Annotated in this window: 51 protein-coding genes and 1 tRNA gene (1 of these 52 running past the window's edge); 30 read left to right on the plus strand and 22 right to left on the minus strand. The window is 40.4% G+C overall.

Translation table 11 applies throughout. From position 1 onward, the window contains the following. Positions 1 to 319: 319 nt before the first annotated feature. Both ACWIUJ_RS05015 and prpB read left to right on the plus strand, forming a co-directional pair. On the plus strand, positions 320 to 2,242 hold the full coding sequence (locus ACWIUJ_RS05015) for a propionyl-CoA synthetase (protein WP_454169366.1): 1,923 nt from the start codon (positions 320 to 322) through the stop codon (positions 2,240 to 2,242). 115 nt (positions 2,243 to 2,357) lie between these two features. After that, positions 2,358 to 3,230, plus strand: a complete 873-nt coding sequence (prpB, locus tag ACWIUJ_RS05020; protein ID WP_454169368.1) for a methylisocitrate lyase — start codon at positions 2,358 to 2,360, stop codon at positions 3,228 to 3,230. Positions 3,231 to 3,283: 53 nt separating this feature from the next. Here the strand turns inward: prpB and ACWIUJ_RS05025 are convergent, their stop codons facing one another. Continuing rightward, positions 3,284 to 3,412, minus strand: a complete 129-nt coding sequence (locus tag ACWIUJ_RS05025; RefSeq protein ID WP_454151196.1) for a hypothetical protein — start codon at positions 3,410 to 3,412, stop codon at positions 3,284 to 3,286. A 56-nt stretch (positions 3,413 to 3,468) separates the two neighbouring features. Here ACWIUJ_RS05025 and ACWIUJ_RS05030 point away from each other — a divergent pair, with 56 nt between their 5' ends. Continuing rightward, positions 3,469 to 4,596, plus strand: coding sequence for a citrate/2-methylcitrate synthase (locus ACWIUJ_RS05030; RefSeq protein ID WP_454169370.1), 1,128 nt, complete (start codon positions 3,469 to 3,471; stop codon positions 4,594 to 4,596). 103 nt (positions 4,597 to 4,699) lie between these two features. After that, on the plus strand, positions 4,700 to 6,154 hold the full coding sequence (prpD, locus tag ACWIUJ_RS05035) for a 2-methylcitrate dehydratase (protein WP_454169372.1): 1,455 nt from the start codon (positions 4,700 to 4,702) through the stop codon (positions 6,152 to 6,154). A 34-nt stretch (positions 6,155 to 6,188) separates the two neighbouring features. Here the strand turns inward: prpD and ACWIUJ_RS05040 are convergent, their stop codons facing one another. The 4 genes from ACWIUJ_RS05040 to ACWIUJ_RS05055 form a co-directional block, all read right to left on the minus strand. Further along, entirely contained in the window at positions 6,189 to 7,157 is a 969-nt protein-coding gene (locus tag ACWIUJ_RS05040; RefSeq protein WP_454169374.1) for an aspartate carbamoyltransferase catalytic subunit, read from the minus strand. A 64-nt stretch (positions 7,158 to 7,221) separates the two neighbouring features. Continuing rightward, positions 7,222 to 8,100, minus strand: coding sequence for a carbon-nitrogen hydrolase (locus tag ACWIUJ_RS05045; protein ID WP_454151188.1), 879 nt, complete (start codon positions 8,098 to 8,100; stop codon positions 7,222 to 7,224). A 6-nt stretch (positions 8,101 to 8,106) separates the two neighbouring features. Next, positions 8,107 to 8,256, minus strand: coding sequence for a hypothetical protein (locus tag ACWIUJ_RS05050; RefSeq protein WP_454151186.1), 150 nt, complete (start codon positions 8,254 to 8,256; stop codon positions 8,107 to 8,109). Between the two features lie 66 nt (positions 8,257 to 8,322). Continuing rightward, positions 8,323 to 8,871 (minus strand): YhcH/YjgK/YiaL family protein, encoded by a 549-nt coding sequence (locus ACWIUJ_RS05055; RefSeq protein ID WP_454151184.1) that lies wholly within the window; start codon positions 8,869 to 8,871, stop codon positions 8,323 to 8,325. Positions 8,872 to 8,979: 108 nt separating this feature from the next. On the opposite strand from ACWIUJ_RS05055, the gene ribA reads away from it, so the two are divergent. The 8 genes from ribA to hsrA all read left to right on the plus strand — a co-directional run bounded on the left by ribA (position 8,980) and on the right by hsrA (position 16,455). Then, a complete protein-coding gene (gene ribA, locus ACWIUJ_RS05060; protein ID WP_454151182.1) occupies positions 8,980 to 9,561 on the plus strand; it encodes a GTP cyclohydrolase II in 582 nt (193 codons plus the stop codon). A gap of 81 nt (positions 9,562 to 9,642) precedes the next feature. Continuing rightward, positions 9,643 to 10,908, plus strand: a complete 1,266-nt coding sequence (locus ACWIUJ_RS05065; RefSeq protein WP_454169376.1) for a molybdopterin molybdotransferase MoeA — start codon at positions 9,643 to 9,645, stop codon at positions 10,906 to 10,908. Between the two features lie 10 nt (positions 10,909 to 10,918). After that, positions 10,919 to 11,143 (plus strand): MoaD/ThiS family protein, encoded by a 225-nt coding sequence (locus ACWIUJ_RS05070; protein ID WP_454151178.1) that lies wholly within the window; start codon positions 10,919 to 10,921, stop codon positions 11,141 to 11,143. Beyond that, positions 11,143 to 11,631, plus strand: coding sequence for a molybdopterin synthase catalytic subunit (locus ACWIUJ_RS05075; RefSeq protein WP_454169378.1), 489 nt, complete (start codon positions 11,143 to 11,145; stop codon positions 11,629 to 11,631). Before ACWIUJ_RS05070 ends, ACWIUJ_RS05075 begins: the two co-directional genes overlap by 1 nt. Next, entirely contained in the window at positions 11,631 to 12,236 is a 606-nt protein-coding gene (locus ACWIUJ_RS05080; RefSeq protein WP_454169380.1) for a molybdopterin-guanine dinucleotide biosynthesis protein B, read from the plus strand. Before ACWIUJ_RS05075 ends, ACWIUJ_RS05080 begins: the two co-directional genes overlap by 1 nt. A 63-nt stretch (positions 12,237 to 12,299) precedes the next feature. After that, on the plus strand, positions 12,300 to 14,846 hold the full coding sequence (gene flgL / locus ACWIUJ_RS05085; protein ID WP_454151172.1) for a flagellar hook-associated protein FlgL: 2,547 nt from the start codon (positions 12,300 to 12,302) through the stop codon (positions 14,844 to 14,846). Next, complete coding sequence (locus ACWIUJ_RS05090; RefSeq protein WP_454169382.1) at positions 14,843 to 15,619, plus strand: polysaccharide deacetylase family protein; 777 nt, start codon at positions 14,843 to 14,845, stop codon at positions 15,617 to 15,619. Before flgL ends, ACWIUJ_RS05090 begins: the two co-directional genes overlap by 4 nt. A gap of 152 nt (positions 15,620 to 15,771) precedes the next feature. Then, a complete protein-coding gene (gene hsrA, locus ACWIUJ_RS05095) occupies positions 15,772 to 16,455 on the plus strand; it encodes a homeostatic response regulator transcription factor HsrA (RefSeq protein ID WP_454151168.1) in 684 nt (227 codons plus the stop codon). A gap of 34 nt (positions 16,456 to 16,489) precedes the next feature. Here the strand turns inward: hsrA and ACWIUJ_RS05100 are convergent, their stop codons facing one another. After that, a complete protein-coding gene (locus tag ACWIUJ_RS05100; protein ID WP_454169384.1) occupies positions 16,490 to 17,434 on the minus strand; it encodes an aldo/keto reductase in 945 nt (314 codons plus the stop codon). A 109-nt stretch (positions 17,435 to 17,543) separates the two neighbouring features. Then, positions 17,544 to 18,053 carry a methylated-DNA--[protein]-cysteine S-methyltransferase gene (locus ACWIUJ_RS05105; protein ID WP_454169386.1) on the minus strand — a complete coding sequence of 170 codons (510 nt, stop codon included), beginning with the start codon at positions 18,051 to 18,053 and terminating at the stop codon, positions 17,544 to 17,546. An 83-nt stretch (positions 18,054 to 18,136) separates the two neighbouring features. Here ACWIUJ_RS05105 and ACWIUJ_RS05110 point away from each other — a divergent pair, with 83 nt between their 5' ends. From ACWIUJ_RS05110 to ACWIUJ_RS05125, 4 genes are all read left to right on the plus strand, one after another. Then, positions 18,137 to 19,348 carry a sugar transporter gene (locus tag ACWIUJ_RS05110; protein WP_454169388.1) on the plus strand — a complete coding sequence of 404 codons (1,212 nt, stop codon included), beginning with the start codon at positions 18,137 to 18,139 and terminating at the stop codon, positions 19,346 to 19,348. 151 nt (positions 19,349 to 19,499) lie between these two features. Beyond that, complete coding sequence (locus tag ACWIUJ_RS05115; protein ID WP_454169390.1) at positions 19,500 to 20,681, plus strand: bifunctional 2-C-methyl-D-erythritol 4-phosphate cytidylyltransferase/2-C-methyl-D-erythritol 2,4-cyclodiphosphate synthase; 1,182 nt, start codon at positions 19,500 to 19,502, stop codon at positions 20,679 to 20,681. Between the two features lie 17 nt (positions 20,682 to 20,698). Beyond that, positions 20,699 to 21,610: a response regulator gene (locus ACWIUJ_RS05120; protein WP_454169392.1), complete on the plus strand. Its 912-nt coding sequence runs from the start codon at positions 20,699 to 20,701 to the stop codon at positions 21,608 to 21,610. A 37-nt stretch (positions 21,611 to 21,647) separates the two neighbouring features. Beyond that, a complete protein-coding gene (locus ACWIUJ_RS05125) occupies positions 21,648 to 22,154 on the plus strand; it encodes a phosphatidylglycerophosphatase A family protein (RefSeq protein WP_454169394.1) in 507 nt (168 codons plus the stop codon). A gap of 69 nt (positions 22,155 to 22,223) precedes the next feature. Here ACWIUJ_RS05125 and flgE read toward each other — a convergent pair whose 3' ends face one another. Beyond that, positions 22,224 to 24,377 (minus strand): flagellar hook protein FlgE, encoded by a 2,154-nt coding sequence (gene flgE, locus ACWIUJ_RS05130; RefSeq protein WP_454151154.1) that lies wholly within the window; start codon positions 24,375 to 24,377, stop codon positions 22,224 to 22,226. A gap of 241 nt (positions 24,378 to 24,618) precedes the next feature. Here flgE and trxA point away from each other — a divergent pair, with 241 nt between their 5' ends. Beyond that, the gene (gene trxA / locus ACWIUJ_RS05135) at positions 24,619 to 24,942 is read left to right on the plus strand and encodes a thioredoxin (protein WP_454169396.1); all 324 of its coding nucleotides are present in this window, start codon (positions 24,619 to 24,621) and stop codon (positions 24,940 to 24,942) included. Between the two features lie 228 nt (positions 24,943 to 25,170). Then, entirely contained in the window at positions 25,171 to 26,676 is a 1,506-nt protein-coding gene (gene nhaA / locus ACWIUJ_RS05140; RefSeq protein WP_454169397.1) for a Na+/H+ antiporter NhaA, read from the plus strand. Position 26,677: 1 nt separating this feature from the next. Here nhaA and ACWIUJ_RS05145 read toward each other — a convergent pair whose 3' ends face one another. The 5 genes from ACWIUJ_RS05145 to ACWIUJ_RS05165 are packed head-to-tail and all read right to left on the minus strand — an operon-like array spanning position 26,678 to position 31,441. Further along, on the minus strand, positions 26,678 to 28,009 hold the full coding sequence (locus tag ACWIUJ_RS05145; protein ID WP_454151150.1) for an RNA polymerase factor sigma-54: 1,332 nt from the start codon (positions 28,007 to 28,009) through the stop codon (positions 26,678 to 26,680). Further along, positions 28,006 to 28,728, minus strand: coding sequence for an LPS export ABC transporter ATP-binding protein (gene lptB, locus ACWIUJ_RS05150; protein WP_454151149.1), 723 nt, complete (start codon positions 28,726 to 28,728; stop codon positions 28,006 to 28,008). The genes ACWIUJ_RS05145 and lptB overlap by 4 nt, the downstream gene beginning before the upstream one ends. Continuing rightward, positions 28,721 to 29,152 carry a tRNA (adenosine(37)-N6)-threonylcarbamoyltransferase complex ATPase subunit type 1 TsaE gene (gene tsaE / locus ACWIUJ_RS05155; protein WP_454151147.1) on the minus strand — a complete coding sequence of 144 codons (432 nt, stop codon included), beginning with the start codon at positions 29,150 to 29,152 and terminating at the stop codon, positions 28,721 to 28,723. The genes lptB and tsaE overlap by 8 nt, the downstream gene beginning before the upstream one ends. A 22-nt stretch (positions 29,153 to 29,174) precedes the next feature. Further along, positions 29,175 to 30,761, minus strand: a complete 1,587-nt coding sequence (locus tag ACWIUJ_RS05160; RefSeq protein WP_454169399.1) for a DNA polymerase III subunit gamma/tau — start codon at positions 30,759 to 30,761, stop codon at positions 29,175 to 29,177. Then, a complete protein-coding gene (locus ACWIUJ_RS05165) occupies positions 30,761 to 31,441 on the minus strand; it encodes a trimeric intracellular cation channel family protein (RefSeq protein WP_454151143.1) in 681 nt (226 codons plus the stop codon). Before ACWIUJ_RS05165 ends, ACWIUJ_RS05160 begins: the two co-directional genes overlap by 1 nt. Positions 31,442 to 31,641: 200 nt before the next feature. Here ACWIUJ_RS05165 and flgG point away from each other — a divergent pair, with 200 nt between their 5' ends. Then, the gene (gene flgG / locus ACWIUJ_RS05170) at positions 31,642 to 32,430 is read left to right on the plus strand and encodes a flagellar basal-body rod protein FlgG (protein WP_454151142.1); all 789 of its coding nucleotides are present in this window, start codon (positions 31,642 to 31,644) and stop codon (positions 32,428 to 32,430) included. An 11-nt stretch (positions 32,431 to 32,441) separates the two neighbouring features. Here flgG and ACWIUJ_RS05175 read toward each other — a convergent pair whose 3' ends face one another. Genes ACWIUJ_RS05175 through ACWIUJ_RS05185 form a run of 3 tightly spaced genes read right to left on the minus strand, consistent with a single transcriptional unit; the run spans position 32,442 to position 35,327 of the window. Continuing rightward, on the minus strand, positions 32,442 to 33,809 hold the full coding sequence (locus ACWIUJ_RS05175; RefSeq protein ID WP_454169401.1) for an MATE family efflux transporter: 1,368 nt from the start codon (positions 33,807 to 33,809) through the stop codon (positions 32,442 to 32,444). 21 nt (positions 33,810 to 33,830) lie between these two features. Continuing rightward, entirely contained in the window at positions 33,831 to 34,667 is an 837-nt protein-coding gene (kdsA, locus tag ACWIUJ_RS05180) for a 3-deoxy-8-phosphooctulonate synthase (RefSeq protein WP_454151138.1), read from the minus strand. A gap of 12 nt (positions 34,668 to 34,679) precedes the next feature. Continuing rightward, positions 34,680 to 35,327 carry a carbonic anhydrase gene (locus ACWIUJ_RS05185; protein WP_454151136.1) on the minus strand — a complete coding sequence of 216 codons (648 nt, stop codon included), beginning with the start codon at positions 35,325 to 35,327 and terminating at the stop codon, positions 34,680 to 34,682. Positions 35,328 to 35,437: 110 nt separating this feature from the next. On the opposite strand from ACWIUJ_RS05185, the gene ACWIUJ_RS05190 reads away from it, so the two are divergent. Continuing rightward, positions 35,438 to 36,112: a DedA family protein gene (locus tag ACWIUJ_RS05190; protein WP_454169403.1), complete on the plus strand. Its 675-nt coding sequence runs from the start codon at positions 35,438 to 35,440 to the stop codon at positions 36,110 to 36,112. A gap of 72 nt (positions 36,113 to 36,184) precedes the next feature. Further along, positions 36,185 to 36,272 (plus strand) — tRNA-Ser (locus ACWIUJ_RS05195). A 150-nt stretch (positions 36,273 to 36,422) separates the two neighbouring features. Here ACWIUJ_RS05195 and tpx read toward each other — a convergent pair. After that, positions 36,423 to 36,926, minus strand: coding sequence for a thiol peroxidase (tpx, locus tag ACWIUJ_RS05200; RefSeq protein ID WP_454151132.1), 504 nt, complete (start codon positions 36,924 to 36,926; stop codon positions 36,423 to 36,425). A gap of 127 nt (positions 36,927 to 37,053) precedes the next feature. Next, positions 37,054 to 39,759 (minus strand): valine--tRNA ligase, encoded by a 2,706-nt coding sequence (locus ACWIUJ_RS05205; protein ID WP_454169405.1) that lies wholly within the window; start codon positions 39,757 to 39,759, stop codon positions 37,054 to 37,056. A gap of 93 nt (positions 39,760 to 39,852) precedes the next feature. Here ACWIUJ_RS05205 and ACWIUJ_RS05210 point away from each other — a divergent pair, with 93 nt between their 5' ends. Further along, the gene (locus tag ACWIUJ_RS05210; protein WP_454169407.1) at positions 39,853 to 41,865 is read left to right on the plus strand and encodes an ATP-dependent helicase; all 2,013 of its coding nucleotides are present in this window, start codon (positions 39,853 to 39,855) and stop codon (positions 41,863 to 41,865) included. 97 nt (positions 41,866 to 41,962) lie between these two features. On the opposite strand, the gene ACWIUJ_RS05215 is transcribed toward ACWIUJ_RS05210, so the two are convergent. Further along, positions 41,963 to 43,798, minus strand: a complete 1,836-nt coding sequence (locus ACWIUJ_RS05215; RefSeq protein WP_454169409.1) for a sulfatase-like hydrolase/transferase — start codon at positions 43,796 to 43,798, stop codon at positions 41,963 to 41,965. Positions 43,799 to 43,993: 195 nt separating this feature from the next. On the opposite strand from ACWIUJ_RS05215, the gene ACWIUJ_RS05220 reads away from it, so the two are divergent. The 3 genes from ACWIUJ_RS05220 to oadA are packed head-to-tail and all read left to right on the plus strand — an operon-like array spanning position 43,994 to position 47,931. Next, positions 43,994 to 45,319, plus strand: coding sequence for an NAD(P)/FAD-dependent oxidoreductase (locus ACWIUJ_RS05220; RefSeq protein ID WP_454169410.1), 1,326 nt, complete (start codon positions 43,994 to 43,996; stop codon positions 45,317 to 45,319). A gap of 3 nt (positions 45,320 to 45,322) precedes the next feature. Then, the gene (gene yaaA, locus ACWIUJ_RS05225) at positions 45,323 to 46,075 is read left to right on the plus strand and encodes a peroxide stress protein YaaA (RefSeq protein ID WP_454151123.1); all 753 of its coding nucleotides are present in this window, start codon (positions 45,323 to 45,325) and stop codon (positions 46,073 to 46,075) included. 38 nt (positions 46,076 to 46,113) lie between these two features. Beyond that, positions 46,114 to 47,931 (plus strand): sodium-extruding oxaloacetate decarboxylase subunit alpha, encoded by a 1,818-nt coding sequence (gene oadA, locus ACWIUJ_RS05230; protein WP_454169411.1) that lies wholly within the window; start codon positions 46,114 to 46,116, stop codon positions 47,929 to 47,931. 25 nt (positions 47,932 to 47,956) lie between these two features. Here the strand turns inward: oadA and galE are convergent, their stop codons facing one another. Both galE and fliI read right to left on the minus strand, forming a co-directional pair. Beyond that, complete coding sequence (gene galE, locus ACWIUJ_RS05235) at positions 47,957 to 48,994, minus strand: UDP-glucose 4-epimerase GalE (protein ID WP_454169413.1); 1,038 nt, start codon at positions 48,992 to 48,994, stop codon at positions 47,957 to 47,959. Positions 48,995 to 49,019: 25 nt separating this feature from the next. After that, positions 49,020 to 50,375 carry a flagellar protein export ATPase FliI gene (gene fliI / locus ACWIUJ_RS05240; RefSeq protein WP_454169414.1) on the minus strand — a complete coding sequence of 452 codons (1,356 nt, stop codon included), beginning with the start codon at positions 50,373 to 50,375 and terminating at the stop codon, positions 49,020 to 49,022. A 123-nt stretch (positions 50,376 to 50,498) separates the two neighbouring features. Here fliI and tig point away from each other — a divergent pair, with 123 nt between their 5' ends. From tig to ACWIUJ_RS05265, 5 genes are read left to right on the plus strand one after another with little or no spacing between them, the layout of a single operon-like run. After that, on the plus strand, positions 50,499 to 51,860 hold the full coding sequence (gene tig / locus ACWIUJ_RS05245; protein ID WP_454169415.1) for a trigger factor: 1,362 nt from the start codon (positions 50,499 to 50,501) through the stop codon (positions 51,858 to 51,860). A 24-nt stretch (positions 51,861 to 51,884) separates the two neighbouring features. After that, positions 51,885 to 52,475 (plus strand): ATP-dependent Clp endopeptidase proteolytic subunit ClpP, encoded by a 591-nt coding sequence (clpP, locus tag ACWIUJ_RS05250; RefSeq protein ID WP_454151116.1) that lies wholly within the window; start codon positions 51,885 to 51,887, stop codon positions 52,473 to 52,475. 12 nt (positions 52,476 to 52,487) lie between these two features. After that, positions 52,488 to 53,603, plus strand: a complete 1,116-nt coding sequence (locus tag ACWIUJ_RS05255) for a GGDEF domain-containing protein (protein ID WP_454169417.1) — start codon at positions 52,488 to 52,490, stop codon at positions 53,601 to 53,603. Continuing rightward, a complete protein-coding gene (gene def, locus ACWIUJ_RS05260; RefSeq protein WP_454151113.1) occupies positions 53,575 to 54,168 on the plus strand; it encodes a peptide deformylase in 594 nt (197 codons plus the stop codon). The genes ACWIUJ_RS05255 and def overlap by 29 nt, the downstream gene beginning before the upstream one ends. Beyond that, positions 54,161 to 55,762, plus strand: a complete 1,602-nt coding sequence (locus ACWIUJ_RS05265) for a YifB family Mg chelatase-like AAA ATPase (RefSeq protein ID WP_454169419.1) — start codon at positions 54,161 to 54,163, stop codon at positions 55,760 to 55,762. Before def ends, ACWIUJ_RS05265 begins: the two co-directional genes overlap by 8 nt. A 79-nt stretch (positions 55,763 to 55,841) precedes the next feature. Here the strand turns inward: ACWIUJ_RS05265 and ACWIUJ_RS05270 are convergent, their stop codons facing one another. Further along, positions 55,842 to 57,671 carry the 3' portion of a TonB-dependent receptor domain-containing protein gene (locus ACWIUJ_RS05270; protein WP_454169421.1) on the minus strand. The gene runs 390 nt beyond the window's last position, so 1,830 of the gene's 2,220 nt are visible here — the last part of the coding sequence; its start codon lies beyond the right edge, outside the window; it ends in the stop codon at positions 55,842 to 55,844.

Raw genomic sequence — 57,671 nt, forward strand, 5'->3', positions numbered from 1 at the left:
TAAACACTGCAAGTTTAAGCAAAATATATTCCCAAGTGAGAATCTGCCCTCACACATAGATTCCACAAAACTCCGAGAATCTTCATATTATCCAAGCATAAGATATGCCACTTAATTTCGTGTGGCAAGATATTGTAGCGTTTTAAAATTTTTAGTATGTTTCTTTTTGTTGCAATTTTTTGCATTTTTTGCATTTTCACTTTTAAATTGTGAATTTTTTAGTATGCTAAATCAAAAGTCGCAATTTTATTGCGCTTTTTACAATACTACAACAAAGGACTAACAATGAAAATTTCACAACAAAAAAAGGAGGTGCGCCGTGGGCACAGCTTACGATGAAACATACAAACGCTCGATAGAAAATCCGCAAGATTTTTGGGCAGAGGCAGCCCAAAAAGTGCATTGGTATAATGAATGGGATACCGTGCTTGATGATAGTGGCGAGCATTACAGGTGGTTTGTAGGAGGCTGTATGAATACCTGCTACAACGCGCTTGATTTGCATATCCATCACGGCAGAGGCGATAATCTCGCTTTAATCTATGACTCCCCTATAACAGATACCAAGAAAAAATACACCTACAAGCAGCTCCGCGATAGAGTAGCAAAGACAGCGGGAATCCTCGCCAACAAAGGCGTGGTAAAGGGCGATAGAGTCATCATTTATATGCCGATGATTCCCGAAGCAGTCATAGCGATGCTCGCGTGTGCGAGGCTAGGGGCGATTCATAGCGTGGTGTTTGGGGGATTTGCCTCCCACGAGTTAGCGATGAGGATAGAGGACGCCAAACCACGCGTGATAATGACGGCAAGCTGTGGGATTGAGATAAGCAATATCATTGAGTATAAGCCCATTTTAGATGAAGCGATTAAAAAATCTCAACACAAGCCCACCACTTGTATCGTGTGGCAACGCCCGCAGTATAAGGCAAGTATGCTCCCGTGGAGAGATGTGGATTGGGAAGTGGAGGAGGAAAAAACCCACCCCGTAGAGCCTGTGCCTGTGCTCGCCACAGACCCGCTTTATATCCTCTATACTTCAGGCACCACAGGCACGCCAAAGGGTGTCATTCGCTCTAATGGTGGGCATTCTGTGGCGATGAAATGGAGTATGGATAATATTTATAACGCCAAAGAAGGCGATGTGTTTTTCACCGCTTCTGATGTGGGCTGGGTAGTGGGGCACTCCTATATCGTGTATGCCCCGCTTATGAATGGTTGCACTACGATTGTCTATGAGGGTAAGCCCGTGCGCACGCCAAATCCTGCGAGCTTTTGGAGAATCATTGATGAATACAAAGTCAATATTTTATTTTCCGCTCCTACGGCATTTCGCGCTATCAAGCGAGAGGACGCCAAAGGCGAGCTAGCAAAAAAATACAATTTAGAGAGTTTGCGCACGATTTTTGTCGCGGGCGAGCGGTGCGATAGCGACACGCTAAAATGGATTCAAAAGGTTACGGGAAAGCCTGTGGTGGATAATTGGTGGCAGACAGAGACAGGCTGGGCGATTGCGGCAAATCCTATGGGGCTAGACCCTATGCCTATAAAGCCCGGAAGCCCTACAAAGCCAACCCCCGGATTTAATCTAAAAGTGCTAGGCGAAGATGGCAAGGAGCTAAAAGCTGGCAAAAAAGGGGCACTCTGCCTAAAATTGCCTCTGCCACCTGCCTGCCTAATGGGAATCTGGGAAAATGAAGAGCGGTATCGCAAGGGCTATTTGGAGCATTTCAAAGGTTACTATCTCACAGGCGATACGGGCTATATCGATAAAGACGGCTATGTCTATGTGCTAGGGCGAATGGACGGGATTATCAATGTCGCTGGACATCGTCTCTCCACAGGCGAAATAGAGGAAGTCATCTCAAAACACCCCGATGTCGCAGAATGCGCCGTTATCGGTGTCAATGATGAGCTAAAGGGCGAGATTCCCTTTGGCTTTGTGGTGCTAAAAGCAGGCATAGAGCGCGACCATAAGGGAATCATCGATGGCGTGGTATCACTTGTGCGCCACGAAATCGGCGCGGTGGCGAGCTTTAAAATCGCTACCGTAGTAAATGCCCTCCCAAAAACGCGCAGTGGCAAGATTTTGCGCAAAACCTTGCGCGAAATCGCTGATGGCGTGGAGTATGCGATTCCCGCTACGATTGAAGATTCTAGTGTGCTCGATTCTTGCAAAGAAGCAATCGCAAAACTAGGCTATCCCAAAACACCAACAAAGGAGGCGCAATCTAAGGCATAAGATTTTTTGTCATTGCGAGCAAAAGCATAAGTATGGATTGCTACACGGATTTGTATAAAATCCGCTCGCAATGACGGCAACTTGTAAGAATTTAAATTGTAAAAAAGGAGAAAAAATGGTAACTTCAGCAGGAAAAAGATTTAGGCAGGCATTAAAGGAAAATTCCCCATTGCTCATCGTAGGCACGCCAAACGCTTATGCGGCGTTGCAAGCGAGTAAAATCGGGCATAAAGCAATCTATATTTCAGGTTCTGGCGTGGCAAGTGTGAGCTATGGCTTGCCTGATTTGGGAATCGTGGGGTTAGAGGATTTTTGTATCGATGTGCGGAGAATCACCTCGCGTGTGGATACGCCTCTTTTGGTAGATTGTGATACGGGCTTTGGCGGGGCGTTTAATATCGCTCGCACGATAAAAGAGCTAATCCGTGCAGGTGCAGCCGCCACGCACATAGAAGACCAAGTCGCGCAAAAGCGGTGCGGACATCGCCCAAACAAAGAGCTAGTCAGCACGCAAGAAATGTGCGACAGAATCAAAGCCGCAATGGACGCGAAAATCGATAGCGAATTTGTGGTGATGGCTCGCACAGACGCCCACGCAATCGAAGGACAACAAAAGGCGATTGAGCGCGCAGTGGCTTATGTGGAAGCGGGTGCGGAGATGATATTTGCCGAAGCGGTGCATACTTTGGAGGAATATAGCGCGTTTGTAAAAGATCTCAAAGTCCCTGTGCTAGCAAATATCACAGAATTTGGAAAAACGCCTTATTTCACCGCAGATGAGCTAAAGGGGGCTGGAATCTCAATGGTGCTTTATCCCCTCTCGGCAAATCGCGCGATGAGCAAGGCGGCAAACCAAGTGTATAAATCCATTTTGGCAAATGGGCATCAAAAAGATGTCTTAGATATAATGGAAACACGCGAGGAGCTCTACGCAATGCTAGATTATTATGCGTATGAAAATAAGCTCGATGAGTTGTTTAAGAAGTGAGATTATCCATTGTCATACTTAAGGGAGTGAAACGACCGAAGTATCTCTAGATTCTAGAATGTTTGAGATATTTCGCTCACGCTCAATATGACAAGGTTTTCGTCATTGCGAGCCGTGCTTGCACGGCGTGGCAATCTAAAATCTAAATTTTCTAATGGATTGCCACGATTTTGCGAAGGCAAAATCTCGCAATGACACAAAACATAGAATGTAAATTTTAAAACAAAGGAGAAACTAAATGAGTCAAAGTGAAGCAAGTAAAAAAAGTGGTGGGCTAGCAGGGATTATCGCTGGGCAAAGCGCGATATGCACCTGCGGGCTAGGCAATGGGTTAAATTATTATGGCTATGCCATCGAGGATTTAGCCCATCATTGTGAGTTTGAGGAAGTGGCGTATTTGCTCCAATTTGGCGAGCTACCAAACGCAAAGCAACTAAGCGAGTATAAGGGCAAAATCGCCGCACAGCGAGGACTGCCAAAAGAGCTAAAAGAAGTGCTAAAGCAAATCCCAAAGAGCGCGCATCCTATGAATCTAATGCAAAGCGCGGTGGCGACTTTAGGCACGCTTGAAGCAGAGAAAGAGGATTTTAGCGACCAAGATAGCAAGATTATCCGCTTGCTTGGCATTTTGCCTAGCGTGCTGTGCTTTTGGCATAACTACGCGTATAATGGCAAAGAGATAGATTTTGAAAGCAAGCAAGATTCTATCGCGGGGTATTTTTTAGAAAAGCTAAAGGGGCAAACTCCCCCAAGCGAATTTATCAAAGCGATGCACTGCTCGCTAATCCTGTATGCCGAGCACGAGTTTAACGCCTCGACATTTACAGCGAGAATCTGCGCTTCGACACGAAGCGATATTTTTAGCGCGGTAAGTGCGGCAATCGGTGCATTACGCGGACCGCTTCACGGCGGGGCAAACGAAGCAGCAATGCACTTAATTGAGAGCTTCTCAAGCGTAGAGGAAGCGATAAAGGGTGTCAATCACAAGCTAGAAACAAAGCAACTGCTAATGGGCTTTGGACATAGAATCTATGGCGCGGGAGGCGACCCGCGAAATGCACTTATCAAAGAGTGGAGCAAAAAGCTAGGGGGCGATACGCTTTTATACAAAGTAAGCGAGGCAATCGAATCGCTAATGAAAGAAAAAAAGCCAAACTTACCGCCAAATGCGGACTTTTACAGCGCGTCCGCGTATCATTTTATGGGGATTAAGACGGATTATTTTACGCCTATTTTTATAATGAGTCGTGTCTCGGGCTGGACTGCGCATATCAAGGAGCAAAGGGCAAATAATAAGATTATCCGCCCTAGCAGTGAGTATATCGGTGTCGCCCCACGCGACTTTGTGGCGATAGATAACCGATAGTAAGTCGCTAAACGCCTTTAAATTCTAGAATTTAAAGGCAAAACCACGCGCAAAATCTATGTTAAGCGCGTAAAATCTTACACCAAAATCAAAGGAGAACAAAATGAGTAACGATATGGGAATACTAGAGGCAAAACGACCAGAGTTTGATGAACTGCTAAGCAAAATCGCAAAATACGCAGATGAGTATGTGGCAAAAAGTGAAGTGGCGATAGAAACGGCAAAATACTGCTTAATGGATACGATAGGCTGTGGGATTTTGGCGTTAAAATATCCTGCTTGCACGAAGTTGCTTGGACCAAGTGTGGATGGCGCGGAGTTTCGCCCGCTAGGGAGCAAAATCCCGGGCACTAGCTATCAACTAGAGCCTATTCGCGCTGCGTTTAATGTAGGCGCAATGGTGCGCTGGCTAGATTTTAATGATACTTGGCTCGCAGCTGAATGGGGACACCCTAGCGATAATTTGGGCGCGATTTGGGCGGTGGCAGACTATGTAAGCCGCAAAAATATCGCAGAGGGCAAGCCTGCTTTGACCGTCTCTTGCGTGCTTCAAGCGATGATAAAGGCACACGAGATTCAAGGCGTGCTCGCGCTAGAAAACTGCTTTAACAAAGTGGGGCTTGATCACGTGCTACTTGTGCGAATCGCAAGCACGGCGGTAGCTGCCAAACTGCTAGGCTGTGATTTTAGCGAAATCCGCAACGCCGTATCGCACGCCTTTATCGATGGCGGGGCATTGCGCACTTATCGCCACGCGCCAAACACAGGCTCGCGCAAAAGCTGGGCAGCAGGTGATGCAAGCTCGCGCGGAGTGGATTTAGCCCTCAAAGCAAAAACGGGCGAAATGGGCTACCCAAGCGCATTATCCGCGAGCTTTTGGGGATATAATGATGTCAAAATGAAAGGGCAAACACTCACAATCCCACAAGAATTTGGAAGCTATGTAATGGAAAATGTGCTGTTTAAAATCAGCTTCCCTGCGGAGTTTCACGCGCAAACGGCAGTGGAGGCGGCAATCAAACTCCATAGCGAAGTCAAAGATAGGCTAGGTGAAATTGATACAATCATCATCACCACGCAAGAATCTGGACACCGCATAATCAACAAAGTAGGCGAGCTAGCAAACCCCGCAGATAGAGACCACTGCATACAATATATGGTTGCCGTGCCGCTTATCTTTGGGCGATTAGTCGCTGATGACTATGAGGACAATGTCGCTAGCGATACGCGAATCGATGAGTTACGCGCTAAAATGGTGGTAGAAGTCGATGAGAGATATACGCGTGAGTATTTGGAAGCGGATAAGCGGAGCATTGCAAACGCGGTGCAAGTGGTTTTTAAAGATGGTTCTAAGACAGAGAAAGTCGAGGTGGAATACCCAATCGGGCATAAGCGCAGACGCAAAGAGGGAATCCCCGTGCTAGAGGCGAAATTTAGGGCAAATCTAGCGACTAGATTTTCGCCAAAGCAATGTGCGCGGATTTTAGGTGCGTTTGAAAACGACAAAAATTTGCTCAATATGAACTTTAATGAGTTTAGTGATTTGTTTGTGCTATAAAAACAACACAAGTGGAAATCTTTAGGGATTTCCACTAACCATTGATAAGAAAATCAAGTGTCGCCATTCGCACACACACACCATTTGTAACTTGCTCTAGCACCTTACTTCGAGAATCTTTTAACACCTCATCATCAATATCCACATTGCGATGCACAGGTCCCGGGTGGAGGACAATACACGCATTATCGCCTAAAAGTTCTTTTGTAATGCAAAATCTACTTGCATAATCTCTTAGTGAGCCATAAATCACTTGATTGTGTCGCTCTGTCTGTGTGCGCAGACTCATCACCACATCAACTTCACGGATAATCTCCGCCAAATCACTACTCGTGCGCAAAGTTGTCTTTGGTAAAAAATGTGGTGGTGCAACCAAAATCACTTCCAATCCAAAACGCATGAGAAGTTCAATATTGCTATTTGCTACGCGTGAGTTGATTATATCGCCCACAATGGCGACTTTTTTGCCCTGCAGTAATGTTGCAATATTGTCGTTTGTGAGTTGTAGCGATTTTTTGGAATCGTATGAATGCTTTGACTCCAAAAAATACTCAATAATCGTGAGTAAATCAAGGAGGGCTTGCGTGGGGTGAGAGTGCGCACCATCGCCTCCATTGATAATAGGACAATTCACTTGACGCCCAAGGTAATACCCCGCACCAGCATTTTTATGTCGTATGATAATCGCATCAGGATTCATAGCATTGAGATTTGCAGCAGTATCAGAAATAGTCTCGCCCTTAGCAGTAGAGCTTTTAGAAACATCAAGTCGCATTACCTGCCCGCCTAGATTCTTTACCGCTACTTCAAAGCTAGAAAGCGTGCGTGTGGAGTTCTCAAAAAAAATGGTAATAACATTTTTATATTGCAACGGAAAGCTTTGCGGAGCTTTGCAATCTTTCCCAAACATTTGGGTTTTAAAATACAAAGAACGATTAAAAATACAAACAATCTCATCAATGCTAAAATCACTCGTGCGGATAAGGTGGCGGGGCTTTGACATTTTTACTCCTTTTGTCTTGCCCTTTTTAGGGTAATGTAAAATAACGCCCTAATTTTAGCAAAATTTAATCACAAAGTCGTGCCAAAATCTCTGCATAATTTTCAATTCGTCTATCGCGCAAAAAGGGCCAGATTCTGCGCACCTGCTCACTTCGCTCTAAATCAACCTCAACAAGCAGGTTTTGAGGCTCTTCATTGGCTTTGTCTAAAAGTTCGCCTTGTGCGCCAAAGGCAAAGCTTGAACCCCAAAAGCGAATTCCTCGCGTATCTTTAGAATCTACGCTTAAATCTTTTTCAAAGCCCACACGATTTATCGCCAAAGTTGGCAACCCATTTGCCACGCTGTGTCCGCGCATAACTGCTATCCAAGATTCTCTTTGTCGTTGCTTCTCTTCATCGCTATCTTCATCAAACCACCCAATCGCAGTGGGATAAATAAGCATATCTGCGCGTTTGAGTGCCATAATGCGCGCTGCCTCAGGAAACCACTGGTCCCAACAAACAAGCACACCAAGCCTGCCAACGCTCGTAGCAATGGGATTAAATCCCAAATCGCCCGGCGTGAAATAAAACTTTTCATAAAACTGCGGGTCATCTGGTATGTGCATTTTACGATATTTGCCTGCAATCTCACCATTTTTTTCAAACACCACTGCGGTATTATGATACATTCCAGCAGTGCGCTTCTCAAAAAATGAGCCCACAAGCACTACTCCTGCTTGCTTAGCAATATTAGCAAAATACGCCACATCTGCTTCATACTCATTAGCATAATCAAAAAATCGCGTATTTTCGCTTTGGCAAAAATATTCCGTGCAATGCAACTCCTGCAAACACACAAGTTTTGCACCATTTTTAGCAAGATGGAAAATCTGCTCTGCGCTAAATTGCATTGTGTGTTTCTTAGAATCTAAAAATGATTGTTGGACAAGCCCTACAAGCATTATGCTCTACTCCTCTTCATATTCGTAGTCAGGGTTTTGGTAGTCATCATCGTCATACCCGCCATAGTTGCCCGTTGTGTCTTCATCATCAAAGTCATCAAAGCCCTCATCAAAGTCGTCATTTATGCCATCAAACTCATCATCATACTCGCCCATAATGTCTCCTTATAAAATATCTTAGAATCCTCGCTAGCAATTTTTACACCAATATTGTAACTTTTCTTAAGCAAAATATTTAATAGGCACTTTTAGCACGGTTTTTTTAAGTGGTGTATGTATCTGCTCCTGCCATTGTGAATACGCAGTGTTTTTAGAATCTAGTCCCCCAGAATGCACATCTTGGGGAAAAAAGATTCCCAAAGTGCCAGCAGTAAAAAAAAGCGTATGCGGTGGAAGTATTGGATTATGATATACGACCAAATCTTTTTTCTCATCATAAGGGCGTAAAATCGAAAAATCTTCACTAAACCCAATGAGAAACTCCTCCGCTCCAGCCACACAAAGCTGAAAATCCACATATTTCTTATGCGTCTCAAAAAACGCTTCTTGCGGACTTTTAAGCATATAGCTCTGCTCGATAGCGCGCACACCACCGCCTAAATCAAACTCACACTCCACACGCTCACCATTTGTAAGGTGCAAATCCATAATGCGCGTATGTTCTACACTCCCTTCACGCAGGGTATTATGCAAATATTCCTGCACAAAACAAAGATTTTGGTGCTTTGCAAAAAAAATATCAAAGCTAGAAATATGCCCGATTAACGCCATTTGTAACTCCAAATAGAAAACTTAAGGAATGTAATTATAGCGACAATTAGCCTTTAGTTTGTTATTTGTGCTAAAATACGCGCTTTTTAACATAATAAAAGGATTGTAATGCAGTGTGAAATATCGCAAAAAGCACATTTGCCAACTATTTATGGCAACTTTTGGATACAATGTTTTAAAGAGTTTTTGCAAAATGAAATAAAAGAGCATTTAGTCATTTTTAGTGAAACTCTAGGAGCAGTGCCATTAGTGCGACTACATTCAGAATGCTTGACAGGCGATGTGCTAGGCTCACTAAAGTGTGATTGCGGAAATGAGCTACAATATGCCCTTAAGCAGATTGCGCAACATAAAAATGGCGGTATGGTTATTTACTTGCGCCAAGAAGGCAGAGGTATTGGATTGTTTAACAAAGTCAATGCGTATGCCTTACAAGATAAAGGACTTGACACAGTAGAGGCAAATGTAGAGCTTGGATTGCCTGTTGATGGGCGTGATTATGCTATTGTGGGCGAAATATTTAAGCATTTTGGGATTGAAGAGATTGCCCTACTTACCAATAATCCGCTTAAAGTAGATTCCATAGCTCAGTATGCTAAAGTGCAAAGAAATAGCATTATTGTAGGTTGCAATAAGCACAATGAGGGATATTTGCAGGTCAAAAAAGATAAAATGGGGCACTTGCTATAAAAATTCCAAATCAAATAACAGCACATTACACTGCGAGATTCTTTAATAATACTATGTCGTTAAGAGGAATGGAGGTGGAAGTTGAAAAACTACAAAACAATGATAAGCTACACTGAAGCAATGAGAATCTTGGAGGGCGTAGAAGTAACGCCCCTACCAAACCAAAAAATTACATTTAACCAATCTGTTGGGCGCATTTTAGCACAGCATATTCGTGCTGATAAAAATGTCCCACCATTCCCCACATCAGCAATGGACGGCTTTGCGATACGCTTTGATGATTTACAAATGCTCCGCAACGAAGGGCTAGAACTCCAAGCTGTCAATAAGGCTGGTTTAGAGGAAATCCTCACACTCTCTCCACAATGCACCATTGCTACCTACACAGGCTCTAAAATGCCATTACAATCCGATACAATCGTGCTTATAGAGGATATTATCAAATTTAAAAAAGACAATAAAGAATTTATCAAATTGCTTGATTCTAAAAAAGAGATTACGCGCTCACAATGGGTGCGCCAAGTGGGTGAAAATTACAAATCTGGAGATATTTTACTCCATCAAGGAATACGCATAAGTCCCTTTGAAGTGGGAATTTTGGCAGATTTAAACAAAGTCTTTGTGCAAGTGAGTGCGCGCCCTAAAGTTGGAATCTTAAGCATTGGCGATGAAATCATTGAGGTGGGCGAACAAAGCCAACGCACAAATGCTCTACGAAATGTGAATAACCACCTTTTAGGCGCGCTATGTGAATCGCTTGGCTGTGAAAGCGTGCTGTTTGACAATGTAGGCGATGATAAAAAGGCTATTATCAAACTCTACAAACAAGCATTGCAGCAATGCGATGTGCTTGTAACCACAGGTGGAATGAGTGTTGGTGATTTTGATTTTACCAAAGATATTATGCAAGAGTTTTGTGAAATGCAGTTTAAGGGCGTGCGAATGAAGCCGGGCAAACCTGTGGCGTATGGAATCTACAAACAAGGCAATAAAACTACTCATATTTTTGGCTTACCCGGGTATCCAAACTCGTGTGCGGTAACATTTTATCTTTTTGCTCGTGCAATTATCGCGCGACTTAATGGCACAAAAGCAAAGAATTTTATCATTAAAGGTCGATTATTAGAGAATCTCCAACGAAGTGATTCTCGAATGGAGTTTCGTGCCTGTGAAATAGAGCTTAAAAATGGAGAATTTTTTGTAAGCTTTAAATCCAAAAAAAGCCTACAAGGCTCGATGATTAACAATCTTGGCGTGCAAACAGGATTTGCCATATTGCCAGAAGATGGTGGCTCGCTCAAAAAGGGACAGAATGTAGAAGTCTTACTCTTTAGAGATATTTTATAAGGAGGGATAAATGGTAAGTGTGGAATTTTTAGGACCATTAAGTAATTTTGGCATTATGCAATGTGAGGCAAAAAATTTCGGTGAGTTAAAACAAGCACTCGCACAGAAAAAAGAATTAGTAAAATGGCTACAAATATGTGCTGTGGCTGTAAATGATGAAATCATCAGTGATAATAACTTTGTGCTAAAAAATGGCGATAAGATTGCCATTTTGCCTCCCGTTTGTGGTGGATAATGGAATTTTTAACGCTGTATCAAGGTGCATTGTGCGTGGGTGAAATCTACACACAATGGGAAAATTACGCAATGGCGCAAAATTGTGGTGCGCTATGTGTGTTTGAGGGACTTGTGCGGGAGGAAAAAAGCCAAGAAGATTTGCAAAATACCCACAAAAACTTGGAAAATGACTTGGTTGAGGGGTTAAGTTTTGATGTATATGAGCCACTTTTACAGAAGTGGTTTAATAAATGGCAAGAGATAGCCAAGCAACAAGAAGCAACTCTACTAATGGCACACTCAACGGGTGATGTGCCAAAGGGCAGAAGTTCGTTTATGTGTGCGGTTATCTCCTCTAAGCGTAAAGCTGCGTTGGGCTTGTATGAGAACTTTATCGAGGATTTTAAGGCAAACGCGCCTATTTGGAAATACGACATTATTAAAGGCGAGCGTGTTTTTGCCCTCTCAAAGAGTCAAAAAATAGCCGGAAGCGGAATCTTATCATAATGCCAAAAATTGTCTGTTTTAGCGGGAAAAGCAATAGCGGGAAAACCACGCTTATTTGCAAAGTTGCACTGGCATTGCGCGAAATGGATTTGCGCGTAAATATCATTAAACACGACCCTAAAAACAAAGCAGAATTTGACACACAAGGAAAAGAGCACAACAAAGATAGCTTTAAATTCTCTCAAGTTGCTCCACGCGTGGCTATCATCTCTCCGCAAAAAAGCACCATTTTATCAAGCAATCAAAGCAACCACAATCCACAGAATCTCGCCACAGATTCTGTGGATTGTGCAAATTTAAAAGAATCTAAGAATACCGCATTTAAAGATATAAGCGAATATGAATGCACAGAGTTTCAAAAAATCATTGGCTTTTTTGATGATTGTGATGTGGTGCTTATTGAGGGATTAAAGCACTTGCCATATCCAAGAATTGTCCTCTTTAGGGAAGAAATTGATGAGACATATATCCCTTATGCAAACGCCTTTGCGCTTAGTAGGGAGATTACTAGTGATAAGCACAAAATGGCAAAACTTCCAAATTTGCCTATTTTTGATATTGATGCTCCTAAGCAAATAGCCCAATTTATCACAAAACTCACTTGAGGACTTGGGCACTATTTTTGCTTTAGATTCCGCAAAGAGATTTTAGAAACAAAGGCAGAGTGTATGCGTATTACTTTTGGCACAAAATACAACCAAATGAATTACTACCAAAATGCTATGCAAAAAAAGCTCAATCAAACCAATACTCAAATCGCTTCTGGGCTTAAGATTCAATACGGCTACCAAGATAGCTCGGTTTTTAATCAGAATCTAAAGCTTGATTATGAGGAGCTTGGCTTAGCTCAAGGCATTGATAATGCGACAACTGCCTACACCCGCACGCTCAATACGGATAAAGCCCTATCAGAGCTCTCTGAGACAATGGTGAAATTCAACACCAAACTTATCCAAGCGGCAAACGACATTCATTCGCCTACTTCACGCGAAGCCATCGCCAAAGATTTAGAAAAGCTAAGAGACCATATGATAAATGTCGCTAATACTTCCATTGGGGGGGAATTTATATTCTCTGGGAGCAATGTAAAAATGCGTCCTTTTACTCCACAGGGCGAATATAAAGGCAACGATGAGATTCTTCAAACTCTCATTAGCTCGCAAAATCTAATGCAATATAATATCACGGGGAATGAGTTATTTTTCTCACGAGATTCTGATTGGCATAAGAGCATTTCAACCAACATTCGCAAACTCAACCAAAGCAAACTCAACCCAGACATTATGGATAGAATCCGCCGTGGTGATGTGCCAGAGGAAGTTTATATCAAAGCGACAGATAGATTGCGTGATTTGATTGGTGATGATGATAGAAATCCAAGCAATGATGGCAAAGAATATTTTTATATGCGTGGTGTGCGCCCAGATGGTGAGAGTTTTAAAGCTAAGTTTGCACTTGATGTGGGCTTTATTGATGAAAAAAACGCTAGCACCGTGCAAGATTTGCTCGATAAGATTGGGAAAGAATTTGGGAATACCTCACAAACAAAAGTCGTAGATGTAACGCTTAATGCGTGGGGGCAGATTGAGATTAAAAATCTTATAGCAGGAAACTCTAAATTAGAATTTCACCTTATCTCTAGTGATAAAGATGTAGAAAATGTCGATGAGCTAGCACGCATAGGCGCACGGGTTACGAGCTTTCAAAAAAGTCCGTTTTTAGGCACTTTTAGCCAAGATTCTATTGTGAGTGTGCGTGATAACTATGATTACAGGGTGCATAGGATTCCAACTACTTTCCTTACCAAAAATAACGAAGTAGCGGTGCGTGCCACAAAAATGCGTGATGTCGTAGCTGATGGTGTAAAAGAGCTCGTATTCTCTGGCACGCGCCCAAACACTGATGATGGGAAAATCAATGAAGAACCCATTGAGGAATTGCGCATTGTTATTGATGATAGCTTAGAAGTGCGTGATGTCATCAAACGAGTAAGCGAGCATTTTGGTGGGAATCTTGATGGAGAAATTACCAATGGTGAAATTGTCTTTAGAGACCACAATGTGAGAAACAAAGACAATGATATGAAAAATCCACCATTTAATGGACAAAGTGGCTTTAGTCTAGTCCTAAGCACTTATAATGAGCTTGGAGAGCCTATGATTGGATTAAGGAGTGATTACACAGCTGAGTATGATAGATTAGCCTTTGAACATCGTGGCACGAAACTTATCTCAAATGTCTCTCAAGTGCTTAATAATGGAACGGGCTTCGCCACTGATGAGACAAAACTCTCTGAAGTGGCAGGCGGTAGCATTGATGGGCAAACTTACAATATAAAGCTCGCAGACCACAATGGCGTAAAAGTCAATGCGAGAATCGAGCTAAGCAACGAAAAAGGCTCATTTTTAATCCTCCAAAATGATGATGAAGAGGTGGCTATCCCGCTGTATAATCCACACGATGAGCCTCCTGTGGTAAGCATTACAAAAGCTGATGACCTCACATATCGCCAGCTAATGGACGCTATTGCTGTGGCACTTAATTACTCAAATACCGACCCAAAACTTTACAAGCAAGCTGGAGCGATAAAAAAGGGCAACCCCACACAAGAAGCAAAATGGGCGTATGAAAACCTCTTGCAAGCCACAAAATCAAAGGTAGAGGTAAATCTCAACAGGCAAGGCAAGCTAGAAATTGATGATAAAATGCGTTCTGTTACGCGAATGGATTTTATGATTTACAACCAAAATAGCAATGATTTTTCGGAATCTGCGTTGCGCCACGATACTACATTTCTTGCCTTTAATGCTAATAACGCCATTACCATTGATGAGCCAGATTTAAATTTTTTTGAAGGAGTTGATGCTATGATTGATGCGGTGAGAAAGGGAATCTATCGCCCAAATCCATTTGATAGGGAATACTCTGAAGATATGCGTAATCTCGGTATACAAAATAGTATCGAGCGGTTTAATCATTATAGCGACCATATTGAAAAAATGATAGCCCTTAATGGCTCTCACGGCAGAGCATTTGAAAATGCAATCCATAGAAACGAGGTTTTAAAAATGCAAATTTCTGGAATCAAAGGTGATAATATCGGCACAGATATTGCGGCGACTTACAATCACTTTGCCAATCTTACAAATAATTATAACGCCGTGCTTAATAGCACAAGTCGTATCAATCAAATGTCTTTGGTGAATTTCCTATGAAAAATATTCCAATTATCCGTTATGAACATATTAGAGATATTAACGATTCTTACAGCATTAGTGTCAGTGCCTTTGAACAGCAAATGATGTATTTGCGAAAAAAGGGGTATAATTTTTTAAGCCTTGATGAATATCTCACACTCAAAAAGTCCAATGAGCCAAATCCTCCTCGCAGTGTGCTTCTTATATTTGAAGGTGGATGGAGAGATTTTTATGAAAATGCGTATCCTATTTTACAGCATTATTGGCTAAAGGCTGGACTTTTTATCGCCACAGAATGGATTGATGAATCCTCGAAAAAATCTTTAGAAGGACAATCAAACATAAATGCCATAGAGATTCCACACGATGAGGCAATGCTAGAAATTACCAAAAACCCTCGCGCAATGTTTTGCACTTGGGAAGAGCTAAAAAAAATGAATGATGTGGTGAGCTTTGGGACAATGACACACACTTATCGGCTTGATAATTTTGTCAATAAACCTTTCCATGAGGATTTGCAACTCTCTATTGATTTAATCATACGACATTTAGGCGTGATAACCTCTCATCTTTTGTGGCCTCGTGGTGAATACGACCAAAACTTACTACGCACAGCTAAAAAAATGGGATTACAATCATTTTATACACAAGAAATCGGGCAAAATTTTTGCGATGGCAACCTTGATAGCAATAAACTTTTATACGCAAATAATAGCTTTTTTGGGTTTAAAAAACAACTTGCTATTTGTGCAAATAGCCTAAGTTACAAACTTTTTAGTTTTCTTTTATAATCTCTTACTTCATTCACATCGCAACCATAACATAAGCTATAAAAGTTCGTCCCACACGAATATATATCCAAAATTAAAGGAAACTTTAAGTTTTGGAATACATTTAGCTTTGCTTGTGCTACAATTCCACAAAATTTTACAAAGGAAAGGTAATGCGGATTTTAATCATAGAGGACGATACAAACTTAACAAAGGAACTGAGTAAGGCACTTAACGCCAATGGCTATCAAACAGATGTCGCAGAGAATCTCAAAGACGGAGGCTACTACATTGGCATTCGCAATTATGACTTAGTTTTAAGTGGTTGGCTCTTTACTGATGGTATGGGCTTAGAAGTTTTAGAACAAGTAAAAGAAAAAAATGCGCGCACACCTGTCGTAGTGATTGCCAATAAACCCGATGGAGAAAGTGAAATACGCGCATTTCAAAGTGGTGCTGATGACTTCCTCTCCAAACCACTTGATATACAACCCCTCATCGCACGACTAAAAACACGACTAAAAGTATGGGATACGAGTGTGATTGAAATTGAAGAACTCAGTATCAACCCTGATGAGGAAAAAGTCATATACAAAGGCAGGGAAGTCGATGTCAAAGGCAAGCCTTTTGAGGTGCTTATCTACCTTGCTCGCCACCGAGACCAAGTCGTATCTAAAGAGCAACTTCTTGATGCCATTTGGGAAGAGCCAGAGCTTGTAACACCAAATGTCATTGAAGTGGCTATCAATCAAATCCGCCAAAAAATGGACAAACCACTAGGCATTAGCACTATTGAAACGGTGCGCAGACGCGGTTATCGATTTTGCTATCCAAAAGGACCAAGCGAGCTAGCTTAAAGCCATAAGGTTTAAGCTAGATTCTTGAAAATAATTAAAACCACTTAAACAACGGCTCGTTTGTGTCAAGCCCGATTAAAGTTTGTCTATCCTCATCATCAAGGGCGAAATCAAATATATTGATATTTTCTTTCATACGCTCAACCTTTGAACTTTTAGGAATCACGACAATATCTTGCTCAATTAAGAATCGAAGCGCGACTTGCGCGACACTTTTTTTATGCTTTTTGGCAATTTTGGTGAGCGTTTCATTTTTGAAAAAGTCATTTTTGCCATTTGCAAAAGGACTCCACGCCTCTAACTTTGTGCCACTTGCCTGCATTGCCTTGCGTAAAGCAGTTTGCTGGAAGAATATATGTGTTTCCATTTGATTGACTGCTGGGATTATTTTGCAATTTTTAATAAACTTATTGTAATCATTTGGGGCGAAGTTTGAGATTCCTAGTGATTTAATCACACCCTCTTGTTGAAGTTTTTCCATTGCTTTATACATATCTTTGGAGCGTTTGTAGTTTTTGTGAATAAGCAATAAATCAACATAATCAATTTGGAGGTTTTTGAGTGATTGCTCTGTGGATTTTAGTGTCTCATCATAACTCATATCACTTGAGAGTTTCGTTGTGATAAACATTTCTTCGCGTTTGATTTTTTTGCCATTAAGGGCTGTCTTTATGGCATTTCCTACATCATTTTCGTTATTATACATTTGTGCTGTATCAATAAGGCGATACCCCACTCCAAAAGCACTTTCCACAGCCTTTTGACATTCTGCGCCATTCATACGCGAAGTGCCAAAACCCACAAGTGGAATCTGCCTACCATCATTAAGCGTGCTAAATTGCATTTTTGCGCCTGATTTTGGGCTTGCGCCAAATGCTAACATCGGCGAGCCAAGAGCAACGCCAGCCAAAGTAAAAGTCGCTGAAGTTTTGAAAAATTCTCTACGAGAGAGTGTGTGTGTCATTTGTGTTTCTTTCATTAGAAATCTCCTTAAATAAATTCACCGCAAAAATTTTATTGTAAGTTGCAGATGTGCTAGTGATTATATAAAAATTTTAGTAAATTTAACAAGAATAAAATGCAAGCCTTTAGAATCTAAACTTTGTCGTATCAATACCTTCAATTTGAAGTAAGGTAATTTTTTTCTCAATCCCACCAGCATAGCCTACAAGATTCTTATTTGCCCCAATAATGCGATGACAGGGAATGATAATAGCGATTGGATTACTTCCCACAGCTCTGCCAATGGCTTGAGCAGACATTTTTGTAATATTGTGCTTTTGTGCGATTTGTTTTGCAAGTGCGCCATAAGTGCTAAGTTGCCCATAGGGGACTTGGAGGAGCAACTCCCATACTTCGCGTGCAAAGGCAGAACCACTTTGAATCTTTATTGGTGGCATAAATGTGGGAATCTCCGCACTAAAATATATATCTAACCACTTTATCGTCTTTTTTAGTGCGTTGCAAGGCTCTTCTTTATCCTTATGAGATTTATTCAAACAATCGCTAAATGTCAAGCCAATAAGGCTTTCTCCATCGCTTTGCAAATGCAGATAGCCAAGAGGAGAATTATAGAATCTCTGTATGTTTTGTCGCATTTTATTTCCTAAAATAAACTTGCATTATAGCAGTTTTGCTACAATACGCGCTACTTATTTCTTCATATATATTTAGAGGCAAAATGGTAAAAGATTCTCAAAACACATTTTTTGCGTGGTTGCCCGTCATTGTGATTTCGTGTGCGGCATTTATCTTTAACACCAGCGAATTTATCCCAATCGCTCTATTAAGTGCAATCGCTAATGACTTTGGCATAAGTGAAGCAAACGCTGGAATCCTCATCACAATGTATGCGTGGGTCGTAGCGTGCGCTTCACTTCCGCTGATGATAGTATTTTCAAAAATGGAGTTAAAGCGTTTAATGCTTGGTGTGATTGCCTTTTTTGTGCTCTCTCATATTCTCTCGGCTCTCTCGCAGGATTTTTTCACACTAATGGCTTCGCGCATTGGCGTGGCACTCTCTCACGCGCTTTTTTGGTCTATCGCCACGATAATGGCGGTAAAAGCTGCACCCAAAGGCAAGCAATCTCTTGCGCTTAGCTGTATTATTGTTGGCACTTCCTTAGCCCTTAGTGCTGGGTTGCCATTGGGGCGTATTGTCGGGCTTTATATGGATTGGAGGGCGAGCTTTGGTTGTATTGGAGTGGCAGGATTTTTCGTGATGATTGTATTTTGGCGTGTCTTCCCCACGATGCCAAACACAGATTCTATCACACTTAGCACACTTCCAACCCTCATTAAAAACAAACCATTGCGTAAAATCTACTTGCTTACTGCCTTTATTATTACCGCACATTTTACAGCGTATAGTTATATTGAGCCATTTTTGGCTAAATGCGCGGAGTTAGATTCTGCAATTATTACATTTGTGCTAATGCTTTTTGGTGTAATGGGAATCTTAGCTGGATTTTTGTTTTCAAAATTTTATGAAAGATACCACCGCATTTTTGTGTTTTATTGTCTTTTTGGGATTAGCGCAAGTTTGCTTTTGCTCCACCTTTTAAGTTTCACAGAGGTCGGTATCATTATATTGTGTGTGTTTTGGGGGCTCGCGATAATGCTCTTTAACCTTGTATTTCAATCCCAAACTATTGCCGCACTCTCAATGACTAAAGCCACTGCCGTTGGAATGTCAATTTTCTCTGGAATCTATAATGTAGGAATTGGTGGTGGCGCACTTATCGGCGGGCTTATTAGTGAAAATATCGCGTTGCAGGGCATTGGATATATTGGTGGTTGCATTGCATTTGGAGCGTGTATATTTTTTATGCGGAAAATGGCTTTTGCGCGGGTATTTCATCGATTTGTCAGCAAAAGATTCCCTAAAAAATAAGCACTCACACATCACTTAATGAGTGATTTCACTCTTCACTACAAATTAAAGTCAATAAATGTATAATTTAGTAACAATTTAAGTTTTTTTTGATTTTTTTTATACTAAAATACACAAAAAAATTCTTTTTTAGTTTTTTACGAGGAATGCAATGTCGCAATCAATCGCTTTAATCCTTATGGCTGCTGGAGATTCTACGCGTTTTTGTGCAGATGAGAATCTCCCAATCAAAAAACAATGGCTGCGCGTAGGCGATTTAGCCCTTTGGCAAAAAGTCCTCCAAGATTTTTGCGCACTCTATAAATTTAATGAAATTATCATCACGGCAAGCAAAAAAGACTATGAATATATGAAAAATTTAAGCCATCATACTATCGTGCTTGGCGGTAAAAGTCGATGTGAAAGCGTAAGAAACGCCATAAAAGAGGTAAAAAGCGAATTTGTCCTAATAAGCGATGTCGCGCGCTGTATTGTCGATAAATCTGTGGTTACAAGGCTACTTGAATGCACCTCAAATGCAGATTTTTCTTGTGCAGTGCCATATATAAATGTGCCAGATACGGCATTTTATCAGGGACGATATTTGCAACGCGAGGATATTAAACTTATCCAAACCCCACAATTAAGCAAGACAAATGTGTTGCGCGAGGCATTGCAAGCAGGAGATGAATTTAGTGATGAGAGTTCAGCTATCCACACATTGGGGAAAAATATTGATTTTATCAAAGGTAGTCCTTTATTAAAAAAACTGACAAACTACGAAGATTTGGCGTTTTTTACGCACTTAGATGATAGCAACCTTAGAGATTCTGCAATTTTAACACCACCGAGCAATGAAAGTTTTTGGGGGAGTGGATTTGATGTGCACGCCTTTGAAAAGGGCAAAACAATGGTGCTAGGAGGAGTGCGTATAGAATCTAATGTAGGCTTTAAAGCGCATAGCGATGGCGATGTAGTGCTACACGCACTTTGTGATGCTATATTAGGCGCGATAAACGCGGGGGATATTGGGCAGTGGTTCCCCGATAGTGCTAAGGAGTTTGCAGGCGCAGATTCTGCGATTCTTTTGCAAGAAATATTACAATATGCCAAAAGTGTGGGCTTTGAAGTGTCGTATGTAGATATTACTATTATGGCACAGATTCCTAAAATTACCCCATACAAAGCGCGTATGCAGGAGCGAATCGCTCAGATTCTTGATATTTCCAAATCAAAAGTCAGCATAAAAGCTACCACGACAGAATCACTTGGCTTTATTGGGCGGAGTGAGGGTATCGCTGTGAATGCAAATGCCTGCTTACGCTTTATCGCGTGGCATAAATTTTTACATTAAGTTAGGAGGAATGGGTTTTGAGAGTTTTGATTATTGAAAATGAGACATATTTGGCGCAAAGCATTGTCAATAAGTTGAGTGATTTTGGGTTTGAGTGTGAGGTAGTATCAAACATCATAGAAATGGAAAAGCTTGCAGAACGCAAGAAATTTGATGTAGTGATTGCTTCTTTTAGTGCGATTGAGGGGGATTATCTTGCGTTAGTGCGCACGCATTCAGAGGCGATTATCATTTTGCTCGTGCCTTATGCGAATGATGACACCATTATAAAGCCATTGCAAAGTGGTATCACTGATTACATTATCAAGCCATTTATCACCGAAGAGCTTGCACGCAAAATTAAACATTACAAATCCTATAAAGACTTAAAGAGTGAAGTGGAATTTTACTGCAATTACTTTTCTTTTGTCGAAAAGGAACTCTCCACTCCAAACCCAATATCTTATAATCCCTCTTTTATTATTAAAACCAACTCTCAGCGTAGCGCGGATATTTATGCTATGCGATACGCGCGAATGCGTAATATCAAATTTGAATTTCTCACCCTTAAAGAGGAGCGTTGGAGGCAACTTTTTAAATCTCAACCAAACAAAAACAAAGTCTTTTACATTACTAACCTAGAAGAACTCAACAAAACTGAAATGAAAGAGTTTTTAGAACTTATTGGAAAGTGCAGTTGCATTGTATCTATCGTATCTAACGAAGCTATATCATTTCCACAAGTGGTGGATATTTCGAGTTATTCTAGTGCGATAGAAATTGGCGGGGACATTTTATCGATTAAAGAATATGAAAAAATCATTATTGCAAAATTTGAGAATCGTTATCCAGATGTAGAACTTGCTAAAAAGCTCGGTATGAGTCGCAAAAGTCTATGGGAAAAGCGCAAAAAATACGGACTTATGCGTAAAAAAGAATTTTTAGACTAACAAATATGAGATTTGTGTGGATTGCTAGGGAGTTTGCGTGGATTGGGGGATTAGAGCAGCATTTTTATCGGTGCTTTTCAGTGGGAAGTCTCGATTTGCCCCGGGCACGATAGGAAGTTTTGTTAGTATTTTTTTAGGCTTGCCTCTTTTATTGCTCTCTCAAGAAAGCCTTTTTTTAAGCGCGGTGTTGGTTGGGCTAATCGCCATAAAACAAATTGATATTTATGAAAAGCAAGTTGGCAAACACGATGATAAACGCATTGTCATTGATGAGTTGGTAGGAATGTGGATGGCAATGAGTTTTTTTGACATTACTCAAATGAATATTTTAGCCCAAACCATAGCGATAGGACTATGTTTTGTATTTTTTAGAATCTTTGACATTACCAAACCATCATTTATTGGCAAGATTGATAGAGAAGTTCGTGGTGGGCTTGGTGTCGTAGGCGATGATGCACTCGCTGGTGTGCTTGGTGGAGCGTGTGCGAAAATCTCTTTTATGTTATTAGAATTTGGATTAGTGTATTTTGAGCTTAATTTTTAAGTGGAGAAAATCCACTTAGATTCTCCCCCTACCATACAAAAGCACCAAAAATCTCTTGTATGGATAAAATTACTGCTTAAGGTTAAGAAGTGTATTAAGGATTTGGTCTGAAGTTGTTACAGCTTTTGAGTTTGCTTGGAATCCGCGTTGCACAATGATAAGTTGCGTAAGCGAGCGGGACAAATCCACATTACTCATCTCTAGCTTTGAGCCAGAGACACCGCCTCTACGCCCTGTATTCGCAGCACCAATCATTGGCTCGCCAGAGTTACCTGTTTGAGAGAATACATTTCCGCCCTCAGCTTGCAAACCTGCGGAGTTAGCGAAGTTTGCCATTGCTACTTGTGCCAGAGCGATAGATTTACCATTACTAAATGAACCAAGCAATGTCCCATTAGAATCAAAGCGAATATCCATTAAGTCTCCCGCTTGGTAGCCATTTTGGTTAATCGCATAAGTTTCAGAGACTTTATCCACACTTGTCAAGCCACCAAAAGTTTGATTTGCTCCAAACTTTAGCTCAATTCGTATAGGATTACTTCCATTTTTAGGGTCTAATTGCACGACAGGTGGATTCATACCAGCTAGACTTCCATCGCTATTAAAGCTCGCTCTACCACCCTCAAAAATATTAGGTCGTTGCGCTGTCCCCCCTAAAAACTGCGCAGGCTCAGGCACGACTGCCCTAAAGTTCCACTCCGCAGGACCAGTCTTCCAAAACTCAAAACGCAAGTTGTGTTTAGTTCCTAAACTATCGACTATATCCACACTTGTGGCGTGAGTTGATTTATAAATTTTGCCAGATGAAATAGGTGTGCCTCCCTCAAGGAATTGAGAGCTATTAAGCGCACGCATTGTTTCTTTAAACAATACATTGGTTGTTACCTGCCCAGATGCGTGTGCGCTCACATAAATATTAAGATTGCGTCTCTCATCAGTGCCATCATCTTTATTAAGCATTTCAAACATTCCATAATTATTCACCGTTACAGACACGCTTGCTGTGCTTTCTTTATACTCTTTTTCTGGGTTTTTAATCATATTTGCATCGTATTGCATAAGCGCACGCAAATCCTCTGTCGTCCTAAATTGCCCTGTGGTAGAATCTGCATCGCTCGCAAAAGTATAGCGGTATCTAAATGCTGTAATATCCTCTTCGCCCTCTTTAAACTCCGAAAAAACACCTGTGCCACCTTTTGTGATTCTAATGTTTTTAAGTTTTTCACCACCATCAAGCATATTTCTATTTTCTAAGCGTAGCACGCCATTATCCACATACGCCTCGACACCTGTTTTATCGCGATACCCATTGATAGCATTTTGTGCCGCAAGCAAGCTACTCATTCCAGATAATCCAGAATCATTGCTAAAGCTAATATTTTCGCCGTTAATGCTAATGGTGCTCACTTCGGCAGTCGGCACGACATTATGACGAATGATAGAGTTTTTATAACTTACCCAAATGCCTTGATTCTCATTGAGCGCAAACGCATCGCCATCGCCATTAAAGAGCACGCCAAGGTCCTCGCCCACTTGCGTCATTCGTCCTCTTGAGTCATACATTGGCTCTTCCCCATTAGCAGAGGTATAAGTAGTAGAATCTAGCGCAGCAATATCCATTGGTGCTTCTGTCCGCCTACCAGCGTTCAAATTGGCTCGAAGCGTTACGGTCGAAGTAGTGCGCGCTGGCATAACCATACCGGGGTCTACTTGTATATTACGCACAGGTCCTGTATTATCAACCCTAAAGAAATCATATTCACTCATATTAGCAGTCTCTTCACTCTGTAATGCTCCACGCACCCAACCTTGCACTACATATCCACCTGTGGTTACGAGATTCCCATTTGCGTCAAAGAGAAACTCGCCATTTCTTGTATAGTTGTGTGTAGTGCCTCTATCAGGGCTGATGATAAAAAATCCATCGCCCTCAATAGCAATATCTGTTTTCACATCAGTATTTTGTGTGTTTCCTTGTGAGAATACCTTTGTAGTCGCCTCAATACTCACACCAAGACCTACGGAGAAGTCATTCATACCACCCAAACCATTTTTATAAGGGGAAGTAGCAATAAGCTTAACTTGAGAGAGCATATCCACAAATGAAGCGCGTGAGTATTTGAAACCAACCGTATTTACATTGGCGATATTATTACTTTCCACATCAAGAGCAATTTGATGTGCCTGCATACCGCTAACACCAGACCATAACGAGCGTAACATACCTATCCTTTTTTAGAGAATTTACAATGTTAAGAGCAAAGCAAGTTTTATTCCAAAAGAACCTCACTTTATCATAAAAAATCCCATATCATTTTTATAAAATATTGTCATTTATTTGTGGATATTTGTGCCCTAAAATGATAGTTTTTCTTGCAAAAAAATCCTAAAATGTTAATTTTTGTTGTTATAATGCAAGGACAAATCCGTAAAAAGGTTAAATTAAACTTATGAGGAGAAAATAATGGGAAAATATATCGAATTAAAAGAAAGTAATTTCGACCAAGAGATTTCAAGTGGCATATCATTGGTGGATTTTTGGGCACCTTGGTGTGGTCCTTGTAAAATGCTAGCACCCGTGATTGATAAACTCGCTGAAGAGTATGAGGGCAAGGCAAAAATTTGCAAGGTTAATACCGATGAAGAAGGGAATCTAGCAGCAAAGTTTGGCGTGCGTAGCATTCCTACAATATTTTTCATTAAAGATGGTGAAGTGATTGACCAAATTATTGGTGCAGTAAGTGAGAGTGCGTTGAAAGAAAAACTCAACAATGTGCTTAATGGGTAGGCTTTATCAAACTAGATTCTATAATATTTATAGAATCTAGGAAGTCGAAACTTTCACATTGAACCAAGACTATTACCTCGACATTTGTGCCTTAGGAGTTAAAGGCAAGTTAGATACAAACTTTTACCAAGTTCTTTAATAAAATATTTTTTCAATGTTTGCTTACAATACAAACACTCAAATCTTAGTAGCAAGCCTTGCAAAGATATTTTAACTCTAAGGGTCCAAATGGTAGAAACGCAATCTCAGCGCAATGGTGTAAATACCACTCGTCGCTATTCCTATCTTAAAGACAAGCTCCAAAATGGACTTACCCTTTTTATCAAGCACGAATCATTTGGTGGTGTGTTACTTGCCGTATGTGTGCTCTTTGCAATGCTTATAGCAAACTCATCGTATAAAGAAGTGTATTTTTGGCTACAAAAATTTGAATTAGGAATTGCGCTTGGCAACTTTGAGCCAAAGATTGAACTCGTGCATTTTGTCAATGATGTATTGATGTCGTTTTTCTTTTTGCTCGTCGGCTTGGAAATGAAAAGAGAAGTGCTCTATGGCGAGCTGGCTGGCTTTAAGAAAGTGAGTTTTTCTGTTTTGGCGGCTATTGGCGGTATCATCGCGCCTATTGTGCTTTATTTACAATTTACTTCTGGCACGCCTTTTGAAAAGGGCTTTGGCATCGCAATGAGCACGGATACAGCCTTTGCTCTTGGTGTGATTCTTATGCTTGGTGAGCGTGTGCCAAAAATTGTTAAAATTTTCCTTGTTACGCTTGCAGTGGCAGATGATTTGGGCGCGATAAGTGTCATTGCAATTTTTTACTCTCAACACATCGATATGTTTTGGATTTATCTTTCATTGATAGTGGTTGGGCTTTTGGGATATTGCAATTACCGCGATACCAAATATATTTCTATTTATTTTTTACTTGGCATTGTGCTATGGGTGTGTATCTTATTTAGTGGAATCCACGTAACCATCGCTGCAGTGATTCTCGCCTTTGCCATTCCGGGTAGGACGCGCGTCAATCGCAAGTATTTTGCTAATATGCTTGGTGAATTTGAACGCATAAAGCGCGTTACTAATGATGGCGCGGATATAACTAATATCCAAGAAAGGGAAAAAATAGGTTTTTGGAAATCCACTTGGCTTAATATCAAAAGCTTTATGACTTCATCGCCTAGTGCTAGAAATGTCAATATGGCAAAAGCAAGTGAGCTTGTCTATATGCTTGATAGCATTGGCACTTATTCACGCTACGCTCAAAACCCACTTTTGCGTATCGAGCACGCACTTCAGCCGATTTGCGCGTATTTTATCGTGCCTATTTTTGCGTTTATGAATGCAGGCGTAAGCATTGATTCTCATATTGAATTAACGCTTGATGGTGTGATGCTTGGGACGATTTTTGGCTTAGTCATTGGCAAGCCCATTGGAATCTTCCTCTTTGCATTTTTAGGAGAGAAGCTCAAGCTCTCCGTGCGCCCAGATGGCTTGAGCAATTTTCACATTATTGCTGTTGGAGCGATTTCTGGCGTTGGATTCACAATGTCGATATTTGTGGCAAACTTGGCTTATACAGATGATATGAGTGCTATTGATATGTCAAAAATTTCAATTTTAATCGCCTCAAGCATTGCCGTGATACTTGGCATAGTGTTAATGGCGATTGCCACAAGGAACGATAAACCAGAACAAAAAGACCAAGAATCACCCGCTCAACCATCACTTTTTTAAACTATTTTGTAGCTGGAATGCGCTCCACTTCGATTTCATAAAGTCTTTTTCGCTCACTTGAGCTTGCTATCTCAAGTTGTTGGCGATATTTGGTTATCGTGCGGCGCACCATTTTCACGCTAAACTTCTCTTCTACGATTTTTAGAATCTTTAAATCACTAAGGGGCTTTTTCCTATCCTCATCTTTGATTAACCCTAAAATATAATCCTTTATCGAGGCGTTTGAAGTATCACTATCAATAGCTGCGGTAAAAAAGCTCTTAATGGGGAAAATCCCTCTATCGCATTCTAAATATTTGTTGGCAATGGCTCGCGAAATCGTGCTAGGAGCGTAACCCAAATCTTGAGCTATATCTTTTAGCTTCATCGGGCGGATTTCACCACCTTTAAAAAAATCGTATTGATTCTCTCTTAGGGCTAGGGCGATTTTTAGAATCGTAGCCTTGCGCATATCAAGCGCATCAACCAAATCTTTTGCTTCTTTAATCTTTGTTTTAAAAAACTCTTGTGCTTCTTTTTGCGCGCCAAAATCTTGGTGCTCAATCACAATTTTAGGGTAATACATATCATTCACACTTACATCAAGTTCATAAATATGTTGCAACGAATCTTCTTTAAGTCGTTCAAAGATGAAAATATCTGGGATAACTTCTGGGACCTTTTCACTAAAATCTGATGCTGGAGGATTCTTAAAGCTCTTAATAGTGTGCATTACTTTTTCATACTCTGGGTGATTTTTGAAGTTTTTATGGTTTTCTAAATCTTTAATAATCTTTATGGCAAGTTCAAACGCTTGTCCATCTAAATCACTCTCTTGAAGTTGAAAATACAATGATTCTACAATATCACGCGCGCCCACTCCACAAGGCTCTAAATAACTAAATCTCGCCCTCACACGCTCAAAGTCCTCCACATTCACGCCAACCTCATCAGCCAACTCGTTTATGTCCCCCTCTAAAAATCCACTTGCATTAAGATTCTCAATAATGCAATGCGCAATCTTTTGAGAATCTGTTGTAGGGAAAAGTTTTGGTGTAATTTGCTCAAAAAGCAATTCATACAAATCTTGCTCACTCACGCTAAGAGATTCTATTTTGTCAGTTATAGAGTTTTTTTGACTTTGGGTTTTTTTGCCACTACCTTGTTTGTTGGGTGCTATGGATTGTGTGCGTTGAGATTGGATTTGGACATAGGGGTTTTCCTCGCTGTAATTTTGGAGCACTTCTTCAATCTCATTTGCCCCGCTTTGCAAAATAGGCAACCAATTTTTCAGCGTTTGTGATAAACGCGGTTTTATGGTTACATTACTTCGTAATTTTCCGCCTACACTCATACTTTAAAATGCTCCCCGAGATAATATTTTCGCACCAAAGCATTTTGATAGATTTCATCTGCATTCCCGCTTGCGAGCAATGAGCCACTTTTTATCACATAGGCTCTATGGCAGACTGAGAGTGTCTCACGCACATTGTGGTCGGTTATCAACACTCCAATTTCTAGCTTTGTGAGTTTTACAATAATGTTTTGAATATCTACCACCGCCTTTGGGTCGACTCCAGCAAAAGGCTCATCAAGTAAGATAAACTTTGGATTTTTTACCAATGCACGGGCGATTTCTACGCGTCTTCTCTCTCCACCGCTAAGGCTCACACCCTTTCGCCCACGAATTGGCTCGATATTAAATTCCTCAAGCATTTGCTCTATGCGAATCTTACGCTCTTTTGCGCTTTTAATGCTCGCTTCAGCCGCAAGCATTAAATTTTGCTCCACGCTCAAATCCTTAAAAATACTAGATTCCTGCGGTAAGTATCCAATGCCAAGATTTGAACGCAAATGCAATGGCATATTTGTAATGTCTTTTCCATTTAAAAATACCTCACCACTGCTTGGGTGCAAAAGCCCACAAATCATATAAAATGTAGTGGTTTTACCCGCGCCATTTGGTCCTAAAAGTCCCACTATTTCACCACTATTAAGCTCCAATGAAATACTAGAGACAATTTTATTTCGTTTGATAAGTTTGCTTAATTCACGCGCTTGCAGACTATTCATAAGAAATGATATACTCCCTTTGTTGAGAATCACCAGCATTGATGTCAATATTAAATGCCACAAAATTGCATTTTTTTAAAAAATCCTTGAGGTGTTCGCTTCCCCATTCTATAAAATGAACACCCACGCGCTCAAAAAGCTCTAAAAAATCAGCCTCAAGCAAATGAGTAAAATCTCTTTGATAAAAATCATAATGGAAAATCTGCCCATCATAATCTTGCGAGACATTATAAGTGGGCGAAGTAACGAGGTCTTTACCACTCTTTGCTTTCACAAAGGCTTTAACCAAAGTGGTTTTGCCACTTGCTAAATCCCCATTAAGCAAGAAAAAAATATGTGGGTGTTTTTTATTTAAATCCTCCAAACACGCACACAAACTACTTAAATTGCTTTTTGCCAATGTAAAACTTTGATACACTTCCATTTTGAACGCTCCTTGTTGAGATTTAAGATTTTATGACATCTTTAATGCCTAAATGCTGTTCTATACCATTGATAATATCCTTATTTTGGCGAAAAAATTCCTTATCACGCTCATCATAAAAGCTTTTTTGCTCTATGTCGCCTTGAATATCACTAGCTGGAGCATCTTTATTGTTTGATTGAGCGTTTGTATTATCCTCATTTGTTTGGCTTTTTGCTACGCTAATTTTTGTCCCCACTCCAAATATCTCATCAACAAAGGTTTTAATAATATGAAAATGTTTTTTTAGAGCCTCTTTGCATTCACTGCTAGCATTTGATTCCCAAGTGAGGGTGCCTTGCGCATAATCAACAAAACTCACACTTCTCTCAAAGCACTCACCCAACTCATAATCTCTATCATAGATTTTTTTTACTAGCTCACTAAACTTTTGAGAATCATTAGAGGTCGCCACATTAGACATATTAGATTGTTTGGGTGTGATATGTTGTGAAGCAGATTCACTTGCATTCGATATAGTTTGTTTGTTTTGTGTGCCTTGAGGGTTGCTAATCTTGCCCTCCAAATCCGCAATCATCATATCAATATCTTTAATCTTTAATGCCTCGCGCATTTTCAACAATGTCAAAAGAAGCACAAATCCACCATCGGTATTAAGAGAGAGAAGCGTTTTAGAATCTACCAAGATTCTAAAAAATCTATCCATCACCACCGCAGAAAACTCACTATCCCGCGCAATCAATCGCTCTTTTAAAAACACCATCATTTCATCTAAAATCATTTCACAATCATATTCTTGCAACAAACTAAGACTTTCATCAGCCTCAAATTCTGCGCTATGAAGCAAGGAATCAAAGAGCGAATGTAAAATTTGTGGATTGACAATGCCTAGCATACTTGTTACATCTGTGGTAGTGATGTTGTTTTTACAAAAAATAATGGCTTGGTCGAGCAAAGTAAGCGTATCACGCAAGCTCCCAGAGCCACTTCGCGCGATGATTTCAAGGGCTTCTTTTTCATACTTAACGCCCTCTATCTCTAAAATATGACTAATGTGCTCAATGATAAGGCGCGGTGAAATCTGCTTAAAACGAAAATGCTGCGTGCGAGAGAGAATCGTAGCGGGCAACTTAAGCGGGTCAGTGGTCGCTAAAATAAATTTCACATACTCTGGTGGCTCTTCGAGCGTTTTAAGCAGGGCATTAAATGCTTCTTTTGTCAGCATATGCACCTCATCAATGATAAATATTTTGAAGCGACCAAATGCTGGGCGGTATTTGGTTTGCTCAATAACATCACGAATATCATCAATCTTGCGACTTGAAGCAGCGTCCATCTCAATAATATCTAAATGGCGATTTTCTAGTGCCGCCTTGCAGTTTTGACACTCACCACAAGGCTTTGAAGTAGGTCCGCTCTCACATTGCAAACAACGAGAGAAGATTCTCGCACTACTTGTCTTCCCACTCCCGCGAAGTCCGCTAAAAAGATATGCGTGTGAAGTGTGCTCACAATCTAGTGCTAAAGAGAGCGTTTGAGAGACAGCTGGCTGCCCTATAAGATTCTCAAAAGTAGTGGGACGATATTTTAACGCAAGGGCTAAAGACATTATTTCTCTCCCTTTGGTTGGTTATGTGGGGAATCGTGTTTATGATTTGGAGATTCCTCATAGGCAAAAATAGGCAAATCAAGCCTATAACGAATTGCAAAAAGACGCATTATCGTGCCAACCAAAAGCACAACAAGAACCGAGCCAAGTTTGTCAAATTGCACAACTTCGACTAACGCATAATACAAACTTGCAGCAATAATACTCACACCCGCATAAAGCTCCTTTTGAAACACGAGAGGGATTTGATTGCAAAAAATATCGCGCAAGATTCCACCAAAAATGCCTGTGATACAACCAGCCGTAATGGCAATAACAAAGCCATATCCCATACTTAGTGCGACTTTTGCGCCAATGATAGTAAATACCACAAGTCCTAACGCATCAAGGCTTAAAAATAATTTTTCAAAGCGGAAAAGTTTTTTGGGAATCTTTGTGGTCAAAATCGCCGTTACACAAATAAGCACGATAAATTCTGGAGTTTTAACCCAAGTAAGCGGGTAATGTCCAAGCAACACATCGCGTATTGAGCCACCGCCGATAGCTGTAACAAGCGCGATAAACATCACCCCAAATAAATCCATTTTATGCCTCCCTGCAGCAAGTGCTCCTGTCATCGCTTCAACCGTGATACCTAGCGTAAATAGCGTGCCCAAAAGCACTTCATCATCAATATTCATATTTTGCCTTTGCTATTTTATCTTTTTAGTAATATTAAACACATACGCTAGTTTTGTTGATTACATAGATGATTTGTAAGGTGAAATTATAATATATTTTTACGGATTATGGAATCTAAAATAGCGATTCTCTAAAATATTTGGAACTAAATTTGCTAATCTACGCCAAATTATTGGAAAGAACAACAAAGGATTGCACTATGATGAGGTCTCTTTATACAGCTACCACAGGTATGCTAGGACAACAGCTTCAAATTGACACTACTTCAAACAACATCGCCAATGTCAATACCACAGGATTCAAAAAGCAACGCGCAGAGTTTGCCGATTTGTTTTATCAGCCTATACAATACGCGGGCACAGCGACAAGCGAAACTACCATTTCGCCTACAGGTATTGAGGTTGGTATCGGTGTGCGCCCTGTCTCCGTGCAAAAAATGTTCTCTCAAGGACACCCAAAAGAAACAGAAAATAACCTTGATATTGCCATTACAGGCAATGGATTCTTCCAAATCGAACTCCCTGATGGAAATATCGCCTATACACGCGCTGGAAGCTTTAAACTTGATAATGAGGGAAATGTCGTCAATGCTGATGGTTACGCACTTATCCCCAATATCACTATCCCTGAGGGCACAACGCAAATAAACATCGGCACAGATGGCACGGTAACAGTGTTAGAGGGTAATCAATCACAAGCCAATGTGCTTGGGCAAATTGAGATTGTTAATTTCATCAACCCTGCTGGACTTCACGCACTTGGAGATAATCTCCTTATCAACACAAATGCTTCGGGTGAGCCTGTGGTAGGTGTGCCCGGGCTTGATGGCTTTGGGCAGTTGCGACAGGGATTCTTAGAGATTAGCAATGTCAAACTCGTAGAAGAAATGACAGACTTAATCACGGGACAACGCGCGTATGAAGCAAATTCAAAGACAATTCAAACCGCAGATTCTATGTTACAAACGGTCAATGGATTAAAACGATAAAATTTTAGAATCTAAAATTTCCTAATGTGCTTTTCCCAAATTTTGTATTTAAAGATGGCGATAAAGCACCCCGCCCGAATATAAGTCTCTAAAAAGATAATCCCAAAAATTACACGCACATCAATTTCATAATACGCACAGAGCGACATCGGCAATATGCGCAAAAGCCAAATACTACAACATTGCAAAAGCAAAGAAAGTTTTGTCGCTCCGCCACCTCGCAAAGCCCCATCTAAGCAAAATATGCAAATAAGTGGCACTTGAGATAATCCAACAGCTAATAAATAATACACGCTATGTGTAATCACACTTGATTCTTGGCTAAAAAATTTAGAAAACTCCGCACCAAAAATACAAATCACTAAGCCCAAAATCCCCATAATCACGCTTGATACAACCAAAATAGTCTTAATAAAATCATACGCCACGCCAATGCGCCCACGCCCCAAGCTCTGCCCCACCAATGCCATAGTCGCTACTTGAAAAGCGAAGCCGGGCATAAAAATCGCAGATTCTATCTTTGAGCCGATTTGAAATCCCGCAATCACATCTGCTCCATAAGAGCTCATAAATTTTTGGATTAAAATAAGTGAAAAAATAGTCAAAAACCGCTCCAATCCAGATGGTAATCCAACAACTAATATGCGTTTGCAATACAAAATATTTGGCACAAAATTAAAACCAAGTGGCTTTTTTCTATTTTTAGAATACTTATCATAAAAGATAAGCATACCCAAAATCAACGCCTCCACATAACTTGTGATAAGCAAGCTCAACCCCGCACCAAAAATCTCCAAACTCGGAATCCCCAAAAACTCAACCCCAAAAATAAGGACATAATTCAGTCCGATATGGAGCACAGAGACAACTGCTTTGACATACATTACGCGCTTTGTATCACCTATGGCAGAAAGTCCTGCTAAACACACGCTACTAATGATATTTCCCGGAATCCCAAGCACACAAATACTCAAATACTCCATTCCTAATCTCTTTGCCTCTCCACTCACACCCTCGCCCATCCAATCAAAGTAAAACTCGCTTGTGCCAAATGCCAGCACACACATTGGGACAGAAGCCAAAAGTGCAACCACAAGACTATTGCCAAGTACTTCACGCAAAGATTCTATCTTTCTGCCACCATAATACTGCGCCACTTGCGCGCTTGTGCCTACAAAAAATATCGTAGTAAGCGCAAAAACCATCATCATAAACCCCATACTCACGCCAAGTGCGATAATATGCTCTTTTGAAAATGAAGCAATCCAATACAAACTCACAAACATACTAAGCACTTCAAAAGAAGACTTAGCGGCACTCGGCAAAGCAATAGAAAAGATTTTTGAAAGTTTTTGATTGAGTGTGTAGTAGTGTTCCATTCTATTTAGGGGAGTTTGAAACTACTTCATATTTGTGCTTTTTAAGGTTGGAAGCATTTGAGTAATGCAAAGCAAATCATCAACAAGCCCAAAGAGCGCATCTGTTTGCACCATATTCGCCCCATCACTTAGTGCTTCCTTAGGATTTAAATGCGTTTCTGCAAAAAATCCATCTACACCCACGCTTGCAGCAGCTCTTGCGAGATACGGCACAAACGAACTATCACCGCCACTTTTTCCATTTGCTCCACCGGGCATTTGCACACTATGGGTTGCATCAAAAATCACAGGAGCAAACTTGCGCATAATCACTAAAGAACGCATATCCACTACTAAATTCCCATAGCCAAAGCTAGCACCTCGCTCAGTTAGCCAGATTCTGTGTTTAAGAGAATCTTCATAGCTTACCTCGCTAATGGCATTATCGCGTGTTTTTAATGCTTTTAACACGACATAGCGCATATCGGCTGGATTCATAAATTGTCCCTTTTTAATATTAACAATGGCATTTGTGCGAGCCACTTCTACAACCAAATCCGTTTGACGACATAAAAACGCAGGGATTTGGATAATATCTGCGACTTCAGCAATCGCCTTTGTCTGTGAAGTCTCGTGAATATCGGTGATAATTTTATACCCAAACTCTTTTTTGATTTTTGCGAGAATCTCCAAACCTTTCTCCAAACCCGGACCACGATAAGAATCTAAACTTGTGCGATTTGCTTTATCAAAACTTGATTTGAAATAAAAATCAATCTGTGGATTTTGTGCTATGGGGGCGAGTTTCTCTGCTGTTTTGGCAAGATTATCATAGCTTTCAATCACACAAGGTCCGCTCATTAAAATCATTTTTTGCATATTTTTCCTTTTTTAGAGTTTTTCTTTTGGCACGATTGGTTTAAACTCACGCTTAATCATATTGTAGTTTAAAATTTCTCCTTTTTCGATAATGTAATACCAACCATACACATTAAGTTCTCCCCTATCAAACTTCTCCTCCACAAACGGGTAAGTCATTAGGTTCTCTAATTGCAATTCCACATTGATTTGCTCTGCTAACCAAATCTTTTTCGCCCGTGAGCTTGGGTTTTGGGCGAGCACTTTTTGCTTGGCTGGCTCTAAAAGTTTAAGCCATTTTTGCACATAGGGCGCGTTTTTTAGATTCTCAGGTGGTTCAAAAATCGCACTGCACGCACCACAATTACTATGTCCGCACACGATGATATTTCGCACATTTAAGATTGTGAGGGCGTATTCAATCGCTGAAGTTGTGGCAAGATACCCACCACGCATTGAATTAGATTCTGTATATGGTGGGATAATGTTGCCAATGTTTCGCACGACAAACAAATCGCCCGGGTCAGAGCTGGTAATAATATTTGGCACGACACGAGAATCAGCACAGCTAATAAAAAGTGTATGCGGATTTTGTTGTTTTTTTAAACTTTCATACAACTCTTGGTATTCGACAAAATCCTCTTCTTGGAACTTTATAGCCCCTTCAAATAATTCTTTCATTCGCACCTTCTTAAAAATTTAAAAATCTAAAGCTGTGATTATAACAAATGCAAGTTATAATATCGCCCTTTGTTATGCCAAATTTTAAAACACATTATTTAGGAGATTGTATGTTTGGAGAAATAGTTGATTTTATTGTGAATTTTATAGGTGCAGCTGGATATTTTGGCATATTTGCTATGATGTTTTTAGAATCAAGTTTTATCCCATTCCCAAGCGAAGTGGTAATGATACCAGCAGGCTATTTAGCATATAAAGGCGAGATGAATATTATTATTGCCGTGTTATGTGGCATTGGCGGGTCTTTGGCTGGTGGATTGTTTAATTATTATCTTGCTGTGGCATTTGGTAGAGAGTTTCTTATCCGCTTTGGCAAATATTTCTTTTTCACACAAGCAAGTATGGAAAAAATGGAATCTTACTTTGCCAAGCACGGTGAAATAAGCACTTTTGTCGGGCGACTTATAATGGGTGTGCGCCAATACATTTCGCTTCCTGCTGGATTAGCACGAATGAATCTGGCGAAATTTTGCATTTATACTTCTTTGGGGGCTGGTATTTGGGTGATTATTTTAAGCGCGCTTGGATATTACATTGGGCATATTTTTGGACAGGGCTTTGAAGTGAGTAACATTATCCACGCATTTACTGCAAGTGAAATTTCAGAGCAAGAAAGTCAAATTAAGTCCTATGCTAAAACAGCTGGATTGATTACACTTGGTTGTGTGGTGGTGGTAAGCGTGCTTTATGTCCTTTGGTGGAGATATAAAAAAAACCATAAGTAAGTATTTTGTGTGTATAAATTGTGAATGAGGAAATTATAAATTTTGCTATAATGCGCTTGCAAAGTTGCTTTTAGAGAGGTGTCCGAGTGGTTGAAGGAGCACGCCTGGAACGCGTGTAAAGTGCAAGCTTTCGAGGGTTCGAATCCCTTCCTCTCTGCCATCTACACTCCATACAACACAAGGGATTCCTTTCTCTTACAAAGATGATTTCAATCTTTTATATCCGCTATTTTCAAAGTAATGATATTTGGATATTAGTAGAATCTCTATAGATTCTACTAATTGGCGAAATTTTTGGGAGTTAGCAAGGTTACACAGATTTTGCGGCGTTTAGAGCTGATTGGTAATCTGGCTCATTAGTAATTTCAGAGCAAATTTCTTGATACACAATCTTGCCATTTGTATCCACCACGATAACCGCACGGGTTAAAAGTCCCTTAAGCGGTGTATTAGCAAGGAGCAATCCATACTCTTTGCCAAAATTTTTATCAGTGAAATCACTTGCCACCACGACATTATGCACATCTTCTACTTCACAAAACCGCTTCGCACCAAAAGGCAAATCCATACTCACAACATACACCACCGTATTTTGCAGACTTGCCACCTCTTTGTTAAATCGCTTTGCTTGCACTTGGCAAACTCCTGTATCAAGGCTTGGGACAACGCTAATAATTTGCTTTTTGCCCTGTGCTCCACCCACTACAATAGGATTTAAATCCTTATCTGTGAGACTTACTTGAGGTGCATTATCCCCTACATTTAGCTGTTTTCCTACGAAGCTTGCTGGGCTTCCTTTAAAAGTTACTGACATAGCATATCCTTTGTTGTTTAAGTTTAGAGATAACACAATCGACTATCTCTTTTGTGTTTTAAACTCTAAAAAACAAAATTAAACAAACCTTTAATGGGGTGTAAATCCTCGCTAAAATTCTAACGCTCTACTCGAGTGCTGCAAGCTGTGTTTGAACTTTAAAGAGTTTTTCATTGGCATTTTGCAACGCCTCCTTGTTTTGAGTAAGCACATTGGCAGGCGCATTTTTGGCAAAGTTTGGATTGCTAAGCATAGAATCTAATTTAGCAATTTCTTTTTGTAGTTTAGTCTCTTGGGTTAGCAATCTTGCTTTAATCGCACCCAAATCAATGCCCTCTAAATCTACAAAACTCTCCACAAAATCACTCACATCACTGACACAGCCATTTTTGCCCTCTTGGATAATGTAAAGATTCTCTATTTTTGCAAGCTTGCATACAAAGATTTTAAGCAAGTCCAAATCCACTTCACGCGAGATTTTAAGATAGGCATTTTGTATCTGTGTATTGCCAAGTTCTAAGTTAGCCCGAATTCGGCGCAAAGAAATAATACAATCTTTAATAATCTCAAAACTTGATTCTATCGCGCTATCTTGCTCTTCATCATACGGAAATGCCGATACCATTATAGAATCTGCGCGCTTAATGTCGCTTCCATTAAGGCTATGCCACAAATCATCGCTCACAAAGGGCATAAACGGATGGAGAAGTTTAAGCGCGTCCTTAAACACGCTACCAATCTCAAAGATACTCTCCTTTTGTGCCTTTGCCAGCTCAATACCCCAATCACAAAATTCATTCCATAAAAAGTGGTAGAGCACATTTGTCGCCTCATTGAAACGATATGATTGCAAACAAGCACGCAACGATTTTGTCGCATAATTTAGGCGTGATTTCATATATCTGCCTAGAGGTGTTTTATAGACTTTCAAATCCTTAAAATACGGTTCTTGTGGGGATAGTTGCTGTGCGTATAAAAGCAAAAATTGTGTAGCATTAAACATTTTGTTTGCAAAATTTTTACTCAGCTCTAATTGGTTATATGAGAGTTTAATATCACGCCCCTGCACGCAAAGAGCCGCTAAAGAAAATCGCAAACTATCCGCACCATAAATCTCTATCATCTCCAGCGGGTCAATCACATTGCCACGCGACTTGCTCATTTTTTCACCCTTTTCATCACGCACCAACGCGTGCAAATATATATCTTTAAATGGGAGTGAATTAAGCAAAGATTCCCCGCTAAAGAGCATTCTTGCTACCCAAAAAAACAAAATATCAAAGCCCGTAATAAGCAAAGAGTTTGGATAAAACCGCTCTAAATCTTGCGCTTCATAGAGACTTTGCTCATTATTTTGAGAATCTGTGCCTTGTGATTTATTGCATTCATTTCCCCAACCAAGTGTGCTAAATGCCCACAGCCCAGAACTAAACCAAGTATCAAGCACATCTTCATCTTGTGTTTGTGTGGGTGTGCCACATTTTGGACATTGTGGATTATCGACCTCACTTGCGACTTTTTCTCCACATTCACAATACCATACAGGGATTCTATGTCCCCACCACAACTGCCGAGAAATGCACCACGGGCGTAACTCCCTCATCCACGCATTGAAGTTATTCAACCATTGTGCGGGAAAAAATTGCGTTTGTTTTGCATTTACGCGCTCAATCGCTCTTGTTGCGACCTCTTTTTTTACAAACCATTGTTTTGAAATATAAGGCTCAATGACATTCCCGCAACGATAACACCTGCCAACTTGATTGGTATAAGGCTCTATTTTTTCTATAAATCCCTCTTTTTGGAGTTTTTGGATAATGCCATCACGCGCTTCTAGTCGCTCTAATCCCGCGAATTCACCCGCTAATTCATTTAAGATTCCGTTTTTATCAAAGGTGGTAAGAAATTCTAAATTATGTCGTTTGCCTACTTCATAGTCGTTCATATCGTGTGCGGGTGTTACTTTCACACAACCTGTCCCAAACTCCATATCCACCGCCTCATCAGCGATAATTGCAATCTTGCGTCCCACGAGTGGCAACTCCACTTCCTTGCCAACCAAATGCTTATAGCGAGAATCATTGGGATTCACCATTACCGCACTATCGCCAAAGAATGTCTCAGGGCGCGTGGTGGCGACTACCACATATTGCCTATCATTTGATTGTTTCGATTCTCTGATGGGATAACGCAAGTAATACAAAAACCCCTCATTTTCCTTATACTCCACTTCAATATCACTAAGCGCGCCATCGTGTGTGCACCAATTTATCATATAAGAATCTTGAATGATAAGCCCCTGATTATACCATTCCACAAATGCCTTTTTTACGGCATTTTGCAAGCCATTATCCATTGTAAATCGTAGCCTACTCCACGCAGGGCTAATGCCTAATTTTCGCATTTGGTGCAAAATTTTGCCCCCAGATTCTTCTTTCCATTCCCATACTTTTGTGAGGAATGCTTCTCTGCCAATATCTTGCTTTTTAATGCCTTGTGCGAGGAGTTGCTTTTCTACGACATTTTGCGTAGCGATTCCAGCGTGGTCCATTCCGGGTTGATAGAGTGTAGCATAGCCGTCCATTCGCTTAAAGCGTGCAATAATATCTTGCAAACTAAAAGTAAGTGCGTGTCCGATATGAAGCACACCCGTTACATTAGGCGGAGGCATCATAATGCAAAAAGATTTTTGTTTGGAATAATCCACCTCAAAATATCCACGAGATTCGCAAATCTCATAAATCTCTTGCTCTATGCGTTTGGGATTATATGCCTTTTTTTCTTGCTTGCTCTGCCCTAAGTTAGAATCTTTTTGTGTAGAATTTTCTCGCATTGGTTAAGCCTTTTTTATTATAATTGCGCGATTATAGCAAAATTTGTGGAGTTTATATGATTTGTATAAGCCTTTATCCCAAAGGGTTTAAAAATGCCACTCTCAGTGCTTAACCCACAGCAAAGACAAGCTGCCACCGCGCAGGCTGGTTATAACCTCATCATTGCTTCGGCAGGCACAGGCAAGACTTCTACTATTGTCGGACGCATCGCACACTTGCTCCAAGAGGGAATCTCGCCTAAAGATATTTTACTCCTTACTTTTACTAACAAAGCAAGTGCGGAAATGATTGAGCGCGTTGGGAGATTTTTTAACCAAAAAATTGCCAGCGAGATAGAATCTGGGACTTTTCACGCGGTAGCATATCGCTATTTGCGTGAGCGGATACACATTAGTCTAAAACAACCAAAGGAATTAAAAATTGTATTTAAAAGTCTCTATGAAAAGCGCGTCTTTACACAAAGCACCATTGCGCCCTACTCTTCGCAATATCTTTACGACTTGTATTCGCTCTATCTTAATAGTGGAGTAAATCTAGGATTTGGCGAGTGGATAGCACAAAAAACGCCCCCTCAAGCTCCATTTATCGCCATTTATGAAGATGTATTAGAGGAATTTAGCGAACTAAAAAAAACACACAACTATGCTGATTACAATGATTTGCTTTTACTCTTTAAAGAGCATATCCTCACACAAAAGCCAAACTTTGCCGAAGTGCTCTGCGATGAATACCAAGACACCAATCCCCTGCAAGATTCCATACTTCAAGCATTGAATCCAAAAAGTCTTTTTTGTGTGGGGGATTATGACCAAAGTATTTATGCCTTCAATGGCGCGGATATTGGAATCATTAGCTCTTTTACCCAGCGATACGCAGACGCCAAAATCTTTAGCCTAAGTAAAAATTATCGCTCTTCTGCGCAGATTTTGCACTTAGCAAACACCGTCATCGCACACAATCCTAGAATCTATGAAAAAAACCTCGAAGTTGTTAAAGTGGGAGAATTTAGCACACCAAAACTTGATGTGTATAATGAACTTTTTGCGCAATATCAAGGTATCGCCAAAAAAATCTCACTAAGCAATATAAACCACCAAGACATTGCCATTATTTTTCGTAACAACTCAAGCGCAGACGGCTTAGAGGCAAGTTTAAGAGAACTCCATATCCCGTGTAAAAGAAAGGGAAGTGCAAGTTTTTTTGATAGCAAAGAAGTGCGCTTAATCCTTGATATTTGCTCTATCACACATAATCACAGCGATATGATGGCATATATTAACGCACTAAGCTATGGCAAAGGAATTGGTAGCTCTATGGCAAAAGATATTTTTGAGGCACTTTTACGCATTGGCAAGGGCAAGGCATTAAATGGTTTGCTCAATCCAGATTCCACTATCAATCCCTATGAAATGCGTGCGAGAAACGCTTCATTAGGATTATTTGATGATTTTTTCGCCCTGCAAGCAAAAGAACGATTTAATGCCACCCTAAAAAGCGAATTTGCTTCCCACCCACTCCTTGCTCACCCCAAACTTAATGCACAAAGCGCGCGATTTTTAGAATCTTTTTTCGTAATGATACAAGACATAAAAACACAAAAATCTCCAAAATTTCTCATCTCTCATATTGCTTCAAGTGCCTTTTTTAAAGAAATCGCACAATCACTCGCCACACAAAGAAGCAAAGATAAAAATGGAGAATTTGATGAAGGCAAATATCAAAGTGCCAAAGATTCCATTGAGAGAAAAATCGCGCTATTACAAGACTTAGCGAGCAATTACACCGAAGTGGTAAAGTTTCTTAATGCAATGGTGCTAGGCTCAAGCGAAGCAAGTGAGGGTAATGGCGTGAATCTACTTACCATACACGCTTCTAAGGGTTTAGAATTCCGCGATGTGTATATTGTGGATTTGATGGATGAGCGATTCCCAAATACCAAACTCATAAGCAAGGGCGGAAGCCTCGAAGAAGAGCGTAGATTGTTTTATGTCGCAGTTACTCGGGCAAAGGAAAATCTCATTCTCTCCTATGCCAAACGCGATGAAATGAAAAATATTGATTATGAACCCTCAAGGTTTCTCTATGAGGGGGGACTTCTCTCATAAAATCAACGCTCAATGAAACTTAATTTGTGTATCTTTCTGCCTACATTTGTGGGTGTAAGCGAAGTAAAAACACTTCAAAATCGCTCTTAAATTTGCTCTAATTTATGCGAATCTCTTTGTCATAATCCTTGTCGTTTATGATTCTAGCGCGATTTGCATTATATTTATCACTAAAAAGGCTTAAATCAGCCCTGCAATCTGCGCATTCTATCCCCACTAAATCAAAAAGCGCGTGGATAAAATTATCACTCATAAAGGGAAGGTTTTGTGCCTTTTTTATGCGCTCCATAATGCGTGGATTGCGAGATTTAAAGCTATCGCTTACATAAATCATAAATGGTATTTCAAGCACAAAGCGCGAGTTTTCAGCGGGTCCGTGCCCTGCAAAATCCCCAATATCATAGATTTCATCGCCGTGGTCGCTAAGATAAAAAATTATCGCTTCATCATTTGCAAATCGCGAGAAAATCTCGCTTACGATATAGTCATTATACGCAATCGCATTGATATAATGCGCGCGGGTTTTGGCTTGTTTGGTGCTTATATTTGCGCCCTTGTTTGCGCCACCATAAAATTTATCTAGCCCATTTTGTTGCAAATCCTCCACACTAAAAAGCGCGAAATCAGCACTATAACGCCAATTATAAATATAATGCGTCCCTTGCAAGTGAAACACAATAAATTCCCCAAAGTCGCGTGAAACTTTTTTAGAATCTATATGTTTAGATTCACGCAAATTTTGTTGTGAATCTTGCCCCAAACTATCCAAATGCCTTTTACGCAATCCATCATAAATCTCAATCACGGCTTTATCGCTCATCGCTCTTGGCGTAGATTCCATAAGTCTAGCGTAGCGCAGGATATTTGCGCGTTTTGCGATAACATCAAAGCTATTGTGCATACTCACTGCTTCTTGGTTGCTAATCCATACCGTGCGATAGCCAAGTAGTTTCATCGCGTCAATGATATTCATATTTTTATACCACTTAATGTGGCTGTTTTCAAAATTACTAAAAGTAAGCACTTTTTTCAGCACAGTCGCTGTATCTCCAGCAGGTGCGATAATATCACTAAAAACAAAAAGATTTTGTGAATCTTGCAGGGCATTTAGACGCGGTGTATTTGGGAGCGGATAACCATAGAGATTCATATAGTTTCGTTGCGTGGATTCGCCGATAATTAAAACAATCTTTGGAATCTTGCGCTTTTGTGAAATATATCCACTAATCCCCCCCCCCCCCACATCTAATTTTTGCGAACCATTCGCACTTTTTGCGACTTGCAATGCTAAATCTAGCTTTTTATCCATCGCGCGAAATTCTGCTATGATTTGATTTTCACTCACAAATCCGCCATAAATCACCTTTATAAATTGACAAATCTCGCTTTTATTCGCAAAGTTCGTGGCTAAAAAGCCAAAATTTTTGCTTTTAATAAATTTCACAATGCCCACGCACACAAACACCGCAGTAGCGAAAACAATGGCGATATTTAAAGGCTTTGAAATAGCAATATCACGCTTAAAAGTGGCGCAAAATACGCTCAATGCGATAAAAAGCGCAAGCGCGACTATGCTTTTGGTATTTGCATACATTATGCCAAATTCCTCTACCTCGCGCAAATTGCTCGCTAAAAAAATCTCAAATGACGCAGGATTTAGTGTGGAGTTAAAATTTAACAAAAGAAAGATATTTACAACACCCACGACAAAACTAAACATAAAGAGCACATTTAGCGTGAAATTTGTGGCTTTTGGAGCGATTTTGCACGGCAGCTTGGATAAAAGCACACATAACGCAAAAAGCACACAAAAATCTAACAAAAAACTTTTGGCAAAGTGTGTAAAAAATTCAAAGAAATTCAAATAGCGTAAAATGCCGTAAAATACACTATTTAACACCACAATATAAAGAAATTTAAGATTTACGCACATATTTTTCCTAGATACAATTTTGCAAAAAGTGTAATTATAACGCAAAAAAGACAAAAAGAAATTGCCACAAAAACTCGCTAGTAAAAAATTCTCATTTTGTGTAATTTTTATAAAAGTAAAAGAAATTTTTATCTAAAAAACTGCAAAAACATAAAAAAGCGTTAATATTTTTATCAAATACTTAAGGAGTAAGGTATGCAGATAGATAAAGATGCAAAAAACAAGCAGGCAGATTGTAAAGATGGGGCGAGGCTTCCAAAGATACTTATTTTAGGTGGTGGTTATGGTGGATTAAAGGTTGCATTAGGATTACAGAGAATCCTCCCACAAGGCAAAGCTGAAATCACAATGGTAAGCAAACACGACTACCACTACCAAACAACACTTTTACACAAAGTCGCCATAGGCACACTAAGTGCGCGCAAGGCAAGAATTTATTATCGCAAAATTTTGGATTTAAACAAAGTTACCTTCATCAAAGATAAAGTTGTGGAAATCTGCCCAGAGGAAAAGCACATCATTTGTCGGCGTAGCGGTTATTCTTATGATTATCTCGTTATTGGTCTTGGCTTTAAACCAGAGACTTATGGTATCGAGGGTGTGGATAAATATGCTTACAAGCTCTCTTCGCTTAATGCCGCCTTGCGACTTACAAAAAACATCGAAAACAAATTTAAAGATTTTGTTTTACACCAAGATGAAAAAGATTTGCGTGTGATTGTTTGTGGCACAGGATTCACAGGGATTGAGTTCGCCGCAGAACTCGCCACACAGCTTGATGATTTATGCCAAATTTCTGGGATTAGTCGCAATATCCCTAAGGTTACTTGCATTGGTCGCTCAGCACAGATTCTGCCAATGTTTAATGAGGAAATTGTCAATGTAGCAAAACACAAACTTGCAAAACTTGGCGTAGAACTCATCACCAACGCAGAGGTAATCGAATGCAAAAGCGATGGTGTAACTATCAAAAAGAAAATCCCAAAATCCACTCCCAACACAGAATCTAAAGACAAAGATTCTCAAAATATCGAATTTGATACCATTACCCAAGAGATTAAAGGCAATACAATCCTTTGGAGTGTCGGTGTGCGCGGTAATGACATCGTAGAAAAATCATCAATACCAAACAAACGCGGGCGAATCCCCGTAGATTCTCAACTGCGTTGCCCGCAATATCCTGAAATCTTTGTAGTTGGAGATTGTGCTATCGCTACGGCACGAGACATTATCCACGCACCCACAGCCCAGCTCTCCGCACAAATGGGCGATTATGTCGCAGAAGTGCTTAGTAGGATTATCTTGGGCAAGGAAACTAATAAAACTTTCGCCTTCAAACATCGTGGCACAGTTTGTAGCATAGGACATACCGATGGCATAGGCGTAGTCTATGGTAAAGATGTAGCTGGTGAGCTTGCAGCATTTATGAAAAACACCATAGAAAACAAATGGCTTTTGAGTATAGGTGGCTTAAGAATGGTGTATAGAAAAGGACAATTCCGCTATCGCACGAGCAATTAAGCAATGATTATCCTCTTTAGCCCAAGTGAGGGGAAAAATCCCCCGAAAGATACCAACTTAAGTCCAAAAGACACGCAAATTAAGGCACTTTTCTCTAATACCTCATACAAGCAAAAAGCCATAGATTCCTACATACAGGCACTCAAACAATGCGATAATGCCACGATTTGCAAAATTTTTGGCACAAAAACACTGAAATTAGAAGATGTATCCCTATGCCAAAATCTCTTAAAAACACCAAGAATGCCAGCTATCGAGCTGTATAGTGGTGTGGCGTATAAGGCACTTGATTTTAAGAATCTAAGCTCAGATTCTCGGCATTTTTTACTTTGCAATGTCTTTATTTGTAGCAATCTCTTTGGCTTTGTGCGAGCGAGCGATAACTTGCCATTTTATAATCTTCACCAAAACAAAGGCTTTGGGGCATTTGAACTCAAAGCCATCTATAAGGCACAAAAAAAGGATATGGAGAGCCTTTTGGCAGATAAAGAAGTGCTTGACTTGCGAGCTCAAGCCTATATTAAAGTCTATGAGCCAGAGATTCCTCACTTAAGAGCGGAATTTCTCTATAATGGCAAGACACTAAGCCACTACGCTAAACATTATCGCGGGCTTTATCTTAAAGAACTCTCAAAGCACTATGCAAAAGATTCTCGCCTTAACTTAGAGAATCTAACTTTTGAAAACCTCGCACTTAAGGATATTACTCACAAAAAGCATATAAAAACTCTTGTATATGAAATTATGCAAAAATAATAATGTATAATACAGCCCAATCATATACGGAGGAAAAAATGACAAAAAAAGCTATAAAAGTTACAGAAAATTCGTTGCGCGATGGACATCAATCGCTTTTAGCCACGAGAATGCGAACACAAGATATGATAGAAGCTGCAAAATTGTTTGAAAAAGTAGGCTTTCATAGCGTGGAAGTATGGGGTGGCGCGACTTATGATGCGTGCTTGCGTTACACTAAAGAAGACCCGTTTGAACGATTAGCAACTTTTAAGGATATTTTTAAGACCACACCTCTTCAATGCCTTGTGCGCGGACAAAATCTCATTGGCTATCGACATTATGCTGATGATGTGGTAAAAGAATTTATCGCTCTTAGCGCACAAGCTGGAATGGATATTTTTAGAATCTTTGATGCTTTTAATGACGCACGAAATGTCAAAACTTGTGTAGAAGCAGTGAAAAAAAATGGCAAGCACGCGCAAGGAGCGATTTGTTACACTACTTCGCCTGTGCATACCATTGCCACTTTTGTAGAATATGCAAAGGAACTCGCACAAATGGGTTGCGATAGCATTGCTATTAAAGATATGGCAGGACTTATCACGCCATTTGTCGCTTATGATTTGGTAAAAGCACTCAAAGAAGAAATCAACCTCCCACTAAGCTTTCACACACATTCAACAGCTGGATTTGCCTTTGGAGCGCATTTAAAGGCATTAGAAGCTGGTGCTGATGTGCTAGATTTAGCAAATTCTGCCCTAAGCGAGGGCACAAGCCACCCTTGCACTCAATCAATGGTCGCTACGCTCAAAGGCACGCCCTATGACACGGGATTAGAGCTTAAGTTTATGGAAGAAGCAAGTGAAATTTTGCGCCACAACCGCCGTAAATACGCTAAATTTGAATCTATCTACAACCAAATTGATACGCGTGTGCTCCTCTCACAAATCCCCGGTGGTATGATTTCTAATATGGCAAACCAGCTCAAAGAGCAAAACGCTCTTGATAGAATCGATGAAGTGATGGAAGAGATTCCGCGCGTAAGAGAAGATTTTGGTTTTGTGCCACTTGTTACACCATCAAGTCAAATCGTAGGCACACAGGCGGTGCTTAATGTGCTAATGGGCGAACGCTACAAAACTATCACCACAGAATCAAGAAATATCGTGCGTGGATTATATGGCAAGACACCAAAGCCTATCTCAAAAGACATTATTAAAAAAGTGCTTACAAATAATGAAAAGGTTACCACCGTGCGTCCTGCGGACTTACTAGAAGATGAACTCCCACAAGCAAAGAGCGAGTGCAAAGACTTCGCCAAAAGCCCTACTGATGTCATTTCCTATGCCATTTTTGGCAACATTGCTAAAGCCTTTTTACAAGAGCGTAACAGTAATGCCCTTAACCCTGAGAGTTTGGAATTTTTTGAAGATAAAGGTGCAGATAAGTTGCCAAAAGATTTCGTTATCACGGCAAATGGAGAGCATTATAACATCAAAATTGAAGGGAGTGGCGAAAAAAGCGAGGGTGTGCGCCCATTCTTTGTCCGTGTGAATGGGGAATTACGAGAAGTGTATGTCGAAGCACTTAATGCCAATGCGCCAAATCAACTTGATACTAAACCAAGCACCAAATCAGGCGCACTCCCACAGGCTACATCCGATGGACACGCGCAAAGTCCTATGCCCGGCAATCTCACTAAAATCAAGGTAAAAGTAGGCGATAAAGTCAAAGCAGGGCAAACTATCGCCATTGTCGAAGCAATGAAAATGGAAAATGAAGTGCTCGCACCAATCGATGGCGAAGTAAAAGAAATCTATGCTACTGAGGGAGCTCAAGTAGGCAACAACGAAGCAATTATGTTTATCGCGTAATCTTTGCTTAAGTGTTGGTGAAATTTTATAAATGCTTTTCCCACTCCCAAGCACTCTTAATAATAGTGGATAAATCATCAAATTTGGGAGACCATTTTGTTAAATTGCGAATTTTTTGCGTGTCAGCGAATAAAATAGCTGGGTCTCCTGCCCTACGAGAATCTTGTGTAACTACAAAATCTACACCACTTACTTCTTTTACACATTTAATAACCTCAAATACGCTATATCCCTTACCATACCCCACATTAAAGATTTCACTTTTTTGGTGCTTTGTCAAAAACTCTAATACACTTAAATGCGCACTTGCCAAATCATCAATATGAATGTAATCACGAATACACGAACCATCTGGTGTATCATAATCATCTCCAAATACACTCATTTGCACTCTTTTGCCACACGCACACTCACAGGCTACTTTAATCAAATGGGTAGCATTTTTAGACCTTTGTCCCAATCCTTTATGCGATTGCAAGATTTCTAAGGTATTAGCACTGCTTGCACCTGCTACATTAAAATAACGCAAGATTCCATAATGAAACTTTGGATAAGCAATATGCGTATCCATAAGCACACGCTCACTCATCATTTTGCTTGCACCATAGGGATTTATGGGAGAAAGTGGCGTAGATTCCATAATAGGAATCTGCGTAAAATCTGGCTCTCCATACACCGCTGCTGTGGAGCTAAAAATAAAACGACAAATCGTATGCTTGATACATAAGTTGATAAGTTCTGTGGTTTTAATAGTGTTGTTTATATAATATTCAAGCGGGTGCGAGACAGATTCACTTACGATAAGTGAAGCAGCAAAATGCACCACCGCATAAAAATTATACTCACACATAAGCAAATCAAGTTTTGCCACATCTCCCACATCGCCCTGAACAAACACTACACGAGAACCAAAATGCTCTTGTAAATAAGCAATATTTTGTGCAAATCCTGTGCTTAAATTGTCATAAATCACAATCTTACAATCTTGTAAAGACTGCAAAAAACAAAATGCTGTATGTGAGCCGATGTAGCCCGCAGCCCCTGTAAAAAGAAATACTCTCATACTTTCTCCTTTAGTTTTAATAATCTTAAGATTGCTCACTCATAATAATTTGAAGTTGCTGGAGTGTTTTATCAAACTCCCAGCTCTCCTTAATCTCTTGGACGAGAAACTCATCCATTAACGGCTTTTTATCAATCGCTTCATCAAGCTCTTTATCACCACCACGTTGATATGCGCCGATTCGTATAAGTGCTTCATTTTGCTTGAGTAGTGAATATAGTCGGCGAAATTTCTGCACTGCTTGCAAATGAGGATTTTTAGCAATATCAGTAATTACCCGCGAAGTAGAGTTTAAGATATTTATCGGCGGGTAGATTCCAAAATCCGTAAGCTCGCGCGAAAGCACAATATGCCCATCCAAAATCGAGCGACTTTGGTCAGCGATTGGATCATCGCTAAGTTCATCGCCCTCGACTAAAATGGTAAAAAATGCCGTAATTGAACCTAAGCCATCTTCCTTGCCCGCTCTCTCCATAAGTTGTGGAAGCATTGTAAGCACACTCGGCGGATAGCCCTTGCTTGTGGGTGGCTCACCAAGTGCTAAGCCAATCTCTCTCTGCGCCATAGCAAATCTCGTAATAGAATCCATAATGAAAAGCACATCTGCGCCTTGAGATTTAAAATACTCTGCAATCGCCATCGCGCTAAATGCACCATACTTTCGCATCAATGGGGAATCATCACTTGTCGCCACAACAATTATGGTATTGGTTAAATCATTATTAAGATTGCGCTTCACAAACTCAGGGACTTCTCTCCCGCGCTCGCCAATAAGCGCGATGACCTTAATTTGTGTCTTTGCGCCATTAACTATCATACCAATAAGGGTAGATTTGCCTACGCCAGAACCAGCGAAGATTCCCATTTTTTGCCCCTTGCCACAAGTAAGCAAGCCATCTATGCTCTTTACCCCAACGCTAAAAACCTCATCTATCACGCCCCGCTTCATTGCACCTATTGGCTCACGCATTAGCGGTGTAGTATGCGTTGTTTTTATGCTTCCTTTGTTGTCAATCGGCGTGCCAAGTGGATTTATCACACGCCCAAGCAACTCCTCCCCAACGGGAATCTGTAACCCAGCATTGATAACTTTCACTCTATCGCCACTTTTAAGCCCCTCTACGAAAGAAAATGGATTGATATAAAAGCACTCTTGCTCCACTGCGCTTACCATTCCTAAGGTTTCTTTGGTGTAACTTTTGCCATCTATATGTGGGGTGGATTGTGTAAGCCCCCCGCTAGAAAATTCCACAATATCCCCAACAGAAGGACGAATGCCACTAGCCACGACTACATTTGGCATAATTTTTGTAATAGAACCAAAACTTGGAGAAAGATTTGGCTTTTGCTCAAGTTTTTTGCGAATTTCATTTAATGGCATTTGCTTTCCTATCTTTATAGTAATTTTAAGTTTTTTTTGGTAGAATTTTACAAAAATTATACTACAAAAAATTTCAATAATTTTTAAGAGTAGCTTTCTAAAGGTAGAAATAAAGGCGGAAGTATGAGTGTTATAACAAAAAAAATTGATAGTGCCAACGCATCACTAAGCGGGAATATTTCGCGCGAAGTGTTAAATCAAAAAGTTGATGAAGTCATAAAGAAGATTGCCAAAGGCGTAAAGATTGATGGATTTAGAAAGGGTAAAGTCCCAGCCAATCTCATAAAATCGCGTTACAAAGACCAAATAGATTCTGATAGCAAACAAGAAGCCATTAGAGATTTGCTTGATAGCGGGTTAAAAGAGCTTGGAATCACACCAAATAAAATGATTGGTAACCCACTTATTAGTAAGTTTGATGAAAAGGGTGAGTATATCGAGGTGGAGATAAAAATCTCTACTGCGCCAGAATTTAGTGTGGATAATATCCAATCTTGCATTCCTCAAGTAAATCTCAAGCCAATTAACCAAAAACAAATTGATGAGCGCATTGAAGAAATCGCAAAAAGTCGCGCACCACTAAGCGAAGTGAATGAAAAGAGGGGATTAAAAAAAGACGATGTGGCTTTGATTGATTTTGAAGGTTTTGTCGGTGGCAAGGCTTTTGAAGGGGGTAAGGCGCAAAATTTTAGCCTTACTATTGGCTCAAATCAATTTATCGCTGGCTTTGAGGACGCGCTCATCGGTATGAAAAAGGGCGAGGAGAGAACCATTGATGTGAGATTCCCAGATGAATATCAAGCAAAGGAACTCGCTGGCAAAGATGCGCAGTTTAAGGTGAAACTTCACACTATCTCACAAAAGCAAGCTATAAAGATTGATGATGAGTTTGCCAAATCAATGCTTGGCAAGGACGCTTCTGTGGAAAGTCTCAATGAAGCCTTTAAAGAGCAACTCGAAATGGAGCAAAAAACGGAACTCTACAACAAAGAACTAAAGGGGAAACTTTTAGAATCTTTGCTCGATTCTATCAAATTTGACTTGCCTGAACTCATTATCGAGCAAGAGATGGATATTTTATTCCGCAATGCGCTTGCGGGTGTTTCTAAAGAAGAATTTGAAAGTCTCAAAAATGATGAAACAAAGGCGAAGCAAAAACGAGAAAGCCTAAGAGATGAGGCAAAAAGAAGCGTGCAAGCGACCTTTATCATAGATGCCTTAGCGCGTAAAAATAATATCACTATTAACGATAATGAAGTGTTGCAAACGGTGTATTATGAAGCGATGATGATGGGACAAGATGCGCAAAAAACCATTGAATATTACAGAGAAAACAACATTTTGCCTGCAATTAAAATGGCGATGATTGAAGATAGAGTGTTGCACTTTTTGCTTGATTCTCACAATCCAAACACCAAAGAGAGCAACCCTCAATCAAAAAGCACACAGGCAAAAAAACCTAAGAGCGCAAAAAGCGACACTTAATACAATTAACTTAAAAGGATATTTATGAGCAACTACATTCCCTATGTCATCGAACGCACTGGTCGAGGAGAGCGGAGCTATGATATTTACTCGCGCTTGCTAAAAGACCGCATTATTTTACTTAGTGGGGAAATCAACGATTATGTCGCCTCAAGCATTGTGGCACAACTTTTGTTTTTAGAGGCTGAAGACCCAGAGAAAGATATAAGTTTTTATATCAACTCTCCCGGTGGTGTGATTACAAGTGCTTTTAGCATTTATGATACGATGAATTACATTCGCCCCGATATTTGCACTATTTGCATTGGGCAAGCAGCAAGTGCTGGTGCATTTTTGCTCAGTAGCGGGACGAAGGGCAAGCGGTATTCTTTACCAAATTCACGCATAATGATTCATCAGCCACTGGGTGGAGCACAAGGGCAAGCGACCGATATTGAGATTCAGACGCAAGAGATTTTGCGCCTGAAAAAAAGCCTAAATGAAATTATGGCAAAAAACACTGGGCAAAGCCTTAAAAAAATCTCGCAAGACACCGAAAGAGATTTTTACCTTAGTGGCGAGCAGGCGGTGGAATATGGATTGGTCGATGAGATTTTGTCTAAAAGTTTAAAATAGGGTGGATTGATAATGCCAGAAGATAATAACGATTTTTTTGGGAATCTTGGCTTAGAGCTAGAGAGCGAGAAGAGTGATACAGGCTCTGGTGGCTCTTCTGTAGATTCGGGAAATACCAAAGAAAAAATTGATGAGATTTCCAAAAAGGCTATTAAAATGCTGGGTGAGGGAAATATATTCCCGCTACCTGAGAATTTTGAGAGCCTCTTTGAGCGACTTCTTAAGCAAGATAGTGATAAGGAAACGCGCAACAAGATTCTCAAAGTTATGGAATCTCGCAATACGCTTACTAATTCTGTCGCACTCGAAAAGGGCATTAACGAAAGTTTTACTAACTTAAAAGTTATTTTGCAAAACATCGGAGCGGTGTGTCAGCAGTTAGAAAGTATTGAAAAAAAGGCGCGACAAAAATTAAGCGAAATTGATGACATTCAAAATCCCCTCACTATAAAAACCTCGATAAAAGTCCTACTAAGCGAAGTGCAAAATGGCTACCACACAACTTTTGAGCAGATTAAAGACATTGCGAAAAACTATACCCGCACCTATGCTAGCATTGTTGATATTCGCAAAAATTCAATGTTTGATACTGTGCTTGGCGTTCATAACAAACGATTTTTCCTTACCAAAATGGAACAAGAACGCGTGGTTGATAAAGAATTTAGCGGTCCTAATGCGGTTTTTGCCCTAGAGCTAGCTCCTAGCGTGTTTGCCAAAGTCCGTGATAAAAATTCCCTCCTTGCTGTGTTAAAAATGGTAGCAAAGATTTTACACGATGAGATGAGTAGAAATGATTTTATTTGCCACTTGGGTGAGGCAGATTTTGGTATTTTTGTCAAAAACTTGCAAGCCTCACAAATTGAATCTCTTGCAAATTCTTTCATCTCTCGCCTACAAGAAAGCAATGTATTTGTCAATGAAGACAAAGTCCCCCTTAATGTCATAATGGGGGCAAGTGTATTTAACACTGAAATTAGTGCGCAAGATAATGTAAGAAATGCCAAAGTTGCCGTGCATAAAGCAAAAACGCAAAGCAAAAACTTTGAAACCTATGCACCCGGCGATGAAGCCTCTCTAAAGAGTGGTGAGAAAGAAGACAATGACGCTGGAAATATTGAAATATCCTAATCCTATCTTACGCAAAAAATCTCAACCTGTTGAAACATTTGATGAGGCACTCCATACATTGCTAGATAATATGTATGAAACAATGATAACAAGCAATGGCGTGGGGTTGGCTGCTATCCAAGTAGGGATAGAGCGACAAATCCTCCTTATCAATATCCCGCGCGAAGATGGCGAGCAGTATAAAGAGGACTTGCTCGAAATCATCAACCCCACATTTCTAAAGCAAGATGGCGAGATTGAATGGAATGAAGGCTGTCTTAGCGTGCCAAATTTCTATGAAAACATTATACGCTTTAATGACATTACCTTAGCGTATAAAAATCGGTTTGGCGAAGATAAGATTCTTAAGGCGAGTGATTTTCTTGCTGTGGCAATCCAGCACGAAATCGACCACTTAAATGGAATCTTATTTGTCGATAAACTCCCTATTTTACGCCGTAAAAAATTTGAAAAAGAGCTTAAAAAAGCTCAAGCTGAAGCAAAAATACAACAAAAAGAACACAACAACAAAACAAAAAAGCAAGGACAAAGAACAAACCAAAGAGCACAAGCAAGCAATGAGTAACAAAATCTTTTGTGCAAGCCTTGAGGGCACACAGACAAAAATCGTTGAAATAGAAGCCGCTTTCACTAGAGGTTTGCCAAACTTTTCTATCACGGGGCTTGCTACAAGCTCTATCCAAGAATCTAAACAACGAGTGCAATCTGCGCTAGCAAATTGCAACTTCACACTACCACCGCTTAAAATCACTATAAACCTCGCGCCCTCTGATATTGCCAAAAGCGGAAGTTATTTTGATTTGCCAATCGCACTTGTTTTGCGAGCTGATAGCAGGACAAACACAAATAATCAGCAAGATATACACGACTTAGATTCTCAAAATTCTACTACAAATACTTCACTGCAAGATGAATTTGATGGTTGGTTTGCATTTGGTGAGCTGGGGCTTGATGGAGATATTAAATACACACAAAGCATATATCCACTCCTTTTTGATATAGCCCTCACACATAAAGGCGCAAATGTCATCGTGCCACAATGTGCGCGCAAAATTTTAGAAGTTATCCCAAACTTACGCTTGCATTTTGCCCCAAATTTGCAAAATGCCATAGAGATTCTCACTTCGCCACTGCCAAAGCAACCACAAGAGCCAGCTAACATAGATTTAGGATTTGAAAGCGTTGAAGTAAGTGGTGAGCGATATTTTTACACTACGGATTTTGATAAAGACTTTAGCGAAGTAAAAAACCAAGAAATCGCCAAAAGAGCTGCGCTTATCGCAGCGACAGGATTCCATAATATCATTTTTGAGGGCTCTCCGGGCTGTGGGAAAAGTATGATAGCCAATCGTATGCGTTACATTCTTCCACCCATAAGCCTCAAAGAAATGATGCAAACTCTCAAACTCCAATCCCTAAATGCGCAAGATTGCCTTTATAGCCCACTGCGTCCGTTTCGCAATCCTCATCAAAGTGCCTCTAAGGCAAGTATTTTAGGCTCTGCGACACAATATGAACCAAAACCCGGAGAAATCGCGCTCGCACATAATGGAATCTTATTTTTTGATGAGCTTCCACATTTTAAACGCGATATTTTGGAATCTCTGCGCGAGCCACTTGAAAACAACAAAATGGCGATTTCGCGCGTGCATTCAAAGTTAGAATATGACACGGCATTTCTTTTTATCGGGGCGCAAAACCCCTGCCCTTGTGGAAATTTACTTAGCCAAAGCAAAGAGTGTCGTTGTCAAGATAAAGACATTGTAGCGTATAAAAATCGCCTAAGCGAGCCATTTTTAGATAGGATTGATATGTTTATACAAATGAATGAAAGTGTGAGCAGTGAAGATTCTAAAACGCAAGAATGTTTAGATTCCACGCAAATGCAAAATTTGGTCTTCAATGCCTTTAAATTTGCTAAACAACGAGGGCAACAACATTTTAATGGCAAACTTAATGAAAAAGAGATTGAGCAATTTTGCACGCTAGATGATGAGGCTAAAAGCCTGCTTACTCAAGCCTCACAACGATTTGCCCTAAGTCAGCGCGCCCAAGATAAACTCAAAAAAGTCGCACGCACGATTGCAGATTTAGATAGCAGTGAAATTATTGCTAAAAAGCATTTACTCCAAGCCCTATCCTATCGCAAAATGTGGTAGCACATCTAAATGATAGAACAAAGACTTGCCTAAAATAAGAGAATCTTGCATTCTCTTATTTAGACTTTGTGCATATTGCTTAAAAATCATAAGTCAAGCTAAGATAGTATCGTCTGCCCTCGCGGATATAGTTGTAGTTATTGCCCCAAGACATTGTGCCATTTGCGTTTGATTGATATTGCTCATAATCCACAAAGTTGCGATTAAGCAAGTTATACACAGCAAAGGTTAGGCGCATATTTTTGGTAATATTGCCATAGACGCCCAAATGCGTTAGCAAAATCGGCTTGTAATATTCGCCAAGTGTGGCTGCTGCGGTGTTTGGCGTGTTTGGATTCCCGCGATAGAGATGTGTTTTTACCTCTTGTCGTATATATGCGCCAAAGTAGCGTGTGTCATAGTTTATGCTTGCATTGACAGAGTGAAGCGGGACATTGGTAAGTCTTTGGTCTGTGCTACCTGTCGCGCCTTGTGCGGTGCGAGAGATATAAGTGTGGTTGTATGTATATGCCGCATCCGCACTGATTTCGCCATAGCCTACGCCGATAGGTTTTAGTCCTAGTGCGACTTCCGCGCCATAAGATTTTGCCTCACCTAGATTGGCATAATACGAGCAGTTGTTGCCTCCTGTTGCGCCACAGGTTTGCCCTGTGTTGCCAACGATTGTCCCTGCTGCAAATCCTCCCACGCTTGTGATTCTGTCTTTGAAATCTGTCCAAAATCCCGTAACGCTTAAACTAAAATAATCATTATCGCTCAATGCGCTTAACTCATAAGTTACGCTTGTTTGTGGAGTTAGGTTTGGATTCCCATAAGTTGGGCTTGCTCCAGAAGCAGAAAAACTCACAATTCCATTGACAAGTTGATTAAGTGCTGGGGATTTATATCCTGTGGATACGCCACCTTTGAGGGTTAGCCAATCATCAATGACATTGTAGGCGATATACGCGCGTGGGGAAAAATTACTTCCAAAAACAGAATTAAAGTTCCCTCTTCCTCCAAGTGTCAAAAACACTCTATCAAAGAGCATAAACTCGCCCTCCGCATACACCGCACCGATATGTTGCTCTTTGAGTGAGCTCGCACCTTGTGCGACTACTTGGAGTAATTTATCATTAAAGGTATTATACCAATAGCGCGCACCAATGCCTAGATTTAGCCCACCCCACGAGCCAAAGTTAAAAAACATTTTCTCTTTATGGTCAAAGATTATATCATTTGCGGTTAAGTCTCTATCATCGCCTGCGGTTACGCCATTAAAAGGACCATTAGCAAGTGTCCCACCCGGAATATTTGTATTTTGTGGCACGGTGCGTCCGTCATTTTGTGTGAAATTCCACTGTAAAGTGTTATCTAACCCCCACGATTCAAATGTCGCGCCCTCGTTGTAGTAGTATTTCCCTTTATGCGCTAGGACGACATTTGCCTGATAAATGTTGTAATCTGGAGCATAGCCATTATTTCGCCTTAGGTTATTTGTATCATTGCCCGGTTGCCACCCTTGAGACCAATTTGAGAGGAGCAAACCATCAGAGTTATCAAAAAGTTGCGCGCCATAATTCAAATCCAAATATACAGAATCTCGAGAGTCATTACCAACTTGGGCGAGTGAATTCCACTGCAAGCGTCCGCCGATATTATACATTTGTCCGGGTGCTATGCCTACAAGCGTGCTAGCTTGCGCTGTATTTGCACTTAAATGTGGCAGGACTAAGTTTTTTAGCGGGACGCCAAAACGCGCATATTGACTCCCGCGCAGAGTGAGCCCCCAATTTTTCGCTTCATTTAGCGGTCCTGCGGTATAGAAGCTAAAACCTTGCTGGTGTCCAAACCGCTTTTCTTCTTGCAAGGTGGTGTTGAGCTGGAGACTTGCACCCCACTTCTCAAAATTCTTTTTGGTGATGATATT

The organism is Helicobacter sp. 23-1046, assembly GCF_053654635.1.

Bases quoted from the DNA above. Each gene is read 5' to 3' on its own strand.
- ACWIUJ_RS05045 (WP_454151188.1), bottom strand. From the start codon at position 8,100: ATGCTTGTAGGGCTTGTCCAACAATCATTTTTAGATTCTAAGAAACAC.
- tsaE (WP_454151147.1), bottom strand. From the start codon at position 29,152: ATGGAAGTGTATCAAAGTTTTACATTGGCAAAAAGCAATTTAAGTAGT.
- trxA (WP_454169396.1), top strand. From the start codon at position 24,619: ATGGGAAAATATATCGAATTAAAAGAAAGTAATTTCGACCAAGAGATT.
- prpD (WP_454169372.1), top strand. From the start codon at position 4,700: ATGAGTAACGATATGGGAATACTAGAGGCAAAACGACCAGAGTTTGAT.
- hsrA (WP_454151168.1), top strand. From the start codon at position 15,772: ATGCGGATTTTAATCATAGAGGACGATACAAACTTAACAAAGGAACTG.
- ACWIUJ_RS05080 (WP_454169380.1), top strand. From the start codon at position 11,631: ATGCCAAAAATTGTCTGTTTTAGCGGGAAAAGCAATAGCGGGAAAACC.
- ACWIUJ_RS05190 (WP_454169403.1), top strand. From the start codon at position 35,438: ATGTTTGGAGAAATAGTTGATTTTATTGTGAATTTTATAGGTGCAGCT.
- ACWIUJ_RS05090 (WP_454169382.1), top strand. From the start codon at position 14,843: ATGAAAAATATTCCAATTATCCGTTATGAACATATTAGAGATATTAAC.
- flgG (WP_454151142.1), top strand. From the start codon at position 31,642: ATGATGAGGTCTCTTTATACAGCTACCACAGGTATGCTAGGACAACAG.
- ACWIUJ_RS05050 (WP_454151186.1), bottom strand. From the start codon at position 8,256: ATGGGCGAGTATGATGATGAGTTTGATGGCATAAATGACGACTTTGAT.
- ACWIUJ_RS05220 (WP_454169410.1), top strand. From the start codon at position 43,994: ATGCAGATAGATAAAGATGCAAAAAACAAGCAGGCAGATTGTAAAGAT.
- ACWIUJ_RS05215 (WP_454169409.1), bottom strand. From the start codon at position 43,798: ATGTGCGTAAATCTTAAATTTCTTTATATTGTGGTGTTAAATAGTGTA.
- ACWIUJ_RS05055 (WP_454151184.1), bottom strand. From the start codon at position 8,871: ATGGCGTTAATCGGGCATATTTCTAGCTTTGATATTTTTTTTGCAAAG.
- galE (WP_454169413.1), bottom strand. From the start codon at position 48,994: ATGAGAGTATTTCTTTTTACAGGGGCTGCGGGCTACATCGGCTCACAT.
- oadA (WP_454169411.1), top strand. From the start codon at position 46,114: ATGACAAAAAAAGCTATAAAAGTTACAGAAAATTCGTTGCGCGATGGA.
- yaaA (WP_454151123.1), top strand. From the start codon at position 45,323: ATGATTATCCTCTTTAGCCCAAGTGAGGGGAAAAATCCCCCGAAAGAT.
- tig (WP_454169415.1), top strand. From the start codon at position 50,499: ATGAGTGTTATAACAAAAAAAATTGATAGTGCCAACGCATCACTAAGC.
- ACWIUJ_RS05030 (WP_454169370.1), top strand. From the start codon at position 3,469: ATGAGTCAAAGTGAAGCAAGTAAAAAAAGTGGTGGGCTAGCAGGGATT.
- lptB (WP_454151149.1), bottom strand. From the start codon at position 28,728: ATGAATAGTCTGCAAGCGCGTGAATTAAGCAAACTTATCAAACGAAAT.
- def (WP_454151113.1), top strand. From the start codon at position 53,575: ATGACGCTGGAAATATTGAAATATCCTAATCCTATCTTACGCAAAAAA.
- ACWIUJ_RS05040 (WP_454169374.1), bottom strand. From the start codon at position 7,157: ATGTCAAAGCCCCGCCACCTTATCCGCACGAGTGATTTTAGCATTGAT.
- ACWIUJ_RS05205 (WP_454169405.1), bottom strand. From the start codon at position 39,759: ATGCGAGAAAATTCTACACAAAAAGATTCTAACTTAGGGCAGAGCAAG.
- tpx (WP_454151132.1), bottom strand. From the start codon at position 36,926: ATGTCAGTAACTTTTAAAGGAAGCCCAGCAAGCTTCGTAGGAAAACAG.
- ACWIUJ_RS05165 (WP_454151143.1), bottom strand. From the start codon at position 31,441: ATGAATATTGATGATGAAGTGCTTTTGGGCACGCTATTTACGCTAGGT.
- ACWIUJ_RS05115 (WP_454169390.1), top strand. From the start codon at position 19,500: ATGTCGCAATCAATCGCTTTAATCCTTATGGCTGCTGGAGATTCTACG.
- clpP (WP_454151116.1), top strand. From the start codon at position 51,885: ATGAGCAACTACATTCCCTATGTCATCGAACGCACTGGTCGAGGAGAG.
- ACWIUJ_RS05110 (WP_454169388.1), top strand. From the start codon at position 18,137: ATGGTAAAAGATTCTCAAAACACATTTTTTGCGTGGTTGCCCGTCATT.
- nhaA (WP_454169397.1), top strand. From the start codon at position 25,171: ATGGTAGAAACGCAATCTCAGCGCAATGGTGTAAATACCACTCGTCGC.
- ACWIUJ_RS05185 (WP_454151136.1), bottom strand. From the start codon at position 35,327: ATGAAAGAATTATTTGAAGGGGCTATAAAGTTCCAAGAAGAGGATTTT.
- flgL (WP_454151172.1), top strand. From the start codon at position 12,300: ATGCGTATTACTTTTGGCACAAAATACAACCAAATGAATTACTACCAA.
- ACWIUJ_RS05255 (WP_454169417.1), top strand. From the start codon at position 52,488: ATGCCAGAAGATAATAACGATTTTTTTGGGAATCTTGGCTTAGAGCTA.
- ACWIUJ_RS05210 (WP_454169407.1), top strand. From the start codon at position 39,853: ATGCCACTCTCAGTGCTTAACCCACAGCAAAGACAAGCTGCCACCGCG.
- flgE (WP_454151154.1), bottom strand. From the start codon at position 24,377: ATGTTACGCTCGTTATGGTCTGGTGTTAGCGGTATGCAGGCACATCAA.
- kdsA (WP_454151138.1), bottom strand. From the start codon at position 34,667: ATGCAAAAAATGATTTTAATGAGCGGACCTTGTGTGATTGAAAGCTAT.
- ACWIUJ_RS05105 (WP_454169386.1), bottom strand. From the start codon at position 18,053: ATGCGACAAAACATACAGAGATTCTATAATTCTCCTCTTGGCTATCTG.
- ACWIUJ_RS05070 (WP_454151178.1), top strand. From the start codon at position 10,919: ATGGTAAGTGTGGAATTTTTAGGACCATTAAGTAATTTTGGCATTATG.
- ACWIUJ_RS05075 (WP_454169378.1), top strand. From the start codon at position 11,143: ATGGAATTTTTAACGCTGTATCAAGGTGCATTGTGCGTGGGTGAAATC.
- ACWIUJ_RS05100 (WP_454169384.1), bottom strand. From the start codon at position 17,434: ATGAAAGAAACACAAATGACACACACACTCTCTCGTAGAGAATTTTTC.
- ribA (WP_454151182.1), top strand. From the start codon at position 8,980: ATGCAGTGTGAAATATCGCAAAAAGCACATTTGCCAACTATTTATGGC.
- ACWIUJ_RS05175 (WP_454169401.1), bottom strand. From the start codon at position 33,809: ATGGAACACTACTACACACTCAATCAAAAACTTTCAAAAATCTTTTCT.
- ACWIUJ_RS05160 (WP_454169399.1), bottom strand. From the start codon at position 30,761: ATGTCTTTAGCCCTTGCGTTAAAATATCGTCCCACTACTTTTGAGAAT.
- ACWIUJ_RS05265 (WP_454169419.1), top strand. From the start codon at position 54,161: ATGAGTAACAAAATCTTTTGTGCAAGCCTTGAGGGCACACAGACAAAA.
- ACWIUJ_RS05145 (WP_454151150.1), bottom strand. From the start codon at position 28,009: ATGAGTGTAGGCGGAAAATTACGAAGTAATGTAACCATAAAACCGCGT.
- prpB (WP_454169368.1), top strand. From the start codon at position 2,358: ATGGTAACTTCAGCAGGAAAAAGATTTAGGCAGGCATTAAAGGAAAAT.
- fliI (WP_454169414.1), bottom strand. From the start codon at position 50,375: ATGCCATTAAATGAAATTCGCAAAAAACTTGAGCAAAAGCCAAATCTT.